The following is a 57,671-nucleotide window of genomic DNA, read 5'->3' on the forward strand; positions in this document are numbered from 1 at the left end:
CACGTACGCATCACGCGGATTTGTCGGGTCCCGACCCGTTACTTCGGTGATTCGCCTCAACCTGTACCGGACGGTATTTGGATGAACAAACAGCTTTCGGGAGCAGGACTCGACAGCACCGCCACTGTCGAGGTATGCGTCCAATGTGTCGGAGAGGGCCGAACCGGCGGCGGCGAGCGGGGCCACGACGTCGTCTTCGAGCGCGGTGATCGCTCCCGGGTCGCCCAGTAGGGCACGTTCGGGTAGCAGCTCGGTCGCGTGCACTGGACGGGGTGCGCCCGGCCAGCCGACGACGGCCTCCATTCCCGCCATCGCCTCGACCGCCGACGCGTGTGCCGACGCGAGCGTCGGCGTGGTCGGGCCGATGACGACGGGATCGTTCGAGAAGCTGTACATGAGCTCCTCCCGGAACGCGACGGCGTCGGGGCCGCCGTGGAGCTCCCCGCTGACCACCATCACGAGATGTTCGCCCTGTACGACCGCCAGTGCCGCGCGACCGTGCGCGCGGGCGATCGTGTGCACTGTCGTCACTGCGGACACGCCCTCCTCGGGCGGGGGAGAGCCGATGAGCACGGTGGCCGGGGCGGTCGCATCCCAGTTGAGGGTCGCGGCACGGGACTGCATGTCGGACCCCGTGTCGCCCCGGACGACGGCGTCGACCACCAGCGCCTCGAGGCGGGTGTCCCAGGCGCCCCGCGACTCCGCAGCGCTCGCGTACACCGACGCGGCCGCGAAACCCAGCTCACGGCCGTACCGGAGGATCGCCTCCGTCAGCGCGATCAGCTGTTCCTCGTTTCGGGCCAAGGCGGGCAGCCACTGTTCGAAGAACTCCATGGCCGCGCGGACCATGTCGACGGTCTGACGGAAGGTGAGCCTGCGCGCCAGATCCTGCGGAATCGCCTGGAAGGCCTCGAGGCTGAAGGTGATGTCGCTGTCGGGATTGCGTACCCATTCGAGGAAATCGACGACCGACGTCTGGATGATCAGCTGAACGTTCGAACGCTGCGACGCATCGAGGTCCGCGAAGAACGGCAACTGTTCCTGCATGACGTGGACGGCTTCGGTGGACATACGCCCCGAGAACTGCTTGACGCGCCGAAGCAGAGCATCGGGCAATGGTGCGCGTTCCGGGCGCTGCGGGGGTATCGGGCGTCCCGCAGGAGCACGCGATGCGCGCATCACCCGGCGCGGTTCCGGCTCGTCGTCCATGCGGTGAACCTACCCGGACGGGTCCGGGTAGGTTCACCGATGCTCGAGATGAGCGCACGCAGTGGAGGTCAGGCGACGCCCGGATCCGAGGTCGGCGCGGCAGCGGCCGCGACATCGTCGATCCGGTACTTCGTCGCTGCTTGGACCGCGCGAGCCGGGTCGATCGCACCCTCACGGCCGAGCGCTGCCAGCACGGCGACGACCGTCGACTCCGCGTCGATGTTGAACACGCGACGCGCTGCAGGACGGGTATCGGAGAACCCGAACCCGTCGGCCCCGAGCACGGTGTAGTCGCCGGGTACCCACTGGCGGATCTGATCGGGCACCGCACGCATCCAGTCGGACACTGCCACGAACGGGCCCGCCGCGTCGTTGAGCACTCGCTGCACGTACGGGACTGCGGGATCCTGGCCGGGGTCGAGCAAGGCCTGACGGTCGCACTCGACACCTTCACGGCGGAGCTCACCCCACGAGGTCACCGACCACACGTCGGCCGAGACACCCCACTCGTCGGCGAGCATCTGCTGGGCGCGCAGCGCCTCGGGCATGATCACGCCTGAGGTGAGGATCTGCGCCTTCGGGCCCGACGCCGCACCTCGCTGGTAGAGGTAGATGCCCTTGAGCAGGCCGTCGACATCGAGGTTCTCGGGTTCTGCCGGCTGTGTGTACGGCTCGTTGTAGATGGTGATGTAGTAGAAGATGTTCTCACCGCCGAAGCCAGGCTCGAGCGTTCCGTCCGCCGCCTTCGTGCCGCCGTACATGCGACGCAGACCGTCGCGCACGATGTGGGCGATCTCGTACGAGAACGCCGGGTCGTAGGTCACGGCCGCAGGGTTGGTGGAGGCGAGAAGCAGCGAGTGCCCGTCGGCGTGCTGCAGGCCTTCACCGGTGAGGGTGGTGCGTCCGGCGGTGGCGCCGAGCACGAAACCGCGCGCCATCTGATCGGCCGCGGCCCACAGGCCGTCTCCGGTGCGCTGGAACCCGAACATCGAGTAGAAGATGTACACCGGGATCATCGGCTCGCCGTGGGTCGCGTACGAAGTACCGACAGCGGTGAACGATGCAGTCGAACCGGCCTCGTTGATTCCCTCGTGCAGGATCTGACCGATCTCGCTCTCCTTGTAGGCGAGCATGAGTTCTGCGTCCACCGAGGTGTACAGCTGGCCGTTGCGGTTGTAGATCTTCAGTGACGGGAACCACGAGTCCATACCGAACGTGCGGGCCTCGTCCGGGATGATCGGCACGATGCGCTTGCCGATCCCCTTGTCACGGAGCAACTCCTTGAGCACGCGCACGACCGCCATCGTGGTGGCGACTTCCTGCTTGCCCGAGCCCTTGCGGACCACGTCGTAGGTCTTCTCCTCGGGCAGCTTCAGCGGCGCCGCGTTCGTACGGCGCTCCGGGAGGAACCCGCCGAGATTCCGGCGACGCTCGAGCATGTACTGGATCTCGGGCGCGTCGAAGCCGGGGTGGTAGTACGGCGGCGCCTTCGGGTCCTTCTCGAGCTCCGCGTCGGAGATCGGAATGCGCTGGACGTCGCGGAAGTACTTGAGGTCTTCGAGGGTGAGCTTCTTCATCTGGTGGGTCGCGTTGCGGCCCTCGAAGTGCTTACCGAGCGTGTAGCCCTTGATGGTGTGGGCGAGGATGACCGTCGGCTGGCCCTTGTGCTCCATCGCGGCCTTGTACGCGGCGTGGATCTTGCGGTAATCGTGCCCGCCGCGCTTGAGATTCCAGATCTGCTGGTCGCTGAGGTGCTTGACCAGTTCCTTGGTGCGCGGGTCGCGCCCGAAGAAGTGCTCGCGGACGAACGCGCCGTCGTTGGCCTTGTAGGTCTGGTAGTCGCCGTCCGGGGTGACGTTCATCAGGTTGACGAGCGCGCCGTCCTTGTCGGCGTGCAGCAGCGAATCCCACTCGCGTCCCCACACGACCTTGATGACGTTCCAGCCCGCGCCGCGGAAGAACGACTCCAGCTCCTGGATGATCTTGCCGTTACCGCGAACCGGGCCGTCGAGACGCTGCAGGTTGCAGTTGACGACGAACGTGAGGTTGTCGAGGCCCTCGGTCGCGGCGACATGTGCGAGGCCGCGCGATTCGGGTTCGTCCATCTCGCCGTCGCCGAGGAAGGCCCACACATGTTGCTGCGAGGTGTCCTTGATGCCGCGATCTTCCAGGTAGTGGTTGAAACGTGCCTGGTATATGGCATTCATCGGGCCGAGGCCCATCGACACCGTCGGGAACTCCCAGAAGTCGGGGAGAAGTCGCGGGTGCGGGTACGAAGGCAGGGCTCCGCCCTTGGCCAGGTGGCTGTGCTCCTGACGGAAACCGTCGAGCTGCTCGGCGGGGATTCGGCCTTCGAGGAAGGCTCGCGCGTAGATGCCGGGCGACGCGTGTCCCTGGATGAAGACCTGGTCGCCGCCACCGGGGTGGTCCTTGCCGCGGAAGAAGTGGTTGAAACCGACTTCGTACAGGGCGGCCGACGAGGCGTAGGTGGAGATGTGGCCACCGACGCCGATGCCGGGGCGCTGTGCACGAGTCACCATGATCGCGGCGTTCCAGCGGATGTAGGCGCGGAAGCGGCGCTCGACCTCTTCGTCACCGGGGAACCACGGTTCGCTCTCGGTGGGAATGGTGTTCACATAGTCGGTCGAGGTCAATGCCGGAATCGAGACGTGGCGCTCGCCGGCGCGCTCGAGCATGCGCAACATCAGGTAGCGAGCTCGGGAAGGTCCGGCAGCGTCGAGCATTCCGTCGAAGGACTCGAGCCATTCGGAGGTTTCCGCCGGATCGATATCCGGCAGGTAGGAAGCCACGCCCTCGCGGATGACCCGAACCCGGTTGCCCGTCGCGGGGGCTGGGGTGTCGGTCGAGGGGCCCGTACCCGAAACGCCGGGTGTGTCGGCGTTCGCTCGGGAGTCGGGTCCGTGGATCAGGTCTGTCAACGTCAGCTCCTCATCGTGGTGGGGCGCGCAGGTGTAGCGCCCACTCCGTAGGCCGGCCCTTGTGGGGGCCAACTCATCGACATCTGAACATGATGCACCCCTCATCTTCCCCCATCGGGCAGGATCGAGCACGACGCGGTCCGGCAGATCGGGCCTGGAACGCGGCCGAGTGGACCCTCTTCGGGGGGTGCGCGTAGCGTCGATCACGAGGATTCTCTGGGAAATCCGGAAGATTCTCCTGGGAATCCCAGCGTTTCGGGTTGCGCTCAGGCGCCCGACCATGTTCGCTTTGATCAATCGCACGTCACACCGGTACGCGGAACATTCCGCGGCCACAAACTTGAGGAGGAACCACCGTGGTCGCCGCGGCGGATGCCAAGAACTACGTTTCGAAGCTCGGTATCAAGCACGACCACGTGGTGCAAGAACTCGGCTGGGACGAGGACACCGACGACGAGTTGCGTGCTGCGATCGAGGAGGTCACCGGCACAGAGTTGCTCGACGAGGACTCCGACGAGGTCGTCGACACCGTGCTGTTGTGGTGGCGGGAGAGCGACGGTGATCTCGTGGACACCTTGATGGATGTCGTGAGCCCCCTTGCCGAGGACGGTGTCGTGTGGGTGCTGACCCCCAAGACCGGTCGCCCCGACCACGTCGAGCCCAGTGAGATCGCCGAATCGGCGACCACCGCCGGCCTGACCCAGACGTCGGCAACCAATCTCGGCGACTGGATCGGCAGCCGGCTGGTGCAGCCGAAGACCGGCCGTCCGCGCCGCTGAACCGCCACTTCCTCCGAATGAAGGACACCAATTACCGATGGCGATCGACGTTGGCGCCGAAGCGCCTGATTTCACCCTGAAGGACCAGAACAACCAGGAAGTCACACTGTCGAGCTTCCGCGGCGCCAAGAACGTCCTGCTGGTGTTCTACCCGCTCGCGTTCACGGGCGTGTGCCAGGGCGAGCTGTGTGCCGTGCGCGACGATCTGCCCACCTTCGAGAACGACGACACCGCGATCCTCGCCGTGTCGGTGGGCGCGTCCCCGACCCACAAGATCTGGTCAGCAGAGCAGGGTTACACCTTCCCGCTGCTGTCGGATTTCTGGCCGCATGGTGAGGTTGCTCAGGCCTACGGCGTGTTCAACGAGAAGCTCGGCTTCGCGAACCGCGGAACGTTCGTGATCGACAAGGCCGGCGTCGTGCAGTTCGCGGAGGAGAACGGGCCCGGAGAGCCCCGTGACCAGCAGGCTTGGGTCCGGGCGCTCGCCGCGCTAAAGTCCTGAGGTGAAATCGGCAGCCTCCGGTTGCCGATTTTTCGGGCGTGTAGCTCAGTGGTAGAGCTCTGGTTTTACACACCAGCGGTCGGGGGTTCGAAACCCTCCGCGCCCACCGATGTCAGTGCAGGGGAAGGGCACCTTCCGGGAAACCGGGAGGTGCCCTTCCTCCATTCGTGGACACACTTCGGACACGCTCCTCGAGTGTGCCCCGCTCGTCGGTGACCTACCGGCTGAGCGCATTGAACTGGCGGACCGCCAACGGTCCGAAGATCAACATGATCACCACAGGCCAGATGATGGCTGCCGGCAGAGCGTGGCCATCGATCCAGTAGGCCGGCTCCAGAAAGTCGATACCCGGGGTCTGGAACAGCTCGCGGATCGCCGTCGCCGTCGACGAGACCGGATTCCACGCCGCGATCGCGCCCAGCCAGCCGGGCATCATTTCCGGAGGTGTGAAGACCGACGAGATGAATCCCAAGGGAAATGCCACTGCGAAGAGCATTCCAGCGGTTTCGGTATTGGTGATGCACAGCCCCAGATAGATGCCCACGAGTATCAACGCCAGTCTCAGCCAGAGCAGCAGCGCGAAGGCCAGCAATGTTGCCCCGAGACTGCCGCCCGATCGCCAGCCGATCAGCAAAGCCACCCCGGCGATGATCACCAGGTCCAGGGCCGCTCGGATGACATCGGACAGTGCACGCCCGGTCACAGGCGCGGAAGGGGACATCGGCATCGACCGGAATCGATCCATGAAGCCCTTCTCCTTGTTGTGGGTCACCGCATAGGCGGTGTCCATGAACCCCAGAGCCATCGTCATGGCAAACATGCCGGGCATGGCGAAATCCACATAGCCTTCGCCGGCGCCCTGGCCGGTGACGTCCATCGCCGACCCGAAAACGTAGACGAACATCAGCACCATCACCACCGGGAAGCCGATTTGCCAGGCAAACGTGCTGGGCTGGCGGATCAGGTGGGTGAATTCTTGGAGCACAATGGTCCAGCAGTCGCGTGCGGCCCAGATCAGACGTGAACCGGTGGTCTCCGGAGCTGCGGTCTCGGCGAGCGCGGGTGTGGTGGTGGTCATCGCGTCTCCTGGAGAGTGCTTTTCGCAGCGGAGGTCAGGTACAGGAATGCCTCGTCGAGAGTCGGACGGCGCAGTCCGATGTCGGCGATGTCGATGTCTTCGGCTCGGATGGCGGCAGCCACCGATGTCAGCGCGGCGACGCCGTCGGGCACCGGGATGCTCAGGCGCCCCTCGGCCTCCTCCACGTCCGCCGCGGCGTCCAGGACCCGGACGATGACCGTGGCGGCCCTGGCCAGTTCGGCCGGGTCGTGGGCAACCAGCTCCAGCCGCTCGTCCCCGATCCGCCGTTTCAGCGCGGCGGGTGTGTCCTCGATGAAGTTCCGGCCCTGGTCGATCACACTGATCCGGTCGCACAGCTTGTCGGCCTCATCCAGATAGTGGGTGGTGAGCAGCACGGTTGTGCCCGCGTCCGCCAGGTTCCGCACTGCCTCCCACACCTCCCGGCGTCCGGCGGGGTCCAGGCCGGTTGTCGGCTCGTCGAGGAACAGGACCTGGGGGGCCAGGATCATCGAGGCTGCGAGGTCGAGCCGGCGGCGCATGCCACCGGAGAATTTCTTGGGTGATCGGCCGGCGGCGTCGGCGAGTCCGAAGATATCCAGCAGCTCGTCGGCGCGGCGCTGAGCGTCCGTCTTGCCGAGCCGGAAGAGTCTGCCGAACATGGTGAGGTTCTGGCGCGCCGTCATCAGGTCGTCCACGGCGGTCTGCTGGCCTGTCAACCCAATTCTGCGGCGGACTTCGCGGGGCTGGTTCGCCACGTCGAATCCCGCCACGCTGGCGGTACCGCCGTCGGCGTCGGTCAGGGTGGCCAGGATTCGTACCGTCGTGGTCTTGCCCGCGCCATTGGGGCCGAGTAGACCGTGGACTGTTCCACGGGGCACGAGGAGGTCGACCCCATCGAGCGCGACCTTGTCTTTGTACCGTTTGATCAGGCCGGTGGCCTGGACGGCCGGTCCTGAGTTCATCTCCGCATCTCCCCTCATTGTTGCGTACGGAGTACGCCATACGATGCACGCAGCACGGTAGCGTACGGTGTGCGCAGTAGGCAAGGCATTAACGCTAGGAGTGCACGTGACCGATCGGAATCCGCTGGCCAGGAGCCTTCAACTGTTGTGGGAAGGCCTTCCTGAGCGGGCGAAGGGTCCGAAGTCCAGGCTCACGCTGGGGCAGATCGTCACCGCCGGCATCGAACTCGCGGATGCCGACGGAATCGAAGCGCTGTCGATGCGAAAACTGGCACAGAAGCTCGACGTGGGCACCATGTCGCTGTATCGCTACGTGCCCTCGAAGGGGGAACTGCTGGACCTGATGCTCGATGCCGTGGTCGGCCCTTCGCAAGCGAGGAGGACCGCCGCTGAGCGGGGATGGCGCGAGTTCTTGGCCACTACCGCTCGTGAGACACGAAAGCTCTACATCACCCACTCGTGGGCCCTGCAGGCGAACTGGAGCCGACCGGTATTGGGGCCCAACAGTGTCGCGGACCTGAATCTGTTCTTCACCGGCGTGAAGAACTTGTCCTCGAGTGACCAGGAGAAGATGAACCTGGCGACGGTGATCGACTCCTACGTCACCGGCACCGTGCGGCAGGAACTCCTGTGGCTCAACGCCTCGTCGGAGTCGGGAATGTCGGACGACGAGTTCTGGACCTACCAGCTGCCCACTTTGAATCGAGTGATGAGCTCGGGACGATTCCCTGCAATGGCAGAGCTGTCCGAGAACACGTTCGATTCCACCTGGGAGGAGAACTTCGAATTCGGGCTCGGGTTGATCCTGGACGGACTCGAGGCGCGGCTGAGGCGACCGTAATTGCGGAGGATGTCGCCCGGCACGCCGGACTTCCGAACTACCCGGCGGTCATCGAGGCGGTGTTGTATGCCTCTGTCAGCAGAGCGCAGAACCCGTCGTCCAGGTCGTCCGCCGACGAGAGACTCAAGCGATGAGTGGTGACCCTGCCCGTCGTGGGATACGCCTCACGCAACGTCGGGTGGTGGACGCGCCGGGAGAGATCCAGGGCCACTTCGAGACGGGTGGCGTACAGGAATGCGGCAGCGAACCCCCTCGGCGTCGATGAGGACGCCCGAGCCCACGAGATCTCCGAAGTGTGCACCGTCTCTTCGACGTCGTCACCCAGCGCGAGGACCAGGGCGCGGAATTTCCGGAACGCGTCGACGGCCGCGGGATCCTTGTCGGCCAGGTAGTCGTCGACGGTCGAGTACATCGGGAACTCCTCGTGTGGTGAAGCACCGGGCAGTGACGTGTGCCAGTACGTGGTCACCGGTGCCCGCCGTATCGGTCGGCCAGCTTGTCGCTGGTGGTACGAGCTGTCGAGGCGGAACGCACCGAACCCGAACGCACGATCGTCGCCTCGTTCGACGGAGGTTCCGGCTTCGCCGGAGCGACTTCATCGGTGTCCCGCGCCTTCGCCTTGCGACGTTCCCGAATCTCCGCCCAGACGAAGTATGCGAGCCCGAGGGGCGCCATGATGCCGAATGCGAGCCACTGCAATCCGTAGGACAGATAGGGGCCGGAATCGAGTTGAGGCAGCGCCTTCGCCTCGAGGACGCCGGGTTGCTCCGGATCGAGCTGAAGGTATCCGTTGACGAGATCGAGCCCCGACGCCTCGGCGATCTGGCCGGAGTCGATGAAGTAGACCTGCAGGTATCCAGCGTCGGTGAAGGGATCCCGATCTTCGACGGTGCCCTCCGACATGCGGATGCGTGCCTCGAGAGCGACCGGTCCGGTCGGTGGATCAGGAATCTCGGGCACCGCCGTGCCCTCGACGGGACGCACGTAGCCGCGGTCGACGAGGATGGTCCTTCCTTCGTCGAGCACGAACGGGGTGAGGACCTCGTAGGCAGGCTTGGACTCGGTGCTCCGCAACCGCACCAGGACATCCGAATCCGGGACGTAACTCCCCTCTGCGATGACCCGCCGCCATTCGGTCTCGACGGTCGCGCCGCCGTCGCCGAACAGTTCGCCCACGGGCACCGGGTCCTGCGACACGGACTCCGCGATGCGCTCGTTGCGCTCACCTGTGCTCGTGTTCTTGCCGAGCTGCCACGGCGCCAGCACCGTGAAGCATGCGTAGGCGAAGCCAACCACTACCAGAGCGAGGACAAGCCAGCTCGGGCGGAGGAGAAATGACAGTCGGCGCACACGTCCACGGTAGACCGTGATGCGTATCTCACTGCTGTCGCACCCAGTCGAGCAGGCCGGGTACGCATGCTTCGATCTGTTCCCGTACCTGCTCGAATGCGGCCAGCCCGCCGTAATACGGGTCAGGAACCGAGTCGTCGTCGGCGTCCGGATCGAAGCTGCGTAGCAACACTCGACGCTCATTCGGGACGCCGAGCACCGCGAGTTCGCGGTCGTGGCCGGTCGCGAGCGCTACCACCAGATCGGCCGACAGATGATCGTCCCCGAGTTTCGCGGCTCGGTGCCCGGTCGGGTATCCGTGCTTCTGCAGGATGGCGTCGGTGCGGGGGTCGGCGTCGGAGCCGATGTGCCAGCCGTGGGTGCCTGCGCTGCTCACTCGGACCCGGCGGTCGAGCCCTTCTCGTCGCAGATGCTCGAGGAAGATCTTCTCGGCCATCGGCGAGCGGCAGATGTTGCCGGTGCAGACGAAAGTCACATGCAGCGGCGCCCCGGTCACGCTTGTTCCAGCCATATCAGTGAGTGCCTGTCAGGAGGAACTGGAGGTCGTCGACGGCGGCGACGGTCGTCGCTGCTGAGGCGCCCTCGCCTTCGGTGCCGTATCCCCACTCGACGAACAGAGTGGGAATGCCGAACCGGCCGGCACCGTGGATGTCGTGTTCGCGGTCGCCGACCATCACGACATCGGAGGTTCCGCCCTGTGCGGCACCGACTGCTTCGACACCGAGTGCGGCGAGGCTGTGCGCGACTACGTCGGCCTTCGCGCGCCGGACACCGTCCTCACTCGCCCCGCCGATGAACTCGAAGTGGTCCGCTATCCCGAAGTGTTCCAGAATCCGCACAGCAGCAGACTCGTTCTTGGAGGTCGCCACCGCAAGGCGGCTGCCGGTGTCGCGGACGGCCACGAGCATCGCGCCGATGCCATCGAACAGGGCGTTCTCGGACCAGCCGGTGGTGGTGTAGTACTCGCGGTAGGCCGCCGACCCCAGTTCGATCTCGGCGTCGCCGAGGCCGAACGAGCGCAATGTGTCGCGCATGGGAGGTCCGAGCAGCCACTCGAGGTTTCCGTCGGGAACGGTGAAACCGACAGTCTCGGCGGCATGGAGGAAACCGTTGATCACGCCCGTCGCAGAATCGGTCAGGGTGCCGTCGAGATCGAACAACACGACCGGGGCGGGCAGCAGCAGCGGGTGCGGAGCGGCGAGGAGGGTCACCCGGCCATTGTCCCTGGTTCCCGAAGAACCGCAGCGTAGGGTCGTCGGCGGGCATCAGGACTGTGCGTGACGCGACCGAACGCAGGAGGATTCGTGACAGCGACGCTTCGTGAGGTGATCGAGGTACTCGACACGGCGTATCCGCCGTCGTTGGCGGAGTCGTGGGATTCGGTGGGGCTGGTCACGGGCGATCCCGATGACCCGGTCCGCAAGGTGCTGCTCGCGGTCGACGCTACCGAGGCAGTCGTCGACCAGGCCCTGGAATGGGGCGGCGACCTTCTCCTCGTGCATCACCCGCTGCTGCTTCGCGGCGTCGACACCGTCGGCGCGCACACACCCAAGGGCGCGCTCATCCACCGCCTGATCCGGGGTGGCTGCGCACTGTTCACCGCGCACACCAACGCCGATCGCGCCGATCCCGGCGTATCCGATGCGTTGGCGCAGGCGCTGGGTCTGACAGGGCTGCGGCCGATCGATCCGAAGCCGGAACCGGCCACCGACAAGTGGGTGGTGATGGTGCCGAGGCAGGCATCCGGCCCCGTACGTGCTGCGTTGTTCGAGGCCGGAGCCGGTGCGCTGGGCAACTACCGAGAATGCTGCTGGACGGCGTCGGGCACCGGACAGTTTCGTCCCGTCGACGGTGCCGACCCGTCGATCGGTGCGGTCGGGGAACTCGAGCGGGTGGCCGAGGACCGCATCGAGGTGATCGCCCCTCGCCGGGCGCGCGCCACGGTGCTCGCGGCGCTGCGCAGCGCTCATCCCTACGAGGTACCGGCGTTCGACGTGTTCGAGCTCGCCGAGCTGCCGAGCAACCGTGGTCTCGGTCGCGTGGGAGAGCTGCCGCACCCACAGACACTGCGCGAATTCACCGAGACGGTCGCGGCGGCGCTGCCGCCCACGGAGTGGGGTGTGCGCGGTGCCGGCGACCCCGAACTCCCGATCCGGACGGTGGCGGTGTGTGGCGGATCAGGTGACTCGTTCCTCGGAAAGGTTTCTGCCCTGGGTGTCGACGCATATGTGACGGCAGACCTGAGGCATCACCCCGCAGACGAACATCTCCGGTCCGGTGGACCTGCGCTCGTCGACGTCGCACACTGGGCCAGCGAACAACCGTGGTGCGCGCAGGCGAGCGCGATCCTCGACGAAGCGTTCGGCGAGCACGACGGATGGCAGTCCCGCGTCACGGACCTGCGCACCGATCCCTGGACGACGGCGGCCCGCGCGGTACGGTAATCAGCTACGAGACCGTCGTCGCGGTCCGGCCGCGGCCAGGGGCGCAGACGTGGTCCGGCCGCGGCCAGGGCCGCAGGCGCAGCCATTCCCGTGTCCAGAACCCGAAAGCAGGAACCACCCGAGTGAACGTCGAACCCGCAGTGCAGGCAAAGCTCCTTTCCATCGCCTCCGTGGACAATGAGCTCAACCGTCTCGCGCACCGTCGCCGCACCCTGCCGGAACAGCAGGAGGTGGACCGGCTCCAGGCCGAGCGGGCGTCCCGGAAGGACGCGGCTGTCGCCGTCGAGATCGTGCTCGACGACCTCGACCGTGACATCCACAAGATCGAGGGCGAGATCGAGGCTGTGCGCCAGCGCGCACAGCGCGACCGCGCCCTGCTCGAAGGCGGCAGCGTCGGCTCGAAGCAGTTGACCGAACTGCAGCACGAGCTCGGCAGCCTCGAGCGCCGGCAGGCCGCGCTCGAGGACGACCAGCTCGAGGTCATGGAGCGGCGCGAGGCATCGAAGGCCGACCATGATCACGCCGGCGCGCAGGTGTCGCAGATCGACGAGCAGCTCGGCGACGCGACCCGCGCCCGAGACGAGGCTCTCGCCGACATCGAGGTTGCCGAAGGTCGCTGTCGTAGCGACCGTGAAACCCTGGTTGCGGCGTTGCCTGCCGAGCTGGTGGACGTCTACGAGAAGCAGCGTGAGCGGTCGGGCATCGGCGCGGCGCTGCTGCAGGCCCGTCGTTGCGGCGCGTGCCGCATCGAATTGGATCGCGGCGAGATCGCCCGCATCACGGCTGCGCCGGCCGACGCGGTCGTCCACTGCCCGGAATGCAACGCGATCATGGTTCGTACCAAGGAATCGGGTCTGTGAGTCGGGTCGTCGTCGAGGCCGACGGCGGTTCTCGCGGAAATCCGGGGCCTGCCGGCTACGGTGCGGTCGTATTCGACTCAGAGCACCGAGCGGTGCTCGCCGAACGTAAGGCGAGTATCGGGCGTGCCACGAACAACGTGGCCGAGTACCGGGGGTTGATCGCAGGGCTCACTGCGGCGGCCGAGCTCGGTGCCGCCGAGGTCGATGTGCGGATGGATTCGAAGCTCGTCGTCGAGCAGATGTCGGGGCGCTGGAAGGTCAAGCACCCCGACATGATTCCGCTCGCCGCGCAGGCGCGGGAGTTGGCGTCGAAGTTCTCGCGCGTGAACTACACGTGGGTGCCGCGCGCAGAGAACGGATACGCCGACCGGCTCGCGAACGAAGCGATGGACGCAGCCGCGAACCCGCTCGGAGCCGCGGAGAACGCCGAGGCACCGACGACGCCGAAGCTCGAGACACCGAAGGCACCCGGATGGACGGGTGCGACCGGCGCTCCGACACGGATGCTGCTCCTTCGTCACGGCCAGACCCCGCTGTCGGTGGAACGCCGCTACTCGGGTCGCGGAAATCCTGAGCTCACCGAGCTGGGCCGCGGCCAGGCGTCTGCGGCCGCGCAGATGCTCGCGGGACGCGGTGGCGTTTCCGCGGTGGTGTCGTCGCCGCTCGGCAGGGCCAGAGAGACTGCCTCCGCTGCCGCCGACGCATTGAACCTTCCGGTGACAGTCCACGAGGGTCTGATCGAGACGGATTTCGGCGAGTGGGAAGGCCTCACTTTCAAGGAAGCTGCGGAGCGCGACGTCGATCTGCACAAGAAGTGGCTCGGCGACACCTCGGTACGGCCGCCCGGGGGAGAGAGCTTCGACGACGTGCGCACCCGCATCGCGGGTGTCCGGGACGACCTGACGACCCAGTACCCGGGCTCGAACGTGCTCGTGGTCTCGCACGTGACGCCGATCAAGACGTTGCTGCAGTTCGCCCTGGATTCCGGTCCGTCGCTGCTGTACCGCCTGCATCTGGATCTGGCGTCGTTGAGCATCGCCGAGTTCTACCCGGACGGCGGATCGTCTGTGCGCCTGGTCAACGACACGTCGTATCTGTAAGAAGTTCGACCGCACACGAAAAGTGGCCGCGCAGACATGTCGGGGGTGTGCCTGCGCGGCCACTCATCAGGTCTATCGGCTGCACGCTCGGCTCGTTACACAGATTCCGAATATCTTTCTCGGGAGTGCCCGGACCTGCATGTGACGACGTCGTTGTGGCAGGGAGCAGGCGTGCTCTGCCAAGATGGATTCATCACTCGAGCAGGAGGAACAGTGATGAGCGGCTATCAGGTTCATGCGTACGCGACCCACCCTGCCCCCGCACCGTTCGCTGCCTCGCCCGCCCCGGAATTCGTGGTGGATCGCCGACCGTGGTGGAGACGCCACCCGATCCTCACCACCTTGGGGGTCCTGTGGCTGGTCGGGTTCGCTCAGGAGGAACCGGCGGTCGCTGCGGTGATGCTCGCCGTCCTACTCGCTGCGGTTGCGGCAGGGAGCCGCCGGCGCTCCCGCGACGAGCGTCGCCGCGAGGAAGCGGCCATCGTCGCTCGCGCCGACGCACAGCATCAGGCGTACCTCGATGGTGATCCTCGGGGAATCTACGGATTCCCGACCGAGCCGGCGACGCTCCCGCAACCGATTCCGTACTACCGCCCCGCCGCGCAGCAGCCTTGGATCGCGCCGAACGCACAACAGCCGCGTGCGCAGCACCACCAGTACGCACAGCACATGCAGCAGTGGCACACCCACACACATCACGGGCACTACCGGCGATACCACTGCTAGCGCGGCAGGGATTCAGCAGCGTGAACTCACAGCAGTTTGCGCACCGTCCGCATATTGCGGTTGGTGGTCACCGGCTTGTACCTGGCCGCGCCGATCTTCTTGCTGAAGTCGCTGCCGATGGTCGCGCCCTTCTCGACCTCCCAGTAGACGACGCCGTCACCGACCGCGATCTGTTCGACCGTCGGATCGAGAGTGTTGCCTAGGCCGGCCAGTTCACCGAGTACCGAATCATCGGCGACGAACACTGCGTACGAGTGCCGGCCGTCGACGTCCTCGTCGAACGGGTACGCCTCGGAAACGGCCGACAGGTACGACTGCGGATGGACGAACACGTACGCGTCGTACCCGAACGTGTCGGACAGGGAGTGTTCGATCCGAGCCTTCAGATCGGTAGCGGTGCCGTCTGCGTCGAACAACACATTTCCCGAGGCCAGGACCGTCCGGACATTGCCGAGGCCGATGCCGGTGAACAGCGCGGCGAGATCGGCCATCTTGATCCTGACGCCGCCGACGTTGATTCCGCGCAGCAGGGCTACGTATCGAGTCATGCTTACAGACCGTAGTTCGCGTCGGTGACAGTCGGGAGGCTAGTCTGTTCGAGCGGATGAGTCGGCCGGGCGACCGCGGGGCGGGGAACCGGCACCGAATGGTGCCAGGCCCTGAATCGAGGAAAGTCCGGACTCCACAGAGCAGGGCGGTTGCTAACGGCAACCCGAGGTGACTCGCGGGACAGTGCCACAGAAAACAGACCGCCTGCCCTCCGGGGCAGGTGAGGGTGAAACGGTGCGGTAAGAGCGCACCAGCATCCCGGGTGACCGGGGTGGCTTGGTAAACCCCGCCCGGAGCAAGGTCGAAGGCCGCACCGATTCCGTTCCGGGAACCGGTGCGGCTGCGCAGGTGTTCGAGGGCTGCTCGCCCGAGCCTGCGGGTGGACCGCTCGAGGCACCCGGCAACGGTGTGTCCAGATGGATGGTCGTCACCCCGTCTCGACGGGGACAGGATCCGGCTTACAGGCCGACTCGTCCGCTCTGCCTCCCGGTACTGCGCTGCCGGGGGTGCTGCTACTTGTCGATCACAGCGGCCCGACGACCAGCAGATGTGCCCAGTGCGAGGCGGCTTCCGGCCCGATGTACGGAAGAAGGGTGTCGAAGAGAATGTACGACATGTGTTCGGCTCCTCATTGATGACGGTCTGTGGTGCCGGGCCGACGGTACCAGCCACGCCGGACCTCGTGTAGCGGCAAAAAGTCGACCTTGTTCGGGCACACTTGAATCATGAGCGATGAGGGCTGGTACTACGACGTGAGCACAGGCAAGGTCAGTCAGGGCAAGGATCCGGGTGCCCTCAACCGCATGGGGCCGTACCCCGACAAGGACACAGCCGAGCGCGCCCTGGAGATTGCTGCCGAGCGAACCAAGGCGGCCGACAAGGCCGACGACGAATGGAACAACTGACACCGCGGCACGCACGAGGATTACAGGGCGCAGGAGAATTACGCCAGTGGTGACAGCACCCTTCGTCGTCGCCCCTGCGATCGACTTCGCAGCCGTACGCTCCGAATTCGGTCTCGACGACGGATATCCGGCGGATGCGCTCGCGGAAGCCCGCGCGTGCACGGACCGGTTCGGCGGCGACCGCGAGGACCGCACCGACCTAGCGCTGGTGACCATCGACCCCCCGGACTCCATGGACTTGGACCAAGCACTCCACCTCGAGCGCACGGCGGGCGGCTTCGTTCTGCACTACGCGATCGCCGACGTGTACGCCGTCGTCGAACCGGGCGGTGCGCTCGAAGCGGAGACGCATCGCAGGGGGCAGACGTTCTACCTTCCCGACGGGTCCGTTCCGCTGCACCCGCGGGAACTGTCGGAGGGTACGGCGAGCCTGCTCCCCGAGGCGATCCGTCCCGTGGTGCTCTGGCGGATCGAGATGGACGAACGTGCCGAACCCGTGGCGGTCACGGTACGTCGTGCGCTGATCCGCTCCGTCGCGCGACTCGACTACGCGGGCGTACAACGCGACACCGAGGCCGGGACACTGCATCCTTCCATCGCAGCGTTACCCGAATTCGGTCGGTTGCGGGCGGTGGCGGCACTCGGACGGGGAGCCATCGAGTTGCGTCTACCCGAGCAGGACGTGACACCCCTCGAGGACGGTTGGACACTGACGGTGCAACCCCGCACGGATGCAGACGACTGGAACTCGCAGGTGTCGCTGCTCACCGGAATGTGTGCGGCGCAGTTGATGCTCGATGCGAAGGTGGGCCTGTTGCGGACACTGCCACCTGCGGATGAGGACGCCGTCGCGGCGCTGCGTCGCACGGCGACCGCCTTGGGTGTGCCGTGGCCCGACGATGTGCAGGTCGGTGCGTTCCTTGCCGGTCTCGACGCGAACACGCCGTCGACGCTCGTGCTCATGAGCGAGGCTCCCACCCTGCTGCGCGGCGCATCGTATGCGACGTTCGACGGTGAACTACCCGGATCGAGCCTGCACGGTGCGATCGGTGCACCCTACGCCCATGTGACCGCTCCGCTGCGCCGCCTGTCGGACAGGTACACGACCGAGGTGTGTCTCGCGGTGTCCGCGGGCGCCGCGATCCCGTCGCACGTCCGCAACACGCTGCCTGTACTGCCGAAGATCATGTCGTCGACGGACTCGTTGTCGGGAAAGGTCGGGCGCGCATGCATCGACCTCACGGAGGCCGTCGTGCTCTCGTCGAGGGTCGGGCAGGAGTTCGACGCGACAGTGATCAAGGAGGCCACCGACCGTCGCGACGCCGAGGTGTTCGTGGCGGCAGAGACCGTCATCGCACCCTGCGCCGGGAAACCGCCGGAAGGCGAGCGCGTCACCGTCCGGCTGACCGGTGCGGATCCTGCCGCCCGGAAGGTGCACTTCACGTACGAGTTCGCACGCGCATGAGTACCGAGACCCGGACTGCGGGTGGCGGCAGGCATGCGGCGACGAGAATTGTCGTGGTGCTCGCCGCGCTCACGCTGATGCTCGTCGCCGCAGTGTGGTGGTGGGCGCCGAGCCGATACCTGCCCTGGGACACCGCGTCGTTCCCTGCGGTCGACTCCGAAGCGTTGTCGGCGGAGCAGGCGACCGTCGTGCAACTCCTCGAGGGCGAGCACCGGACGCAGCGCCCCGGCACCTTCTACTCGGAGGGTGTCGAAGAGCAGTGGTGTGCCGACTTCGTCAGCTGGATCATGCGGGAAGCAGGTATGCCGCTGTCGAATCCGCACTCCGGACACTGGCGGATCCCCGGGGTGTACACGCTGCAGGAATACTACGAGCAGCATGATCGCTTCGAATCGGTGGAGTCCGGCTACCGGCCCGAGGTGGGCGACGTCGTCCTGTACGAGAACACCGCAGGTTTCGGGCAGCACACCAACATCGTCGTCGCGGTCGACGGTGACGAGGCGATTACCGTCGGCGGCAACGAGTTCGGCCGAATTCGTGTCCACACGCTCGACTGGCGGGACGACTCGGCCGTGGTGGGATTCGGTCGGCTCCCGTGACGTCGCGGTGTCATCGGGGCAGCACGGTGTTATCGGAACAGGTCGGTCGCTTCCACCAGATGGTGGGTGATGCCGGGTTCGTGCGCGGAGTGTCCGGCGTCATCGACGATGTGCAACGCCGAGCCGGGCCAGGCGCGGTGAAGATCCCACGCGCTCATGGCGGGGCACACCACGTCGTAGCGGCCCTGCACGATCACGCCTGGGATGCCGTGCAGGAGATGGGCATCCCGCAGCAACTGCCCTTCGTCGAGGAAACCACGATGGTAGAAGTAGTGATTCTCGATTCGTGCGAAGGCGAGCGCGAAGCGGGGTTCCGCAGTGTCGGCGACGTGGTCGGGCTGCGGTAGCAGCGAACTCGTTCCGCCCTCCCACGTCGACCACGCGATCGCTGCGCGCAACGCGACGTCCGGATCGGGGGAGTGCAGCAACCGGTGATAGGTGTCGACCGGGTGCTCCACAGGTCCGGCGCCGGCCAGCGGTGCGAGAAAGCCTTCCCACAGGTCCGGGAACACCGCCCCGGCTCCGCCGTTGTAGTACCAGTCGATCTCGCTGCGGCGCAGCAGGAAGATTCCGCGCAGCACCAGTTCGGTGACGCGCTCGCGGTGACGTTGCGCGTACGCCAGCGCGAGTGTCGACCCCCACGATCCGCCGAACACCATCCAGCGCTCGATATCCAGGTATGCACGTAGCCGCTCGATATCGGTGAGTAGGTGGTCGGTCGTGTTGACCGACAGGTCGGCCCCGTCGGCAACATGTGGCCGCGACCGCCCGCACCCTCGCTGATCGAACATCACGATCCGGTAGGCCTCGGGATCGAAGAACCGGCGTTGTTGCGGCGACGTACCGCCGCCCGGCCCGCCGTGCAGGAACACGACGGGCTTGCCGTCCGGGTTTCCGCTGACCTCCCAGTACACCTGCTGATCGTCGCCGACGGAGAGGAAGCCGTGGTCGTACGGTTCGATCGGGGGATAGGGCTTACGTCGGTCGGCCATCGCCTAGAACCCGACGAGGGACGAGGCGAGATCGGGAATCTGCAGGGCGGTCAAAGTCTCGTCGCGCACTTGGGAGCACTGCTCGGAGGTGATGGTGTCGACGCGCGCACGATCCCCGGCCAGTGCGATCAGGTCGATTCCGTTTGCCGCACCCCATTCGCCGACGAGGATGTTCAGGCCACCCTTCCCGACGGACGGCGTGTAGGTGCGCCAGCTCCGCAGTTGGCCCTCGATGCGGGTGCACAGGTCGGCGGCCTGGGCTTCGGTGACGCCGCCGGGTGCGTGCGCGGGTTCGGACGCTGGTGGTGCCGGGGTGTTCGACGGTGTCGGATCCGAGGTGGTTCCGGGGGCGCACGCGCCGAGCAGGCCGATCATGGCTGCGGCTGCGGCTGCGGCTGCGGCAGCAGCGACAGGGACGCGTCGGAATCGGGTCATGTGGGAGCGCACCTCGCGGTTCGGTGGTCGTGGTCGTCGTCGAGTGTGCCATCGAAACCTGAAACGCCGATGAGCGCCCTTCTAAGCTGGGTTCAGGGTGTCCGACCGTCGAGGAGTCAGGTGACATGGCCGATCTCGCACTGCTTCACAGACTGGACGGAATCGGCTCATGACCGCGTCCGTTCTCGGCAATTCCGCACTCGTCCTCACGTTCATCTTGCTGGGCGGAGTGTTCGCGGCAACCGAGATCGCGTTGGTGTCACTCAACGCCGGCCGGATCCGTGCGCTCGAACGACGAGGTGGTCGGGCGGCCCGGGTCGGCGTGCTTGCGCGGGATCCGAACCGATACATGTCGGCCGTGCAGATCGGTGTCACTGTCGCAGGTTTCTTCTCCGCGGCATACGGTGCTTCGGCGATTGCACCTGGACTGGAGCCGATACTCAACGCGTGGGGGCTGCCGAACGGTGCGGCCTCCGCGATCGCGCTCGTCCTCACCACGCTCGTGATCTCGTACCTGTCGCTGGTACTCGGTGAACTCGTGCCCAAGCGTATCGCCCTCCAGCGCGCCACGAGTGTGGCTCTCCTGGCCGGGCCTGTGCTCGACAAGTTTGCGTTCGTGATGCGCCCGGTGATCCGGTTGTTGTCCGTGTCCACGGATCTGGTGGTGCGGGCCGTCGGCGGAGACCCTGCCGCGCGGGGCGAGGAGGTCACCCATGACGACCTTCGGGACATGGTCCATCAGACGGCGATTCCGGAGCACGAACGGATGCTGTTGTCGGAGGTCTTCGACGCGGTGGAACGTTCGCTGGCCGAGGTGATGTTGCCGCGCACCGAGGTGCACTTTCTCGAGGCGTCGGCTCGGATTGCCGACGCGCGTGACGAGGCACTCCATGGTGGGCACATCAGATATCCGGTGACGGGACGATCACTCGACGACGTCGTCGGGATCGTCCACGTCCGCGATCTGATTCTCGCCGATCCCGACGCGACGGTCCGCGACGTGTGCCACGAAGTATTGCACCTGCCGATGACCATCCCTGCGTTGACGGTGCTGCACGATCTGAGGCTCGGCGACCAGCAGTTTGCGGTCGTCGTCGACGAGTACGGCGGTACGGCCGGGATCGTCACCCTCGAGGACATCGTCGAGGAGATCATCGGTGAGATCGGCGATCGGAATCCGAGGATGGAGTCGAACTCGGATGCGGGGTGCGTCGACGGGTTGATGATCGTCGAGGACTTCTCGGCGGAGACCGGGGTCGTACTGCCGGACGGAGATTACGAGACAGTGGCGGGGTTCGTGCAGGAACGCCTCCAGCATCTCCCGGTCGTGGGGGACAGCGTCGTCGTCGGCCGCCATCGGCTTATCGTTGATGCGCTGGACGGCCGCCGGGTCGCGAGTGTTCGGCTGGTCGCGGTCGACGAAGAGAAGAACAACGACCTATGACGCCGATCATGACAGTGCAGATGCCGATGACCGCTCTCGCATCCGTGAGCGGCGTACGCGGCGAACCACCCATTTCTCCGATTCCGCAACCACGAACACCAGCAGACCTGCGCCGAGTACTTTGCCCCAGTCGGCAAGAGTCAGTGCCGCCGAACCGAAAACCGCCTGCATGAACGGTGCGTATGTGAAGAGCAACTGCAGGAGAGCACACACCGCGACGGCGCCGAGGACGTAGGGGCTTCCGAGCATTCCTTCGCGGTCGAGCACGGAGTTGTAGATGCGGCGGCTGTTGAACAGGTAGAACATCTCGGCAACGACGATCGCGTTGACCGCGACGGTGCGTGCGACCTCGACCGAGGTGCCGGATTCGAGCTCCCACAGGAACAACCCCAGAGAGCCGGTCATCATCAGTACGGACACCATCGCCACCCGCCACACGAAGAACGGGGTCATCAGTGACTGTCCCGGCGGACGAGGCGCACGCTGCATCACTGTCTTCTCGGTGGGTTCGAAAGCCAATGCGAGACCGAGGGTACTCACGGTGGCGAGGTTGATCCACAGCACCTGGGCGGGAGTCATCGGAAGGGTCAGCTGGAACACGATGGCGGCGATGACCACGAGTGCTTCGCCGCCGTTGGTGGGCAGCATGAACAACACGAACTTCTTGATGTTGTCGTAGACTCCACGGCCCTCGCGCACGGCAGCTGCGATGCTGGCGAAGTTGTCGTCCGCGAGCACCATGTCGGCCGATTCCTTGGCTGCCTCGGTGCCGCCCTCACCCATTGCGACGCCGACGTCGGCGCGGGTGAGAGCAGGGGCATCGTTGACCCCGTCGCCGGTCATGGCCACGACCTCGCCGTTGTCCTGCAGGGCACGGACCAGACGCAGCTTGTGTTCGGGGCTCGCGCGTGCGAATACGTCGGTTTCGGTGACGACGTGGCGCAATGCCGTGTCGTCGAGGGCCTCGATCTGCGCACCTGTCACCGGTGCCCTGCCGACGCCCAGGCCCATCTGGGCGCCGATCTCTGCGGCCGTGTCGGCGTGATCGCCGGTGATCATCTTGACCTCGATCCCGGCGCGGTGGCATTCGCGCACTGCGACGACGGCATCCTCGCGGGGCGGGTCGATGATGCCGACGAGCGCAAGAATGGTGAAGCCTTGGTGTGCGTCCTCGAATTCGAGTGTTCCTGTCGCGGGCTCGCGGTCGCGGTACGCCAGCGCCAGCAATCGCAATCCCTGTGCGGCAACCTCCCTGGCGCGACGATCCCAGTATGCGATGTCGACGGGGTGTTGGTCGTTTCTGTCGTCGAGTTGGTGTGTGCATGCCGAGAGCACACTTTCGGGGGCGCCTTTGAGGAGGATCCGTTCGCGTCGTCCGTCGTCGTGGCGGTGGAGGGTTGCCATGAAGCGGTGTTCGGACTCGAACGGGACGACATCGAGACGCGGCCATGCGGCGGTGGCTGCGTCCGCGGACAGGCCTGCTTTCCTGCCGAGGACCAGCAAAGCGGCCTCGGTGGGATCGCCGTCGATCTCCCACGACCCGTCGGCCTCGAACACCTTCGAATCGTTGCACAGCACCCCGGTCCGGATGGCGAGGTCCAGCGCGGCGGACGACTCCCTGGTGACTGTGGTTCCATCCCCGGTGGTCAGGGTGCCGACGGGCGCATAGCCGACTCCTCCCACATCGATCGTGCGGGACGCGCCGACGACCTTCTGGACGGTCATCTCGTTGCGGGTGAGGGTGCCCGTCTTGTCGGAACAGATCACCGTGACGGAACCGAGTGTCTCGACCGCCGGGAGCCTGCGCACGACGGCGTGGCGTTGCGCCATGCGTTGGACGCCGAGAGAGAGCGTCACCGTCATGACCGCGGGTAGACCCTCGGGTATCGCGGAGGCCGCCAGTGCCACGGCCATCGTGAACATCTCGGCCGGGGTCTCGCCACGTACGACTACCCCGAAGGCGTACGTGGCCGCCGCAGCGACCAGGATCACCGCCGCGAGCCAGCGCCCGAAACCTGCGATCTGACGCAGCAGCGGTGTGGTCGTGGTGTCGATGCCCGTCAGCAGCGCGTTGATGCGGCCGAGTTCGGTGTCGGTGCCGGTGGCGACGACGACCCCGTCGCCCTGACCGAACACCGCGACCGTCCCGGCATAGCAGGAGGAGCGGCGGTCACCGAGTTCGCTGTCTTCGTCGACGGGCAAGGTCGACTTCTCCACGGGGAGGGATTCGCCGGTCAGTGCGGCCTCGTCGATGCGGAGATCACGGGCGCGGATCAGACGCAGATCTGCGGGGACCCGGTCGCCGGACACGAGCCGGACCACATCGCCGGGTACGAGATCCACCGCCCCGATGTCGACGATCCTGCCGTCCCGGCGAACCCGTGTGTGTGGTGCGAGCATCGATCGGATCGAGTCGAGCGCCGATTCTGCTCGACCTTCCTGGATGAAGCCGATCAGGGCATTGACGACGACGGCGCCGAGCAGGACGGCGGTGTCGATCCAGTGTTCGAGAAACGACGTGACGATGGCAGCGCCCATCATCACGTACAACAGGACATTGTGGAACTGGCGCAGCAGACGCCACCACCAGCGGTCCGAACGGGGCGTGGGGAGGCTGTTCGGGCCGCGCTCTGCAAGCCGGCGGGCGGCCTCGGCCGAATCGAGACCCGCGGCGGATGCGTCGAGTCGAGTGAGGGTTTCACCCGACTCGAGCGCGTGCCACGGCGTACTCATTACCCGCAATTTACCGTCGCGGGGTCGTCAGCGCTTGGGTCGGACGAGCGGTCTCAGAAGGAATGTTCTGGGCCGGGGAAGCTCCCGCCGACCACTTCCGATGCGTACTGCGCTGCGGCATTACGCAACTCGTCGCCGACAGACCCGAATTTCTTGACGAACTTCGCGGTCTTGCCGTTCGTGTACCCGGCCATGTCCTGCCAGACGAGGACCTGCGCGTCGCATTCGTTGCCGGCGCCGATGCCGACGGTGGGAATGGTCAGCTTGCGGGTGACCTGGCCGGCGAGTTCGGCGGGAACCATCTCCATCACGACGGAGAATGCTCCGGCTTCCTGGACTGCGATGGCGTCGGCAATGAGCTGCTCGGCGCCGTCGCCGCGTCCTTGCACCCGGAATCCGCCGAGGGTGTTGACGGATTGCGGAGTGAAGCCGATATGTGCCTGTACGGGGATACCGGCTGCGGTGAGTGCAGCGATCTGAGGTGCGATGCGCTCGCCGCCTTCGAGTTTGACGGCGTGTGCGCCGCCTTCCTTCATGAACCGGATGGCGGTGGTGAGGGCCTGTTCGGGGGACGCCTCGTAGGTGCCGAAAGGCAGGTCGGCGATCACGAGAGCGTGCGGAGCGCCGCGTACGACGCCGCGGACCAGCGGGAGCAGTTCGTCGACGGTCACCGGCACCGTGGTGTCGTAGCCGTAGACGACGTTGGCGGCCGAGTCGCCGACCAGGAGTACCGGAATCCCGGCCTCTTCGAAGATGCGGGCGGTGGAGTAGTCGTACGCGGTCAGCTCCGCCCAGCGGGTGCCTTCGGCCTTCATTGTCTGCAGATGGTGGACTCGCGTCTTGCGCTTGGGGGTGTTTGCCGGGGCGGAGCCGCCACCGTACACGGACGTCACATTTTCCGACATCATTGTCTCTTTCTTCCTCGAGGCCCTTCTGAGGGTCCCCGGGCGGGTGATGACAGTCTCAGTGTGCCACCGGGCTCGGCTGCCGCTAAGGCCTCGAGGTGGTGGGGTTGGTCACATACGAACGGCGTACGGACACACATCGAGACCGAGTGGTGGACATGGCACGATCCACGGATGCCGGTTTCCGCGCGTGTGCGCCCCAGTCGTCTGTCCGCTGTCCTCGCCGCTGTGGGCGCTCTGGTGCTGGCGGGATGCGCCGGCACCGCGACCGAGGAGCGAGCGCCGTCCACCGTTGCGGTGCCGGAGGAGCTGGCGCAGTTCTATACACAGGGCGTCGAGTGGGGCGACTGCGGCGGCTTCGGCGTCGACGGCCCGATCCTGGCTCGCAGCGGTGCACAGTGCGGCCGGATCTCGGTGCCGCTGGACTACGACGACCCGGACGGGCCGACGGCGACCCTCGCGATGTCGCGGATCGCGGCCGACGACGAGCGGATCGGTTCGGTCCTGGTCAACCCCGGCGGACCCGGCGCATCGGGGTTGTCGACCGTGCTCGCCGCGGCAGGCACCGAGCTGGCCGCACAGTTCGACATCGTGGGATTCGATCCGCGCGGCATCGGTTCCTCCGATCCGCAGGTCCGCTGCCTCACTGCCGCGGAGACCGACGCCGATCGCGCTGTCGACGACGGAGATCGCAGTCCCGAGGGGATCGAGGCGTCCGAGAAACGTAACCGCGAGTACGCGCAGTTGTGCGCCGAACGCACCGGCGAGGATCTGCTCGCGCATGTCGGTACGGCGGACGTGGTGCGGGACATGGATGTGATCCGGGGTGTGCTCGGAGACGACTCCCTGAACTTCCTCGGATACTCGTACGGAACCAGACTCGGCACCGTCTATGCGGAAACCTTCCCGGATCGGGTGCGCGCGATGGTCCTCGACGGCGCTATCGACCCCGAGCAGGACCCGGTCGAGGAGATCGTGCTTCAGGCCGAAGGATTCCAGAAGGCGTTCGACGAGTTCGCTGCCGACTGCGTCGGACGCAGCGACTGCCCACTGGGCAACGACCCTGCGCAGGCGTCGGCCCGGTTCCATCAGATCGTCGATCCGCTGATCGCGGAGCCTGCCGGCACTACCGATCCGCGCGGCCTGAGCTACCGCGACGCGATCACCGGAGTGCAACAGGGCCTGTACTCGTCGGCGCTCTGGGGGTCGCTGCGAGGTGGGCTGAGCTCTCTCGCCGACGGCAACGGCGACACACTGCTCCGGCTCGCCGACCTGTACGAGGGCCGCGAGGACGACGGCACCTACAGCAGCATCAACGACGCGTTCAACGCCGTCCGATGCGTCGACGACCAGCCTGTCATCGACCGCGCCGTCGCCGGTGAACTCGATGTGCGTTTCCGGCAGGCGGCCCCGTTCCTCGACGACGGACGCGGAACCGGGGAGGCTCCCCTGGACGTGTGCGCATTCTGGCCCGTTCCGGCGACCGGAGAACCGCACACCCCCGACGTGCCGGACCTCGCTCCTGTACTCGTGGTCTCGACGACCGGTGATCCCGCCACGCCGTACCAGGCCGGGGCAGATCTGGCGCGCCAGCTCGGGGGTGCGCTGGTGAGCTTCGACGGAAACCAGCACACCGTGGTGCTGGATGGGATCTCCTGCGTGGACGACGTTGTGACCAGGTACTTCATCGATCTCGAGGTGCCCGAGACCGACCCTCACTGCTGACCCGGAGTCGGTGTGACCGACACGCCACGAACGGGAACGGCCGATGTAACACGGAATTAACGGATCATGCCTACGCTCGCCGATATGGATCGCCAGAAGGAGTTCGTGCTCCGCACCCTCGAAGAGCGCGACATTCGGTTCGTGCGCCTGTGGTTCACCGACGTGGTCGGGACCCTCAAATCCGTGGCGATCGCCCCTGCCGAACTCGAGGGTGCCTTCGAAGAGGGCATCGGCTTCGACGGTTCGGCCATCGAGGGTTTCTCCCGCATCTCCGAGGCCGACATGGTCGCGCGTCCCGATGCCACGACCTTCCAGGTCCTGCCCTGGACCGATGACCGCGGACACCAGTATTCGGCGCGGATGTTCTGCGACATCACCATGCCGGGCGGCACCCCGAGTTGGGCCGACCCGCGGCACGTGCTGCGTCGCCAGCTCAACAAGGCGAGCGATCTGGGCTTCAGCTGCTACGTGCACCCCGAGATCGAGTTCTTCCTCGTCGAGAACGGTGAACCCGGTGCACCACCGGTTCCGGCCGACGACGGGGGCTACTTCGACCAGTCGGTCCACCGTTCGGCGCCGCACTTCCGTCGCCACGCCATCGACGCACTCGAATCGATGGGAATCTCCGTCGAGTTCAGCCATCACGAGACCGCGCCCGGACAGCAGGAGATCGACCTGCGGTACGCCGACGCGCTCTCGATGGCCGACAACGTGATGACCTTCCGCTACGTGGTCAAGGAGATCGCGATGGCGGAGGGCGTGCGGGCGACGTTCATGCCCAAGCCCTTCCAGCAGTACGCGGGATCTGCGATGCACACCCACATGTCGCTGTTCGAAGGCGAGACCAACGCCTTCCACGATCCGGACGATCCGTTGCAGCTCTCGGCGACCGGCAAGGCCTTCATTGCCGGCATTCTCGAGCATGCCCCGGAGATCAGCGCGGTGACCAATCAGTGGGTCAATTCCTACAAGCGCATCGTGCACGGCGGTGAGGCTCCCACCGCAGCGTGCTGGGGGCCGTCCAACCGGTCGGCGCTCGTCCGTGTTCCGATGTACACCCCGAACAAGGCGTCGTCGCGCCGAGTCGAGATCCGGACCCCGGACTCTGCCTGCAATCCGTACCTCGCGTTCGCGGTGCTCGTTGCGGCCGGTCTGCGTGGAATCGAGAAGGGTTACACCCTCGCGCCCGAGGCCGAGGACGACGTGTGGTCACTGACGGCCGCCGAACGCCGGGCGATGGGGTACAAGGAACTGCCCACCGACCTCGACATCGCGTTGCGTGAGATGGAGAATTCGGAACTGGTCGCCGAAACTCTCGGCGAGCATGTGTTCGACTACTTCCTGCGCAACAAGTGGCGGGAATGGGAGAACTACCGGAGCCAGGTGACTCCATTCGAGCTCGAGCAGTACCTGGGGCTGTAGACGCCATGGTGAAGCCGCCGTCTGCGCGCTCCGCCGTACCTGGTCCCGGCCGGCTCGGACTCGTCGAGCGCACCGCAGCCGACGAGCTGGCGCAATTGGGGTGGACGGACGTCGAGAGCATCGAACTGATGTGGGCGTTGTCCAGGGCTCCCAACGCCGATCTCGCATTGCGGACCATGAGCCGCCTCGCCGACGTGCTCGGCGAGGACGGGTGGACCGAACTCGACGCGGCGCTGCGCACCGACAAGGGCCTCCGGGGGCGACTGCTCGCCCTGTTCGGCTCGTCAGCGGCGTTCGGCGACCACGTGGTCGCGCACCCCGACCGGTGGCGGATGCTCGCCGGATCTCTCGAACTACCCGACCGACACACGTTCACGGTTCGGATGCTCGACAGCGTCGAGTCGGTTCCGGAGACCGGAGGGCGAACCAATCGGCTGATCCACCGAGCCGGGATCACAGGCCCGGAGGCCGTTGCGGCGTTGCGGACGGCATACCGCGATCAGCTGATGCTCATCGCAGCAGCCGACCTCGCCGCGACCGTCGAGAACGAACCCGTGGTGCCGTACCTCGAGGTCGGGGAGAGGCTGGCCGACCTCGCCGACGCCGCGTTGACCGCGGCGCTCGCGGTAGCGTTCGCCACCGTCGTCCCGGACGGACCCTGTCCCACTGACATCGCGGTCATCGCGATGGGCAAGTGTGGCGCGCGCGAACTCAATTACGTCAGTGATGTCGATGTGATCTTCGTTGCCGAACCGGCCGATGCGAGAGCCAGCCGTATCGCGGGCGAGATGATGCGAATCGGAACCTCGGCGTTCTTCGAAGTCGACGCCGCGCTGCGGCCCGAGGGTAAACGCGGCGAATTGGTGCGTACCCTCGAATCTCATGTGGCCTACTACAACCGGTGGGCCAAGACGTGGGAGTTCCAGGCACTCCTCAAGGCCAGGCCGATGACCGGCGATCTCGACCTGGGTCGCCGCTACATCGAGGCCTTGAGTCCGTTGGTGTGGACGGCCTCGGAGCGCGAAGCATTTGTGCCGGAGGTGCAGGCGATGCGCCGACGGGTGGAAGAACTCGTCCCCGCGGATCTGCGCGAACGGGAACTCAAACTCGGAAAAGGCAGTCTGCGCGACGTCGAATTCGCAGTACAACTGCTGCAGATGGTGCACGGACGTACTGACGAATCGTTGCGCGTGCCCAACACCGTGGAGGCCCTGTCCGCGCTCGCCGACGGTGGCTACGTCGGGCGTGACGATGCTGCGAACCTGCGCGCGTCGTACGAGTTCCTCCGCTTGCTCGAACACCGTCTGCAACTCCAGCGACTCAAGCGCACCCATACCCTCCCGCCTCCGGACGACCGAGAGAACCTGCGTTGGCTCGCACGCGCGGCACACATGCGGCCGGACGGACGGAAGGATTCGCTCGGCGTCCTCCAATCCGAGATCAAACGCAACTCGGCGCGGATCCGTCGGCTTCACGCGCGGTTGTTCTATCGGCCACTGCTCGAATCGGTGACCAGGCTCGACAAGGACGCAGTGCGATTGTCGCCGGACGCCGCTGTTCGGCAGCTCGCGGCCCTCGGCTACACCGCACCCGAGCATGCCCTCGAGCATCTCACCGCGCTGTCCGGGGGCGCGTCGCGCAAGGCGAGAATTCAAGCCCTGCTGCTTCCGCAGTTGCTCGAATCTCTCGGTGAGACAGTCGATCCGGATGGCGGACTGCTCGCCTACCGGCGACTGTCCGACGCGCTGTACGACACGGTGTGGTTTCTGCGGGTACTGCGCGACGAGCCGTCGGTCGCGGAACGCCTGATGAAGGTACTGGGAACGTCCGCGTACGTGCCCGAGTTGCTCATCAAGGCACCCGATGTCATCCGGCTCTACGCCGATGCCTCCACGGGACCGCGCCTCCTCGAACCGAAACCCACCGAGGTGGGGAAGGCGATCGTCACGTCGTCGTCCCGTTACGACGATCCGTCTCGTGCGATCGCTGCGGCCCGTTCACTGCGTCGCGCGGAACTCGCGCGCGTCGCGAGTGCCGACCTTCTCGGGATGCTGTCGGTTCCAGAAGTGTGCGAAGCACTCTCGTCCGTCTGGTCGGCGGTTCTGGAAGCGGCACTGGCCGCGGTGATCCGGGGATCCGAGCGCGAGAAGGGCCTGGCCCCGGCACGAATCGCGGTGATAGGTATGGGCCGGCTCGGTGGCGCCGAGCTCGGCTACGGATCGGATGCCGACGTGTTGTTCGTATGCGAACCGCTTCCCGGCGCCGACGAGACCGTCGCAGTGAAATGGGCGGTGTCCGTTGCCGAGCAGGTCCGTAGACTCCTGGGCGCTCCGAGCACCGACCCACCGCTCGAAGTCGATCTCGACCTACGCCCCGAGGGGCGCAGTGGAGCGCTCGTGCGCACCTTCAAATCCTACGAGGCCTACTACACGCAGTGGGCAGAGACGTGGGAGGTCCAGGCGTTGCTGCGTGCCCATACTGTCGCGGGCGACCCCGACCTCGGGCTCCGGTTCCTCCACATGATCGACCGCGTGCGTTACCCCGAGGGCGGGGTCACTCAGGAGGCGGTGCGAGAAATCCGTCGGATCAAAGCGCGGATGGACTCCGAACGGCTTCCACGCGGTGCCGATCCTGCCACCCACACGAAACTGGGGCGTGGCGGACTGTCCGACGTCGAATGGACAGTGCAATTGCTGCAACTCCAGCACGCGCACGAGATCGAGGCACTGCGCAATACGTCGACCCTGGAGACACTCGATGCGATCGGTGCGGCCGAGCTCATCAGCGCGGCCGACGTCGATTTGCTCCGGGACGCGTGGATCACCGCGACCCGTGCGCGCAACGCCCTCGTCCTGGTGCGGGGAAAGCCGAGTGATCAGCTTCCGGGGCCGGGGCGACAGCTCGCGGCTGTGGCGAGCGCGGCCGGCGAACACAGCGATGACGCGTCCGAGTTCCTCGACAACTACCTGCGCGTCACGCGTCGTGCGCGAGGTGTTGTCGAGCGGGTATTCGGTGGGGAAACGAACGGGCACTGAGGTGTTCGTGCCGACCCTCAACCTCCGGCGAACATCTTGATGCGCTGTTCGCGGCTGCGTTCGAGGTGTATTCGCATGTGCTTGCGGGCGGCCGACTCGTCGCGCGCGCGGAGCGCTTTCAGAATGAGGTCGTGTTCGCCGTTGAGTACGTCGGGTTCGCCATAGGTCGAGGGCGGGCCCGAATCGTAGATCCGTAGCTGTGTGGTCAGCCGGATGAGAAGTGCGGTGATGGTCGCATTGTGCGCGGCCTGCCACAGTGCTTCGTGGAATCGGAAGTTGCCTGCCCGGACCTCGGTGTCGTCGGAGGCCGAGCAGCAGAAGGTATGGAGCTGTTCGAGCCGGGCCAGGTCGAGCTCGGTGTGGCGGATCGCGGCGGCTCCGGCGGCTTCGGATTCGAGGGCCACGCGCGCGGCGTAGATCTCGATGACATCCTCCGGGGTCCCCGACCGGACCCGGAACCCCCGAGTGGCGCGTTCGAGCAGTCCGTCGTGGGCGAGCCAGTTCAGGGCTTCCCGGATGGGGGTGCGCGAAGCTCCGTAGGTGTCGCTGAGCTGAGTCTCGTGCAGTGCAGCGCCGCTCGGGAACTTGCCCGCGAGGATGTCGGCGCGCAGCCGCAGGTACTGCTTCGACGTCTGGTCGTCGCGTCCGGTGGGAAGCTCTCCGAGCAATGAGCCGGTCAGGTCGGCCGTGGTCTCCCGGTCGGTCATCGCGCTCCTGTCCGCTGGTTCGGTGTATGCGGAGATTATGCCATCGTAGACAAACGGATACTTGCGTATACGTTATTCGTCGTTTAGCGTCGCTGACGTGATCGAGGAGAAGCCGAGGACGGCACGGGGCCGCGATTCCCGGGGCTGTGATTTCCGGGGCGACGACGTCGTGGTCGCCGAGGATCTTGCGCGCGACCTCGCAGCTGTCGTGGTGCTCGATGCCACCGTGTTGTTTCCGAAACCGCGGTTCGACGGCGACTATCGCCCCGAATCCGGGCGCTCCATCTGGGGTCGAGCGCACATACCGGGTGCCGTTCACATCGATCTACTCGGCGAGTTCAGTGCGCCGGATGGTCCGCTGCACTTCACGCGACCGGATCCCGAACATCTCTCCGCCGAGCTCGCACGCATCGGTGTCGGACCCGGCACCGACATCGTGGTGTACGACGCGGGCGAGATGACCTGGGCGTCGCGGGTGTGGTGGATGCTGCGCAACATCGGTATTCGCGCGCGGGTCCTCGACGGCGGGCTCGCGCGCTGGACCGAACTCGGTCTTCCACTCTCCTCGGAGGAGTCCGCACCGCCGGCGGCAATCGAGCCGGCGAAGGTCACCGACCACGGCCTGTGGCGCGACCGCGACGACGTCCTCGGGGTCAGCGCGGGTTCGGAATCGGGAACGCTGCTCTGCGCGCTCGATCCCGAGCAGTTCGCGGGCACCGCAACGACGCGGTATGCCAGGCGCGGCCGTATTCCCGGCAGCCTGAACCTGCCGGCAAAGAGGCTCCTCGGCGCCGGAGTTCTGCGTCCCCGCACGGAACTGGCCGCCCTGTCCGAGGCCGTGCTGTCGGGGACGGAGCAACCCCTCATCGTCTACTGCGGTGGCGGGGTGTCCGCGTGCCTGGTCGCGCTCGCTCTGGTGCGGACCGGTCACGACGACGTCGCGGTGTACGACGGATCCCTCGCAGAGTGGACCGCGGACCCGACGCTGCCGATGATCTCGGACGAGGGAGGAAACCGATGACGCCGTACCCCGCTCCGCGATGTCCCCGCTGCCGTGCGTGCCGACTCCGACGTCCAGCCAGACCCGACACCCCCGTGACAGGAACCTTATGACCTCCACGACGAACGTGCCGACAATCGATGACCTCGCAGATGCTCTCGACACGCTGCGTGCACGCACACCGCTCGTGCACTCGTTGACCAACATCGTGTCCGCGAACTTCCTGACCAATGTTCTGCTCGCGGCGGGTGCCAGCAACGCCCATATCGACAATGTCCACGAAGCAGGCGGCTTCGCGCGTATCGCCGGGGGAGTGCTGATCAACCTCGGGACACCCGACGACGGAACCGCTGCTGCCTTCATCGCCGCGGCAGAGGCCGCCCACGATGCGGGGACGCCATGGGTGCTCGACCCGGTCGGTGTCGGTGGGCTGCCGTGGCGCACCGGACTCGCCGCGGACCTGCTCGCCTATCGTCCCACCGCGGTCCGTGGCAATGCCTCGGAGATCATCGCGCTCGCGGGCCGGGGCGGCGACACGCGCGGCGTCGACAGCGCCGACGAAGCGGCGGCGGCGATCCCGGCGGCGCTCGCCCTGCTCGAGTATTCCGATGCGGTGTCCGCGTCGGGACCGGTCGACTACTTGGTGGGCCGTGGTCGCGACGGTGCGGTCACCGGAGTGCGCATCGCGGGCGGCAGCGCCATGCTGCCCCGCGTGACCTCCACCGGGTGCTCGCTCGGCGGCCTCGTCGCGGCCTACCTTGCGGTCGCGCCCACCGCACTGATCGGATTGGCCGCGGCACACACGCACGTTGCCGTCGCAGCCGAGATCGCCGAGCAGAACTCGACCGGTCCTGGGTCGTTCGCGGTGGCCTACCTCGACGCGCTGTACGCGGTCGACGTCGACGCCTTGCGCCACCGCGCCCGTATCGAGGCATTCGAGCTGCCGAAGAAGGACGAGAACTGATGGGAGTCAAGACTTTCTGGTACCTCACTCAGGCCGACGGCGACTATCCGTGGAGCCCCGACGGGCTGTTTCCCGTGGACGGGAACCGGCAGATCGAGCTCGCCAAGACGATCGATGATGGTGGTTTCGACGGCGCGCTCGTCGCGACCTGGCCGAACGATCCATTCATCTCCGCGACCTGGGCTGCCGCGCACACCAGCCGGATGAAGTTCCTCGTCGCGGTGTACGCCAATATGACACCGGCCCGTTTGCTCGCCGAGAAGGCGCTGACCTTCGACGCCTTCAGTGGCGGCCGACTGATGATCAACTCCGTCAACGGACGCGAGAACATCCTCACCAAGTACGACATGAACGTCGAGCACGACCGGCGCTACGAACTCGGCGAGCAGTACTGGGCCGACTTCCATCGCATCTACGCCGAGGGTACGGAATCGAACTTCCCGAACACGCCGCTGCGCATCGACCCGCCCTCCGGTGGTCATACGGTACCCCTGTGGGGTACTGGCGATTCACCGGCCGGGCTGGAGAACGCCGGCAAGGTGCTCGACGCCTACCTGATCATGTTGCGCGAGACGGCCTTCGTCGACGCCAAGTTCACTGCAGCCCGTGAGTCCGCGGCAGCCCAAGGGCGCGAATACACCGACTTCGGTGCGTTGTCGGGCGTCATCGTGCGGCCGACACAGGCCGAGGCGCTCGATCGGTTCCGGTCGTTGTTCGAGGACGCCGGCATCGACCGGATCCGCGAGGTGCTCGACAGTGCGGTCCGTCGTCGCACCCACGGACAACAGGACCTGACCACCTTCGTTGCCCGAGACGCGCAACGTCAATGCTGGGTCGACACGATCAACGCCGGAAAGCTGCCCGAGCCCGAGGATCTGTACCTCGGTGATGGACTCTATGCCGGCATCACGGCATGGTCGCCGCTGGACATTTTCGCGACCGGCTCGTCGGCCGTGTATTACGCGGGCACGCCCGACGAGATCACCGGGCACGTACGGAGATTACGGGACAAGACGGGGCTTACGTCCCTGATTCTGGCCGGCTGGCCGCTCATCGACGAGGCGAAGCACGTTGCCGAGCATTTGATTCCGAGATTCCGTGAGCTGTGAGGTTTCGCCCGTAGCCGAGCAATACGGCCTCGCACATCGTCTTCAGTTGCACAAGATGATCAGCCCGACACCCCGCCACACCTCGGTTTCCACTTTCTTCCATTCCTGTTTGTCGTAGTCCCATTCGTAGTCGGTCTCGGTGACGTAACCGCGGTCGCGTTGCTCGGTCACCGTGCAATCCTGAAGGGTGCTGCCGGCGCGACTGATGATGCGCCAGGGCACATTTGCGTCGGTCAACGTCCTGGTGGCCTGTTCCTGGGACATTCCCACGGTGTTCGGTGCATTCTGTGCTGCTGCGATCCCCGCCGCCAGAGGGCTCAGTAGCAAGGCCCCGGCGGCTGCACACGCCGCGACCGAAAGAGTCGTACGCATGACGGCCTCCTTTCGGAGACAGGTCGGTATTCAGTGCTCTGCCCAGGCGTGCCGGTACCCGGTGTGCCCGGTGTTCGGGGTCGGCAGAGCGACGACGCGTCCATCTGTCGACCGGATGCGCTGATCTCCCGCCCCCGCACGAGCACAGACCCCCTCGGCTGCAAGAACTAGGGGGCCATAACGCACCCTCGACAATTCTGCCGGGGCTTTCGGCAAAATGTGTCGTACATCATTTACTGTACGCGCGTGTGCAAGTGGTTTCCGTGAGTGTGGAACGGCCCGCTATCGGTGAGGGCTGGGCGCTGTAGCTGATCACGGTGTGCATCCAGAGGATGTGCCGTGGGTCACATAATGACATTATGATTCGTTGTTTGGTCGTCTGTTGACTTGTTCTGGTAGTTGAACCCAATATTGCTGCACCAAATGATCTGATCGAAGCGGCGCGATGGGCACGAGCGTCGCACGAAGGAATGGTGGTGCACGATGACGGAGACCGTGATCCGCGGAAGTGAACGACATCCCTACGATCTCGACGACCGGTACCGGGCAGGCTCGGGTACGGTGCTGCTCACCGGAGTGCAGGCGATTGCACGGCAACTCGTGGAACAGCACGTGCGTGACATCCGCGACGGGCGCCGCGTCGCCACATTCGTCTCCGGGTACCAAGGCAGCCCCCTCGGCGGTCTCGACAAGATGCTGCACGGCATGCCGAAGGTGCTCGCTGAGCACGACATCACCTTCACCCCCGGATTGAACGAGGAACTCGCGGCGACCTCGGTATGGGGAAGTCAGGGGCAGCTCGGGGCCGGTACGCGCACCCACGACGGAGTGGTCGGCGTCTGGTACGGCAAGGGGCCCGGACTCGACCGCGCCACCGACGCGTTGCGTCATGCCAACATGTACGGCGTCGACCCGAACGGCGGAATGCTGCTGATGGTCGGAGACGACCCGGCGTCGAAATCTTCCACCGTGCCCGCCGTGAGTGAACGATCCCTCGCTGCACTGGGAATCCCCGTGCTGTTCCCGCGCAACGCCGCCGAGATCGTCACGATGGGACTTCACGGTGTCGCCTTGTCGCGCGCATCGGGGTGCGTGGTCGCACTCAAGATCGTCGCCGATGTCGCCGACGGAGCCTGGTCGATCGAAGGGTCGGTGGCGGATCTGCCCATCACCGTGCCCGACATCGAGTGGGAGGGACGCCCGTTCACGTACCGTCAGCGTCCCATGGCGGCACCCGGCGACAGCGTGATCGCCGAGGCGGACCTGTACGGGCCGCGATGGAAGACCGTCCTGGCCTACGGCAAGGCCAACGCACTCGACGTCATCGAGATCGACCCACCACACGCTCGGATCGGCCTCGCTGCCACCGGAACCACCTTCGACGCGACGCGGCAGGCGTTGCTCGACCTCGGCGTCGCCGATGCGGACCTGCACCGCGCAGGAATTCGGTTGCTGCGTATCGGAATGCCCTACCCCGTCGGTCCGGACCTCGTCCGGGATTTCGCGCGTGGACTCGACGAGCTGATCGTCGTGGAGGACAAGACGGCCTTCGTCGAAACCCAGATCCGAGAGATCCTCTACGGCACGGACTCGGCACCGCGCATCCTCGGGAAGAAGGATGTCGACGGGCGTCCGCTCGTGCCTTTCGACGGTGAACTGACCGCCGGCCGGATCCGCGGACCGCTGCGTCGGGTGTTGCGCAAGTACATCGAACTCGGGCCGGGGCCCCTCCCGCAACTACCACTCGAAGTCCTCTCCACCTCGCGCACCCCGTATTTCTGCAGCGGCTGCCCCCACAACCGCTCCACCGCCCTACCCGAGGGATCGATCGGCGGCGGCGGAATCGGCTGCCACACCCTTGTCACCCTGTCCGGGCGCACCGACAGCGCCGTGACGGGCCTGACCCAGATGGGTGGGGAGGGTGCTCAATGGATCGGGCAGGCGCCGTTCACCGACGTGGGGCACATGTTCCAGAACATCGGCGACGGAACCTTCTTCCATTCCGGTCAGCTTGCCATCCAGGCGTGTGTCGCCGCCGGGGTGAACATCACCTACAAGCTGCTCTACAACGACGTCGTCGCGATGACGGGCGCGCAGGACGCCGAAGGTGCCCTGAAGATCCCCGCCCTGACCCACAAGCTGACCACCGAAGGCGTTCGTAAGATCATCATCTGTTCGGACGACCCCACGCGGCATCGTAAGCGGTCCCTCGCACGCGGCACTGTGGTGTGGCACCGCGACAGGCTCGACGAAGCGCAGAAACTATTGCGTGAGGTTCCGGGCGTCACTGTGCTCATCTACGACCAGCACTGCGCGGCCGATGCACGTCGTCAGCGCAAGCGCGGCACTCTGCCCACCCGCACCACCCGCGTGGTCGTCAACGAGGCGGTCTGTGAGGGATGCGGAGACTGCGGCGTCAAGAGCAACTGCCTGTCGGTCCAGCCGGTCGACACCGAATTCGGATCCAAGACGCGAATCGATCAGACGTCGTGCAATACCGACTATTCGTGCCTCGACGGGGACTGCCCGTCTTTCGTGACGGTCGAGGCAGCGCCGGAAGGCACGCTCGAGCGGCGTACCGCCCCGACACCGCCCGCCGTACCGGACATCGCCGGTGACGTCCCGGCCGGAACCAGCAACGTCTTCCTCGCCGGGATCGGGGGCACCGGCATCGTCACCGTCAACCAGGTACTGGCCACTGCTGCGCTGCGTGCCGGATTCGATGTCGAATCGCTCGACCAGATCGGGATGAGCCAGAAGGCCGGTCCGGTGGTATCCCACCTGCGTTTCGCGGTGGGCGATCTCGAACCGGGCAACCGCGTCGGCACCGGCGGGGCATCCTGCCTGCTTGCGCTGGATCTGCTCACCGCCACCGATCCGAAGAATCTCGCCTACGCCGACAGCGCCGCGACCGTCGCGGTCGCGTCGACGAGCCGCACACCCACCGGAGACATGGTGTACGACCGGTCGATCCGTCATCCCGATGAGGACGGTCTGCTCGCACGGCTCGAGGCGACCACGCGCGAGCTGGCCTCGTTCGACGCGCTCGCCGCATCGCAGGCGCTGTTCGGTGAGACGGCTGCGGCGAACTTCCTGATCGTGGGAGCGGCGCACCAACTCGGCGGACTGCAGATCCCGGCCGCCGCTGTCGAGGAAGCGATCGAGATCAACGGCGTCGCGGCGGCAACCAATATCGCTGCATTCCGGTGGGGGCGCGCCGCGATCGCCGATCCCGATGCATTCCGCGCTGCCACCGAACCGTCACGCCGCGACCGCCCTGTGGCAGTGGCGCCCGACCGGTTGTTCGACGGCACTTCCTTTCACGGGGAAGTGCAGCGACTGGTGAAGATCCGCGCCGCCGCTCTCATCGATTTCCAGGACGAGGCGCTCGCAGCGCGGTACATCGAACGGGTGCACTCCGTGTGGGCGGCCGAACGTCGTCTCACCGACCGCACCGACCTCAGTGAGGCCGTGGCCCGAGGCCTGTTCAAACTCACGGCCTACAAGGACGAGTACGAGGTCGCGCGGATGCTCGTCGACCCTGCCTTCGTCGACGCCGTGCAAGCCCAGGTGCCCGGTGGGTATCAGCTCACCTACCGGCTGCATCCGCCTGTGCTGCGGGCGCTCGGACGCCGCAAGAAGGTCGGATTCGGACCGAAGTCGCATTCGACCCTGCGGATGCTCGCAAAAGCGAAGCGCTTGCGTGGTACCCGGTTCGATCCGTTCGGTTACGCCCACGTCCGGCGGATCGAACGTGCACTGCTCGCGCACTACACCGCCGTGATCGAGCAGATCGTCGCCGATCTGAGTGCCGGCTCGTACGACCGTGCCGTCCTGATCGCAGAACTTCCGGACATGGTGCGTGGCTACGAGGACATCAAACTGCGCTCCGTCGAACAGTATTGCGCCCGGCTCGAAGAACTCGGCGTCGATGCCGATTTCTGAGTTGTCTTCTCCTGCAATCCGATTCACATCCTCTGAAGGGAACCCGAACGTGACCACGTCCACCGCTGCCCGCCCGACCGTCACCGATCCCGCTCTCGGCGTCTTCGGTCGCTCTCGGCGCCTGACCGACCGGCCGCACGAACAGGTCGTGTTCCACGAGGATGCCGCGACCGGCCTCCGCGCGATCATCGCGGTCCACTCGACGGCTCTCGGGCCGGCCCTCGGCGGCACCCGCTTCTATCCCTACCCCGACGAAGCGACGGCGCTCGAGGACGTGCTGCGACTCTCTTGGGGAATGACCTACAAGGCGGCAGCAGCGGGAGTGAACCTCGGTGGCGGAAAGGCCGTCATCCTGGGTGATCCGGCCGTCGACAAGAGCAACGAGTTGCTCGCCGCGTACGGGCGGTTCGTCGAGTCGCTCGGTGGCCGCTATATCACCGCCGCCGATGTAGGCACCCACGCCGGCGACCTCGACGTGATCGGAACGCATACCGCGCATGCGGTCGGCCGGACGACCGCGGCGGGGGGATCCGGCGACAGCTCACCATTGACGGCGCTCGGGGTGTTCCAGGCGATGAGGGCGGGCGCCCGGACTGTCTGGGGGAGAGACACTCTCGCCGGGCACAGAGTGGGCGTCGAAGGATTGGGCAAGGTCGGCTACCGGCTCGTCGAACTACTCGCCCGCGATGGCGCCCACATCGTCGTGTCCGACGTGGACCCTGTCGCACTGGCCCGTGTCGCATCGGACTTCCCGTCGGTGAAGGTGGCGGACGGAGTCCTCACGTCCTCTCTGGATGTCTATGCCCCATGCGCGCTCGGCGGCACACTCACGGCGACGACCGGGGGTGTTCTCGACGCTCAATTGGTATGCGGTGCAGCCAACAATCAGTTGGCCGATCCCGCCGTCGAGGAGATCCTGCGTGGTCGCGGTATTATCTGGGTTCCCGATTACGTGGCGAATGCCGGTGGGCTGATCCAGGTCGCGGGGGAGGTCGACGGCTCGGACGCCGCCACTGTCCGTGCTCGGGTGGACGGAATATTCGATCGAACTGTCGAGATCTTCGATCTGTCGGGGGTACTGGATATCACACCCGGCGCTGCCGCGAACCGGATTGCGGAGCAGCGCATCGATCCTGTGTGACGTAGAAATTCTGTGTGACGTGGAAATCATGGAGGGAGTCGCCCGCGGGTGACTCCCTCCATGTTGTGTATACAGCGCGTCGTATGTAGAGCTGTGTGGTGCCGATGACCGTCAGGGCCGGGTGGACGGAGCCGAGCGTCCGTGTCCTGCATCCCGGGTGAGATGTTCGAGCAGCGGCTGCGTGCGATATGCCACGGGGGTGGTGAGCGCCAGGGTCGTGGTGGTGTGCGCGACCCCTTCGATGCCGTGGATGCGTTCGAGGACCTGCAGCAGGTCTTCCTGTGACTGTGCGGCCATTCTGATCAGGAGATCCTCCCGCCCTGTCGTCGCGTGCACTTCGAGGATCTCGGGGAATCGCTCGAGTTCGGCGATGACGAGGCCCATCCGCGCCTGGACGAGTTCGGCGCCGATGAATGCCTGGAGGGGTAGGCCCAGCTTGGGGAGGTCGACGACCGGCCGGTATCCGGTGACCGCGCCCGATTCTTCGAGTTTCTTGATCCGCGATTGGACGGTGTTGCGCGCGACGCCGAGCTTGGCCGAGAGATCGACGATACCTGCCCTCGGGTTGTGCGTGAGCTCTGCGAGGAGAGCTGTGTCGAGCCGGTCGAGACTGAACACGATGACACCCTTTCTCTTGTGATGCGCATCACTATTTGAACATATCGATCAGCTGAATCGAAAGTCCTTGACACGGATCACTACAGTGCCATGATTGCCGCATTGAAATGCTCATGCAAATGCAGCCGACAGTACTGCGCGCGTATCCCGTGAGCTGTTTCGCCCTGCCGGTCACCCACAGGGTTCGGCGGGCACCACAACCCATCCCGAGGAGCACGCCATGCCCGGAGTAGGCATATGGCGCACCAAATCCGTCGAACAATCGATCGCGGATACCGACGAACCCTGCTCGCGGCTACGAAAAGAGCTGACTGCCAAGGACCTCACGATTTTCGGTGTCGCCGTCGTCGTCGGTGCCGGCATCTTCACCCTCACTGCTCGCACCGCCGGTAACGTTGCCGGGCCGTCCATCTCGCTGGCGTTCGTGCTCGCTGCGATCGCCTGTGGGCTCGCCGCGCTGTGCTACGCGGAGTTCGCGTCTGCCGTTCCTGTCGCAGGGAGCGCATACACGTTCTCCTATGCCACTTTCGGTGAGTTCGTCGCCTGGATCATCGGGTGGGATCTGATCCTCGAATTCGCTCTGGCCTCTGCCGTGGTCGCCAAGGGGTGGTCGCTGTATCTGGGAGGCATGTTCGGTGGAAGTTCCACGGTCGATCTGGGGCCGATTTCCGTCGACTGGGGTGCGCTGCTCATCGTCGGTGCAATCACGATCGTGCTCGCGATCGGCACGAAGGTGTCGTCGCGGGTGTCGGCGGTCGTCACCGCGATCAAGGTCGCTGTGGTGGTACTCGTCATCGTCGTCGGCATTTTCTACATCGACAAGAGCAATTACTCGCCGTACGTTCCGCCGGCCGAAGAATCTCAGGATGTCGCGCACGGTGTGCACCAGTCGCTCTTCTCCGCGCTCACCGGAGCTGACGGCAGCAGCTACGGATGGTACGGACTCCTGGCCGCCGCGAGTCTCGTGTTCTTCGCTTTCATCGGATTCGATGTGGTCGCTACGACTGCCGAAGAGACCAAGCACCCTCAGAAAGCACTCCCGCGCGGAATTCTCGGGTCGCTCGCGATCGTCACCGTGCTCTATGTCGGTGTCACTCTCGTGCTGACCGGCATGGTCAAGTACACCGACCTGAGGACGGGGAGCGCGCTCGTCGGGGACGGAAGTGCCACCCTCGCCACCGCATTCGAGGCTCACGGTATCGGCTGGGCACAGATGGTCATCAATGTAGGCGGTCTCGCCGGACTCACCACGGTCGTCATGGTGATGATGCTCGGTCAGACGCGAGTGTTGTTCGCAATGTCGAGGGACGGGCTGGTGACGCGCAAGCTCGCCAGGACGAACCACAAGGGTGTTCCCGTGCGCATCACATTGATTGTCGGCGGTGTGGTGGCGGCCCTCGCCGCGGTGTTCCCGATGGGCGTGCTCGAAGAGATGGTCAATATCGGCACACTGTTCGCATTCGTCCTCGTGTGTGTCGGCGTCATGGTGCTCCGCCGTACCCGTCCCGACCTACCGCGTGGATTCCGGGTGCCGCTCATGCCGTGGGTTCCGATCCTCGCTGTGATCGCGTGTGGCTGGCTGATGCTGAACCTTTCTGTGGAGACGTGGATCCGGTTCGCGGTGTGGATGGCGCTGGGTGTGGTTGTCTACTTCGCCTACGGTCGTCGCAAATCCGTGCTGGGGCAGCGTCTCGCAGCGGAAGCTGCCGAGCAGGGCGCAACGCAGGGGGAGGTCAGGGAGCCCGAGCATGTCTGACCGGGGGAGAGGAAATACGCATTCGATCAGGATCTTCCGGACTGATTCGAGCTCACACGGGCCCGTGGTTCGGTGGGCTGGAAGAGGCGAGCATCCTCGCGCGGAGGCTGTCATAGATCGGCGCGGCCCCGACAAGATGAGCGACGACCACCGCTCCCGCCGACGCGAGGAGCATGGGCACCGTGACGCTTGTAGTCCCTGTCATCTCCACGACCAGCGCGATTCCGGTGAGCGGAGCCCGCACGGATGCGCTGAAGAGGGCCGCCATGCCCACGATCACCATGGGTACGGCCAGCGAGGAATCGATACCGGGGATGAGAGTCTCTGCGACCCGTGCGTACAGCACGCCCCACAGGGCCCCGAGCGCGAGCAGCGGAGCGAACAAGCCGCCGGGAGTGCCCGCGGCGTAGGACAGCGGACCCGCGACGAACCGCACCACGACCAGCCAGGCCATCATGGGTAGTGCGATGGTCCCGCCACTGACCAGGTGCTGGGACACGGTGTCGCCGCCACCCGCGGCGAGTGGCGCGACCACGGACACGAGGCCGATCATTCCGCCGATCACGGCTGCTTTCGCAATAGGCGACACCGAACGCAGGGCATCGGAGGTGGCCAGCAGCCGCATCACGAGCCGGTTGTACACGGCACCGAACAGTCCCGTCAGCAATCCGAACACCACGAATACCGGGAGGAGGGTGATCGACGGAGGATCGAGGGGGCCGACGTCGAAATCAGGTCGATCACCCAGGATCAGCCGTGAGCAGGCGACTCCGACTGCTACGGACAACAGGACCGGTACCACTGTGCGGAAACGGAATGCGCGGGTTACCTCCTCGAAGACGAACAGTGCGCCCCCGATCGGTGCATTGAACGCCACCGCCAGACCGGCGCCGGACACCGATGTTTGCAGCAACCGCACGTGTCCGTCGCTCGTGCGAGCCCTGCGCGCCGATTCAGCGCCGACCACCGCTCCCATATGGACGATCGGACCTTCCCGGCCGAGGACGAGGCCAGATCCCATTGCGAGGAGGCCACCGAAGAATTTCGCGGGCAGAACGAGAAGACGTGGCGGTTCCGCCTCGCCTCGGGCGACGGCCTCCACGTGTTGTACCCCGCTCCCGGCGGCAAGTGGGATGGGACGCACGATCAACGCAGCCGACGCGGCGCACAGCGCAGTGATCCCTACCGGAATCAGCCAACTCGGACCAGGTAGACCGTGTGCCCAGTGAAGCATGTGGACGCGCCACTCTTCGGCGACTGCCAGACACCAGCGAAATGCGCCTCCGATGAATCCGATGACCGCGCCGGCGATGATCGCCAGCACACAGGTCACGGTGATTTCGCGGGCAGGAACAGGTGAGTCTGCCGGTACGGCTTGCTGTTCCGCCATCAACCTCTCCGGGAGACAGGCGGCGACCACTGCCGCCGAGGGCAGAAGACCCCGATGCCGCCGAAATGTACAAACAAGGGCCACGGGCCGTCGGCCGTAGTCACAGTATGCCCATCACCAGCGAGTCCGGCGCTGGAATCGGCATTGCGGCGACTCGCTCTCGAACCGTGGGTCCGGCGCCGACCACGCTGCCACTGCGATGCGCCAGGCAGTCTTCCACACCAGCGGCCGAATCATGAACGAGCCCGCCTAGCTCTATCAGCTGTTCGCGCGTGCGTTCGGAACGAACAACCTGCCGGACTGCTCGAACATGCGCCATGAGGCCACCGGCGCCGGCATGACACCGGCCATCGGGATCGGCAAGTCGACGATCGGCTACGACGACTTCGGTAAGGCCCATCTGATCCGTAGCGGCGGCGACATGCACCTGATCCAGGCTGTCGCGAAGCGTGTTCTGCTCGCAGAGCAGAGCTCCCCCGGAACCGTACTCGAGAATGAATTCCTCGACACCCACTGCACAGGATTCGAGTCCGATCGCGACCACATTCTCTCGCTCGACGATCAGGAAGCTCTCGATGCCACCGGTTTGACCTCGGATCAGATCTCGTCGTCGGCGAGGCGGTATATCGAGTCGAACGCCACGATCATCACGTTGTGTCTCGGAATCACACAACACAAGAATGGGGTTGCCACGATTGCCGAGATCATGAACCTGCTGTTGTTGCGCGGCAATATCGGCAAACCGGGTGCAGGCGCCTCACCGATCCGCGGCCACAGCAACGTCCAAGGCGACCGCACCATGGGAATCTGGGAGCAGATGCCGGACGAGTTCCGCAATGCACTTGCAGCCGAGTTCCAATTCGATCCGCCACGAGAGCATGGCCTCGATACCGTCAACAGTGTGAACGCGGTCGAACGCGGTGATGTCAAGGTGATGGTGTCGATGGCCGGGAACATCGTCGCCGCCATCTCCGACTCGAAACGCGCTGAATACGGTATTGCCAAGGAGGACTGGACTGTTCAGGTGACTACCAAACTCAATCGCTCACACGTCGTCACCGGGCGTGAATCGCTGATCCTTCTGATGCACCGGGATTCCGTTGCGGATGTGTGCAATACGCCGACGTCCAAGAGGATCATCGTGCGACTCGCACCCGGTGCCGAAGCTGTCCACACCGGACGCCCTGTCGCAACCTGACACGTTGTGGTGGCGGTGGTGCGGCGAATCCGAGAAGAGCGGGGACCTTCACAGACATGAAAATGAGAGTCACCCACGGCATTCCGTGGGTGACTCTCGTTTCAGAGCGCAGATCCATCCGGTCTGCGTTCGAGTATCAACGACTCAGCAGTCGAAGTACAGCTGGAATTCGTAGGGGTGCGGGCGCAGGTTGACCGGAGCGATCTCCTGCTCACGCTTGAGTGAGATCCAGGTCTCGATCAGGTCGGTGGTGAACACGCCACCCTCGGTGAGGTACTCGTGGTCGGCCTCGAGACGGTCGATGACCGCGGGCAGCGACGTAGGAGCCTGCGGGATGTTCTTGGCCTCCTCCGGCGGAAGCTCGTAGAGGTCCTTGTCGACCGGAGCGAGCGGCTCGATCTTGTTCTTGATGCCGTCGAGGCCGGCCATCATCTGAGCTGCGAAGTTCAGGTAAGGGTTGCCCGAGGAGTCCGGCGCGCGGAACTCGAGGCGTTTGGCCTTCGGGTTGTTGCCCGTGATCGGGATACGGACCGCAGCCGAACGGTTGCGCTGGCTGTACACCAGGTTGATCGGAGCCTCGTAGCCCGGAACAAGGCGGTGGTACGAGTTGATCGTCGGGTTGGTGAACGCGAGCAGCGACGGCGCGTGATGCAGGATGCCGCCGATGTACCAGCGGGCGAGATCCGACAGGCCTGCGTAGCCGGCCTCATCGTGGAACAGCGGCTTGCCGTCCTTCCACAGCGACTGGTGGACGTGCATGCCCGAGCCGTTGTCGCCGAAGAGCGGCTTCGGCATGAAGGTTGCAGTCTTGCCGTGCTGCCATGCGGTGTTCTTGACGATGTACTTGAACAGCTGCAGGTCATCGGCGGCCGAGAGCAGCGTGTTGAACTTGTAGTTGATCTCGGCCTGGCCGCCGGTGCCGACCTCGTGGTGGCCGCGTTCGAGCTCGAAGCCCGCATTCGACAGGTTGGTGGAGATCGCGTCGCGGAGGTCGACGTAATGGTCGTACGGCGCGACGGGGAAGTAGCCACCCTTCGGGCGGACCTTGTAGCCGCGGTTGGCGGAGCCGTCGGCGTTGTAGTCGGCACCGGTGTTCCACGAGCCCGAGATGGAGTCGACCTCGTAGAACGCACCGTTGATGGCGGAGTCGTAGCGGACCGAGTCGAAAATGTAGAACTCGGCCTCGGCGCCGAAGAACGCGGTATCGGCGATGCCGGTGCTGGCGAGATATTCCTCCGCCTTGCGAGCGACGTTGCGCGGGTCGCGGCTGTAGGACTCACGAGTGAACGGATCGTGGACGAAGAAGCTGACATTCAGCGTCTTGGCTGCGCGGAAGGGGTCCAGGCGTGCGGTGGTCACGTCGGGAAGGAGCAGCATGTCGGACTCGTGGATCGACTGGAATCCGCGGACGGATGATCCGTCGAATGCCAAACCGTCTTCGAAGACATCCTGGTTGAATGCCTTCGCGGGGATGGAGAAGTGCTGTTCGATGCCGGGCAGGTCCGTGAAGCGGACGTCGACGTATTCGACATTTTCGTCCGCGATGAACTTGATGACCTCTTCGGCCGTGGTGAACGCCACGCTTGTGCTCCTTCAGTCGGTGCGCGCCATTTGGTGCTGGGCGCCTGCGTCGGATCAGACCGTATTGACCCGGTGTTGCCCGGTCGTCAAACCTATGTTTCGCCGGTGTTACACATCAGGTTGCCCTGGTGTGAGGCCCGAAGAACGTGGTAGAGGTCACCGACGGGTGCATGGGTCTGCCCTGGTCCGCACGTACCAGACTATCCTGGACCCATGGCGCGGATGACGGGTAGTTGGCTATCGGGCCCCTCGGCGGCTCTTCCCCAGGGACAGGGCGGGGAGCAGAAGTATCCCGGGGAGTGGCTCGGGCTCCCGGAACACGGCCCGGGTGCGCTCGTCTCGTCGGCGAAGCGGGTCCTCGCGCTGGTCATCGACTGGTTCTCGTCGATGGCGATCGCGATGGCACTGGTGGGCGACAACCCACTCGAGAGCCCGTTGTTGTCTGCATACACGCTTCTCATCTGGTGCGGTGTAGGCATCGTCACAGTGACGTTGTTCTCGTTCACACCGGGGCAGTTCATCGCGGGGATCCAGGTGGTCCGCGTGGATGCACCCGCTCGCGTCGGACTCATCCGTGCCTTTGCGCGGCAGATCCTGCTCGTCTTCATCGCTCCGGCTCTGGTCACCGACATCGACGGCAGGGGCCTGCAAGACCGCGCGACCGGCACCGCACTCGTGCGTTCGCGCTGACTTCCTGCAATGGCCGAGAGCCGTCGTCCCGATCGGGACGACGGCTCTCGGCTGTTCGGCACGGTGGTTCAGCGGCGGCGCATGGTGCGCTGCACGCTCCGCATCTTCGCGCCCGCCGGCAGCGGACCCTTCGGCATCGCAGGGCCGCTCTTCTTGGTGCTCAGCGCCGACAGACGGCCTTCGATCGCATCCATCCGCTTGGTGTCGATGTTGCGAGGAAGCTTGTTCAACTGTTTCTGCAGCTGCGCCAGAGGGATCTGGCCTTCCTCGTTGCCGACGGTGAACTCGTAGATAGGAGTGTCACCGATGAGGCGCGCAACGCGCTTCTTCTCCTGCGCCATCAGCGGCTTGATCCGACCCGGGTTGCCCTCGCCGACGAGGATGACCCCGGGCCGACCGATCACTCGATGCAGTGCGTCGAGTTGGGTGGTGCCGGCGACGGCCTGTGAGACGCGCCAGGCGCCCTGAAGATTGTCGAGCGCCCACGCTGCCGCGCCTGCCTGACCGTCGGCCTTCTTGTAGACGGTCTTCTGAACGCGACGCCCGAAGATGATGAACGCTGCGAGGACACCGACGAGGATGCCGATCGGCAACAGGAACCACTGGATGCTGAAGATCAGCCCGATCACGAAGAACACGACGATCGAAGCGACAAGCACACCGATCATCCACGGCAGAAGCGCCTTGTCTTCCTTGCGCTGAATCTGGAAGGCCTGCCACAGCTGTGTGCGACGCTCCTTCGATGCCTGCTTGCGCGCGGCTTTCGCCGCGGCCTTCGCTTCCTTGTCGGTCTTGCTGCCCTTCGCCATGACTACCAGGATACTTTCTCTGCGATGGACTGCCTGCCACCGCGGTACCGTTCCCGTTGCTAGCTTCCGAAGCGGGCGAGAACCGAGCTGGCTTCCTGGCTCGCGGAGCCCTCCTGTGCGAGATGCGCCTGACCGGCGGGCAGTTCTCGACCGTGGTGAGCCATCGCCTGCGCGTACAGGCGTCCGGCGCGGTACGACGAGCGCACCAGTGGCCCCGCCATCACACCTGCGAAGCCGATCTTCTCGGCCATCTCGGAGTGGGCGACGAACTCCTCGGGCTTGACCCACCGCTCGACGGGATGATGCCGCGGTGACGGGCGCAGGTACTGCGTGATCGTGATGATGTCGCAGCCGGCGTCGTGCAGGTCATGCAGCGCTTCGGTGACCTCGTCGGGAGTCTCGCCCATTCCCAGAATCAGGTTGGATTTGGTGACGAGCCCGAACTCGCGGGCAGCGGTGATCACATCCAGGGACCTTTGGTAGCGGAACGCGGGACGGATCCTCTTGAAGATGCGCGGGACGGTCTCGACGTTGTGCGCGAGAACCTCCGGCCGCGAGTCGAAGACTTCCTGCAGGAGTTCGGGCTTGCCGTTGAAATCCGGAATCAGGTTCTCGACGCCGGTTCCAGGATTGAGCTCGTGGATCTTGCGAACTGTCTCTGCGTACAGCCAGGCGCCGCCATCGGGGAGATCGTCGCGGGCGACACCGGTGATCGTCGAGTAGCGCAGTCCCATCGCCTGCACCGATTCGGCGACGCGACGCGGCTCGTCGCGGTCGAGCGCGGCGGGCTTGCCGGTGTCGATCTGGCAGAAGTCGCAGCGGCGGGTGCACTGCTCACCACCGATCAGGAAGGTGGCCTCGCGGTCTTCCCAGCATTCGTAGATGTTGGGACACCCTGCTTCCTCGCAGACCGTGTGCAGGCCCTCACGCCGCACGAGGCCTTTCAGGTCGGTGTACTCCGGACCCATCTTGGCGCGGGTCTTGATCCAATTGGGCTTACGTTCGATAGGCGTCTGCGCGTTCCGGGTCTCGATCCGCAGCAGCTTGCGTCCTTCTGGGGCGACAGTCACGCCATCGATGGTACGCCCGAGCACCAGGTGAAACTTCTTCCGGGTGTGGACATGTCAGAACCGGTGAGTAGTGAACTCCGGTGTGGTCGGATCAGGTGCAGCAGCTGAGACAGCCTGCTCGAAGGTGACCCGTTCGATGTTGCACTCGGTGACCGGAAGTCGGCCGTCGAGCGCCGCGACGACCGCGTCGGTCACCGCCGGAACGACCTCGTGCACTGTCACGTCGCGACCGAGTTCGCCCGTGAGAGAGGCAACTCCCGCGTCGCGGATACCGCACGGGACGATCGAGTCGAACGCGTCGAGTGCGGAGTCGCAATTGAGGGCGAACCCGTGCATCGCGACACCGCGCTGCACGCGTATACCGATCGCGGCGATCTTTCGTTCGGCGAGCCACCGCCCGTCGCGCAGTTCTGCGGGCAGCCACACACCGGAGCGGCCTTCGACGCGTCCGCACACCAGTCCCATGTCGGTGCACACGGCAATCAGTGCCTGCTCGATCCGCCGGACGTAGTCGACGACGTCGATCGGCTCGGCGAGCCGGACGATCGGATAGCCGACGAGCTGACCGGGACCGTGCCACGTGATCTTCCCGCCCCGATCGACGTCGATGACCGGAGTGCCGTCGGAGGGGCGGTCGGAATCTTCGGTCCGCCTACCTGCGGTGTACACGGGTGGGTGCTCGAGAAGGAGCAGAGTGTCCGCGCCGATGCCGTCGGCACGTTCGGCAGCGAGCTCGCGCTGACGTTCCCAGGCTTCGAGGTAACCGATCAGGCCCAGCTGAGCTACAACGACCGGTGCGGAGTCGAGACGTGCGGAGGACGTGGCATTGCTCATAGGTGTCGACATTACGCCGCAGTGCAGGAGGCGGGGGTGCCGTCGAATCGACGACACCCCCGCCTCGGTCACTCCATTGTGTAGCTACAGCTCTGCTGGGCGCATCACAGACCGAGATCGGCCTCGAACGCGCCCTCCTCGAGACGATGCTTGATCGTCTTGAGGAACCGTCCGGCGTCGGCACCGTCGACGAGTCGGTGATCGTAGGTGAGCGGCAGGTAGCACATCGACCGCACACCGATCGATTCGTTGCCGGTCTCGTCCTGGACGACAACCGGGCGCTTGACGATCGCACCCGTTCCAAGCATGCCGGCCTGCGGCGGAACCAGGATCGGGGTGTCGAACAGGGCGCCCTGGCTCCCGATGTTCGTGATGGTGAAGGTGCCACCGGAGAGCTCGTCGGGCTTGAGGCCACCATTACGCGAGCGCTCGGCGATATCTGCGATCGCACGTGCGAGACCGCCCAGCGACAGGTCGCCGGCGTTGTGGATCACCGGGGAGAGCAGGCCCTGCTCGGTGTCCACGGCGATACCGAGGTGCTCGGCCGCGTGGTAAGTGATCTGCTTGTTGGCCTCGTCGTACGACGCGTTGATGTTCGGGTGCACCTTGAGTGCCTCGACAACGGCCTTCGCGAAGAACGGCAGGTACGTCAGGTTGACGCCCTCACGCTCGGCGAAGGACTTCTTCGCCTGGGCGCGCAACTGTGCGATCTTGGTGACGTCCACCTCGAAGGTCTGTGTGAGCTGCGCGGTGTTCTGCAGCGACTCGCGGGTCTTCGTCGCGGTGATCTGGCGGATGCGGTTGGCCTTCTGCGTGGTTCCACGCAGATTCGCCAGCTCAGGCCGCACACCCGGAGCAACTCCGGACGCGGTCGCTGAGGCAGGTGCTGCTGCGGCGGGTGCTGTGGCAGCAGGAGCCGCCTTCTTCGCCTCCGCGGCTGCGAGTACGTCCTGTTTGCGGATACGCCCGCCGACGCCGGTGCCCTTGACAGTGGACAGGTCGACATTGTGCTGCGAGGCGAGCTTGCGCACGAGCGGCGTGACATACGGCGTCGCATCGCCCGACGGTGCTGCTGCGGCGGGAGCCGGGGCAGCAGATGCGGGCGCTGCCGCGGGTGCAGAAGCAGCCGGAGCGGGAGCCGTCGCTGCCGGCGCGGGTGCTGCAGCAGGTGCGGGTGCGGCCGGTGCGGGTGCGGCGGGGGCCTCGGCAGGAGTCTCGGAGCCGATGACGGCGAGCCGGCCGCCGACCTCGACGGTGTCGTCTTCCTGTGCGGAGATCTCGGTGAGGATCCCGGCGACGGGGGACGGAATCTCGGTGTCGACCTTGTCGGTGGAGACCTCGAGGAGGGGTTCGTCGACGGCGACCTCGTCGCCGATGGCCTTGAGCCAGCGGGTGACGGTGCCTTCGGTGACGGATTCGCCGAGTGCAGGCATGGTGACGAGGGTGCCCGCACCGTTGCCGTTCGACTGCGCGGGTGCGGCGGGAGCCGGTGCGGCCTCGGCGGCGGGCGCAGGTGCCTCGGTTGCAGGAGCAGCTGCTTCGGCTGCAGGGGCGGGTGCGCTACCCGCGGATTCGCCTTCGTCGCCGATCTGTGCGAGCTCGCCGCCGATCTCGACGGTGTCGTCTTCCTGAGCGACGATCTTGATCAGCACGCCGGCAGCGGGAGACGGGATCTCGGTGTCGACCTTGTCCGTGGAGACTTCGAGCAGCGGCTCATCGACTTCGACCGTGTCTCCTTCCTGCTTGAGCCATCGCGTGACAGTTCCCTCGGTGACGCTCTCACCAAGCGCTGGCATCTGGACGGAGAAGGCCATGTCTGTTGACTCCTCGACGGTTGTGTTCGGGTGTGTTGAGTTGTACCGACTCGTGGGTGTCGACCATTGTGTGGTCGCGCTCCCATTGTGCTCGAGGCCGGGGACTCGTGCGGTTGGTTCAGGTGTTCTCGTGGGCCGATACCGGAGGAGGCATGCCCGGAACCATCCTTGCACTCGTCGCCATCGGATGTTCGACGAGGGGCGGATCTGCTCACACCGCTTTCGTGGTGTGTCCGCCCCCACGCGGCCGTCCCACCCGCCTCAGGGGGACGGCCGCGTCGACCTCACGGCAGTAATGGGCGACTGTCGTCATCCGTGATCTGCGATGTCCTCGATGGCCGCGAGCATCGTGCGCACCGGCACGCCGGTGCCGCCCTTACCGACGTACCCGAACGGGCCCCCGGTGTTGAAAGCCGGGCCGGCGACGTCGATGTGGACCCATTGGACGCCATCGGAGACGAACTCCTTCAGGAACAGCCCCGCGGTCAGCATGCCGCCCCAGCGGTTCGGGCCGACGTTCGCGAGGTCGGCGACCCGCGACTCGAGATCCGAGCTCATATACTTCGGCAGCGGCATCGCCCAGCCGTTCTCACCGACCTCCTGCGACAGCGCCGCGACCCGGTCGCGGAACTCCTCGGTACCCATCACGCCGGGCGTGCGAGTGCCGAGCGCCACCATCTGCGCACCGGTCAGCGTCGCGGTGTCGATCAGGTAATCGGGCTCGTCCTCGCACGCGCGCACGATGGCGTCGGCGAGAATCAGCCGGCCCTCGGCGTCGGTGTTGATCACCTCGACGGTGGTGCCGCCGTACTGGGTCAGGACATCGCCGGGACGCTGCGCTGTCGACGACGGCATGTTCTCGGCCATCGGCACCGTGGCGGTGACGTCGACGGCAACCCCCAGCTTCGCGGCGAGCACCACGGTCGCGACGACGGCTGCGGCACCCGCCATGTCGGAGGTCATCGCCTCCATGCCGGCGGCCGGCTTGATCGAGATGCCGCCGGTGTCGAAGGTGACACCCTTGCCGACGAGCGCAACCTTCGGGGCCTTGCGCTTCTTCGAGGCGTACGACAGGCGCACGAGCCGCGGTGGCCGCGACGACCCCTTGCCGACCCCGACGATGCCGCCGAAGCCCTGCTTCTCCAGGGCCTTCTCGTCGAGCACCTCGACCTTCAGTCCTGCCGCCTCACCGAGAGCTTTCGCGCGCTCGGCGAAGGACGCCGGGTACAGGTGGCTGGGCGGGGTGTTGACGAACTCGCGGGCGGTTGCGACAGCTTCCGCAATCGCGTTCGACCGCACGAGTGCGGCCTTGGCGGCGCGATCACGGGTCGAGGCAACCAGCAGTTCGATCCGCGACGGCGGTTTCTTGTCGGCACCGGGCGCCGACTTCTCCGACCGGAACTCGGTGTAGGTGTACGCGCCGAGGGCGAAGCCCTCCGCGGCGGCACCGAGGTCGACGGCGGACAGGGTGGTCGCCACGGTGGCGGCACCGGCCAGTGCGCGGGAGGCGGCCCCCGCTGCGCGACGCACCTGCTCGGCGTCGATCCCGTCGGCGGCGCCGAGACCGACGGCCACGACACTCGCGACGGGGAGTTCGGCGGGTGCGGGCACGCGGGTGATCTCCTCCGCGCGACCGGTGGCTCCGACTGCCTGCACCGCGTCGAGAATGCTCCCGAGCACGTCTTCGTCGATCACGCCGTCGCCGAGCAGGACCTCGGGGTTTCCGTCGGACGACGTCAGGCCGACGACGAGTACGTCGGCTCGCTTCGATACCGAGCCGGCGAGAACGAGTTCGGGCAACTCCGGGGTCGGTGCGCTCACTGGGCAACTCCTAGGCAGACGAGGGTGACGCAAGAAGGTGGTCCCGAACGATGCTAGTGATCGCGCGGACATGTCGTGGGTGTGGCCGGACAGAACCGCGTCGCGCAGCGGGTCGACTAGCCTCATGTCACATGAGCGACCAGGAATTGCAGCGGGGTCCGATCCATGCCGTTCATGTCGAACTCGGCGCGACATTCGCGCCGTTCGGCGGGTGGGAGATGCCCGTGTCCTACGCGGGCACGGTCTCCGAGCACACGGCGGTCCGTGAGAACGTGGGCCTGTTCGACGTCAGTCATCTCGGCAAGGCACTGGTGGCCGGACCGAGCGCCGCAGAGTTCGTGAACTCGGCCCTCACCAACGACCTGGCGAAGATCGGACCCGGCAAGGCGCAGTACACCCTGTGCTGCACGGAATCCGGCGGGGTCATCGACGACCTCATCGTCTACTACGTGTCGGACGAGGAACTCTTCCTCGTGCCGAACGCCGCGAACACCGCAGCGGTCGTCGCGGAACTCGTCGCGAAGGCACCGGACGGCATCACCGTCACCGATCAGCATCGCGACTACGCAGTCCTGGCGGTGCAGGGCCCGAGATCCGCCGACATCCTGACGGAACTGGGATTGCCGACGGACATCTCATACATGGGGTTCGTGGACGCGGAGTGGAACGGCACACCCGTGCGCGTGTGCCGCAGCGGCTACACCGGCGAACGCGGATTCGAGGTTCTGCCGGCCTGGGACGGCGCCGAGGCGTTGTTCCGTGCGCTGGAAATGGCAGTGCGTGCCGCGGGGGGTCAGGTCGCAGGTCTAGGCGCCCGCGACACCCTGCGTACCGAGATGGGGTACCCGCTGCACGGGCACGAGCTGTCGCTCGCGATCTCGCCGCTGCAGGCCCGCACCGGCTGGGCAGTCGGTTGGAAGAAGCCGGAGTTCTGGGGTCGGGAGGCGTTGCTCGAGGAGAAAGAGGCGGGTCCGAAGCGTCGACTGTGGGGTATCAGGGCTCTCGATCGCGGAGTGCTGCGGCAGGGCCAGACGGTCCTGAAGGACGGTGCGGCAGTGGGTGAAACCACCTCGGGTACCTTCTCTCCGACCCTCAAGACCGGAATCGCACTCGCTCTGCTCGACACGGACGCCGGGCTTGCGGTCGGTGACCAGGTGAGCGTCGACGTGCGTGGCCGCTCGCTTCGTGCCGAGGTGGTCGCTCCGCCGTTCGTCGCGGACCACACCAAATAGGCGTCGGAGACGATTGGTTACCATTGTCATTCATGACAGGTGTCCTCGAATTCGCTCGCGTCCCGCATCCCTCACCGACTTCCGCGGAGCGGCGCCAGGAGATCCTGGCCGATCCCGGCTTCGGCCGGTACTTCACCGACCACATGGTGACGATCACCTACACCGAGGGCACCGGTTGGCACGACGCGAAGGTGGAGCCCTATGCGCCCATCTCGCTGGACCCCGCCGCGATGGTGCTGCACTACGGCCAGTCGATCTTCGAAGGGCTCAAGGCATACCGGCAGAGCGACGGCAGTATCGCGTCGTTCCGTGTCGAGGCCAACGCCGCCCGGTTCAACCGGTCGGCCGACCGCATCGCGATGCCGCATCTGCCCGAGGAACTGTTCGCCCGGTCGATCACCGAACTGCTGGACGTCGATCACGAATGGGTCCCCGAGGCCGGCGGTGAATCATCGCTCTACCTTCGCCCTTACATGTTCGCGACCGAGCCGGCGCTCGGGGTTCGCCCCTCGGCCGAGTACAAGTACCTGCTCATCGCCTCTCCCGCCGGTGCGTACTTCCCTCGCGGGGTCAAGCCGGTGAGTGTGTGGCTCTCGCGTGAGTACGTGCGCGCCGCACCGGGAGGTACGGGTGCCGCCAAGTTCGCGGGCAACTACGCGGCTTCGCTGGTCGCGCAGGCGCATGCCTCGGAGCAGGGCTGCGACCAGGTCGTGTGGCTCGACGCCATCGAGCGGAAGTACGTCGAAGAGATGGGCGGCATGAATCTGTACTTCGTGTACGGCTCGGGCCCCGACGCGCGCCTCGTGACCCCCGCGTTGTCGGGTTCGCTGCTGCCGGGCATCACCCGCGATTCGCTGCTCACGCTCGCGATGGATTCGGGCCTGTCGGTCGAGGAGCAGCGCATCAGCACCGAAGAATGGCGCGAGAAGGCGGCCTCCGGCGAGATCACCGAGGTATTCGCGTGCGGCACGGCTGCGGTGATCACGCCGGTCGGGAGCGTCAAGGACCGCGACGGTGAGTTCAGCATCGCCGGGGGGGAGCCCGGACCGATCACGATGGCGTTGCGCGACACGCTGACCGGAATTCAGCGCGGAACGTTCGCCGACACGCACGGTTGGATGACGACCCTGCGCGCGTGAGTCAGGCACAGGAAAGTGGGCGTGTCCGTCGATGACGGGCACGCCCACTTCCCATAGAAGATCAGACAGCGCACGCGGCGACGACGGCGAGCAGGGCCACGCACCCTTCAGTGGTCGCACCGAGAATGTCCCCGCCCACGCCACCGAATCGGGTTGCGCAGTGCCTCACGAACCACCACGACAGAGCCAGCGCCGCGCCCACCGCGACCGGGCCGAGCCACAGTGGCCCCGGCATGCACACGGCCGCGGCGGCCATCGCGATGAGGCTCCACGCTCCGATCGCCACGGGCCCTTGAGAATCGGCGACGAGCGCACCGAATCGGCTGCCCTCGGCGGCGTGGAGCCCTCGCCTGCATGCCGGCACGACTGTCACCCGACCGAACGCGACGGCGAACCCGATCGCCGCCCACGAATCCGCGCCGGCGAGCGCACCGAACGCCGCGGCCTGCAGAGCGAGCACGACAATCAGCGCGGCCACTCCGAACGGGCCCGCGCCCCCGGACTTCATCACCTCACGAGCACGCTCGGGAGGACCGTAGCAACCCAGTCCGTCTGCGGTGTCTGCGAGACCGTCGATGTGCATGCCGCGGGTCGCGAGGGCAAGGAATCCGACACAGGCGAATCCGATGATCCCCGCGTTGCCCCCTGCAGTCGAGACCACCCACGCCACTGCCGTCGCTGCGCCGCCGAGGACCAGCCCGGCGACGGGCGCGGCACGGATCGCACGAGCCGCGACTGCCCGATCCACTTCGTGTGGACCGCGCACGGGCGCGACCGTCAGCCACGACAGTGCCAATGCGACACCGCCGAGCGCATGACGCATCAACTGTCGGCGGGTTCGGTGGGAGAGCCTGCCGCGTCACGGGTCGTCACGCCGGCGTCGGCGAAGGTCGCCATGTTCGTCAGGATCGAGACAGCACCCCTGAGGATGGGTAGCGCGGTGACGGCACCCGATCCTTCACCGAGTCGCATATCGAACTCGACGATCGGTTCGAGCCGGAGGTGACGGAGGGCAATGCTGTGAGAGGGTTCCGACGACCGGTGTCCTGCAACCCACCAGCGGCGCGCACCTGGCGCGAGTTCCTCTGCCAGCATCGCTGCCGCGGTGACGACCACCCCGTCGAGGACCACAGGTGTGCGACGTACTGCGGCCTGCGCGAGATACCCGGCCATCGCGGCGAGGTCGGCACCACCGGCGGTCCGCAGCAGCGCGACCGGATTCTTCACGAACGGGCGTGCCCTCCGCATCGCATCGCGGATGGCGGAAACCTTGCGCATCCATCCGGCATCGTCGATACCGGTGCCACGTCCCACCGCGGCGACCGGTTCGGTCGAGGTCAGGGTCGCGATCAGAACGGTCGCCGGGGTCGTGTTGCCGATCCCCATGTCGCCGGCGATCAGAAGATCGGCGCCCTCGTCCACCTCACGATCGGCGATCGCGCGACCCGCTGCGATCGCGCGCATCGTCTCCTCGTGGGTCAG

The 57,671-nt window shown here is 66.0% G+C and carries 49 protein-coding genes, 1 tRNA gene and 1 other RNA gene (2 of these 51 running past the window's edge); 26 read left to right on the forward strand and 25 right to left on the reverse strand.

The genetic code is table 11. From position 1 onward, the window contains the following. Both Q7514_RS09735 and aceE read right to left on the reverse strand, forming a co-directional pair. Window positions 1-1,179, reverse strand: partial view of a PucR family transcriptional regulator gene (locus Q7514_RS09735; RefSeq protein ID WP_330133105.1) — the 5' portion only. Its footprint begins 105 nt before the window's first position; only the first 1,179 of its 1,284 coding nucleotides appear in the window; the start codon lies at window positions 1,177-1,179; the stop codon falls past the left edge of the window. Between the two features lie 98 nt (window positions 1,180-1,277). Further along, window positions 1,278-4,148 carry a pyruvate dehydrogenase (acetyl-transferring), homodimeric type gene (gene aceE, locus Q7514_RS09740; RefSeq protein ID WP_330133025.1) on the reverse strand — a complete coding sequence of 957 codons (2,871 nt, stop codon included), beginning with the start codon at window positions 4,146-4,148 and terminating at the stop codon, window positions 1,278-1,280. 356 nt (window positions 4,149-4,504) lie between these two features. On the opposite strand from aceE, the gene Q7514_RS09745 reads away from it, so the two are divergent. From Q7514_RS09745 to Q7514_RS09755, 3 genes are all read left to right on the forward strand, one after another. Then, on the forward strand, window positions 4,505-4,927 hold the full coding sequence (locus tag Q7514_RS09745; protein ID WP_330133026.1) for a DUF3052 domain-containing protein: 423 nt from the start codon (window positions 4,505-4,507) through the stop codon (window positions 4,925-4,927). 37 nt (window positions 4,928-4,964) lie between these two features. Next, window positions 4,965-5,429 (forward strand): peroxiredoxin, encoded by a 465-nt coding sequence (locus Q7514_RS09750; protein ID WP_330133027.1) that lies wholly within the window; start codon window positions 4,965-4,967, stop codon window positions 5,427-5,429. A gap of 34 nt (window positions 5,430-5,463) precedes the next feature. After that, window positions 5,464-5,535: transfer RNA gene (locus Q7514_RS09755), tRNA-Val, on the forward strand. A 111-nt stretch (window positions 5,536-5,646) separates the two neighbouring features. Here Q7514_RS09755 and Q7514_RS09760 read toward each other — a convergent pair. Then, window positions 5,647-6,507, reverse strand: coding sequence for an ABC transporter permease (locus Q7514_RS09760; RefSeq protein WP_330133028.1), 861 nt, complete (start codon window positions 6,505-6,507; stop codon window positions 5,647-5,649). Continuing rightward, complete coding sequence (locus Q7514_RS09765; RefSeq protein WP_330133029.1) at window positions 6,504-7,469, reverse strand: ATP-binding cassette domain-containing protein; 966 nt, start codon at window positions 7,467-7,469, stop codon at window positions 6,504-6,506. Before Q7514_RS09765 ends, Q7514_RS09760 begins: the two co-directional genes overlap by 4 nt. Window positions 7,470-7,575: 106 nt before the next feature. Between Q7514_RS09765 and Q7514_RS09770 the strand changes: the two genes are divergently transcribed. Further along, window positions 7,576-8,310, forward strand: a complete 735-nt coding sequence (locus Q7514_RS09770) for a TetR/AcrR family transcriptional regulator (RefSeq protein ID WP_330133030.1) — start codon at window positions 7,576-7,578, stop codon at window positions 8,308-8,310. A gap of 37 nt (window positions 8,311-8,347) precedes the next feature. On the opposite strand, the gene Q7514_RS09775 is transcribed toward Q7514_RS09770, so the two are convergent. Genes Q7514_RS09775 through Q7514_RS09790 form a run of 4 tightly spaced genes read right to left on the reverse strand, consistent with a single transcriptional unit; the run spans window position 8,348 to window position 10,871 of the window. Then, window positions 8,348-8,722, reverse strand: a complete 375-nt coding sequence (locus Q7514_RS09775; RefSeq protein ID WP_330133031.1) for a DUF5655 domain-containing protein — start codon at window positions 8,720-8,722, stop codon at window positions 8,348-8,350. A 53-nt stretch (window positions 8,723-8,775) separates the two neighbouring features. Further along, complete coding sequence (locus Q7514_RS09780) at window positions 8,776-9,660, reverse strand: SURF1 family cytochrome oxidase biogenesis protein (RefSeq protein ID WP_330133032.1); 885 nt, start codon at window positions 9,658-9,660, stop codon at window positions 8,776-8,778. Between the two features lie 28 nt (window positions 9,661-9,688). After that, complete coding sequence (locus Q7514_RS09785; RefSeq protein WP_330133033.1) at window positions 9,689-10,171, reverse strand: low molecular weight protein-tyrosine-phosphatase; 483 nt, start codon at window positions 10,169-10,171, stop codon at window positions 9,689-9,691. Window position 10,172: 1 nt separating this feature from the next. After that, window positions 10,173-10,871 (reverse strand): HAD hydrolase-like protein, encoded by a 699-nt coding sequence (locus tag Q7514_RS09790; RefSeq protein ID WP_330133034.1) that lies wholly within the window; start codon window positions 10,869-10,871, stop codon window positions 10,173-10,175. A gap of 93 nt (window positions 10,872-10,964) precedes the next feature. Here Q7514_RS09790 and Q7514_RS09795 point away from each other — a divergent pair, with 93 nt between their 5' ends. From Q7514_RS09795 to Q7514_RS09810, 4 genes are all read left to right on the forward strand, one after another. Next, window positions 10,965-12,104, forward strand: a complete 1,140-nt coding sequence (locus Q7514_RS09795; RefSeq protein WP_330133035.1) for a Nif3-like dinuclear metal center hexameric protein — start codon at window positions 10,965-10,967, stop codon at window positions 12,102-12,104. A gap of 122 nt (window positions 12,105-12,226) precedes the next feature. Further along, complete coding sequence (locus Q7514_RS09800) at window positions 12,227-12,964, forward strand: zinc ribbon domain-containing protein (protein WP_330133036.1); 738 nt, start codon at window positions 12,227-12,229, stop codon at window positions 12,962-12,964. After that, window positions 12,922-14,064 (forward strand): bifunctional RNase H/acid phosphatase, encoded by a 1,143-nt coding sequence (locus Q7514_RS09805; protein WP_330133037.1) that lies wholly within the window; start codon window positions 12,922-12,924, stop codon window positions 14,062-14,064. Before Q7514_RS09800 ends, Q7514_RS09805 begins: the two co-directional genes overlap by 43 nt. 216 nt (window positions 14,065-14,280) lie before the next feature. Further along, window positions 14,281-14,790, forward strand: coding sequence for a hypothetical protein (locus tag Q7514_RS09810; protein ID WP_330133038.1), 510 nt, complete (start codon window positions 14,281-14,283; stop codon window positions 14,788-14,790). A 26-nt stretch (window positions 14,791-14,816) separates the two neighbouring features. On the opposite strand, the gene Q7514_RS09815 is transcribed toward Q7514_RS09810, so the two are convergent. After that, on the reverse strand, window positions 14,817-15,338 hold the full coding sequence (locus Q7514_RS09815; protein WP_330133039.1) for a DUF1697 domain-containing protein: 522 nt from the start codon (window positions 15,336-15,338) through the stop codon (window positions 14,817-14,819). Between the two features lie 57 nt (window positions 15,339-15,395). On the opposite strand from Q7514_RS09815, the gene rnpB reads away from it, so the two are divergent. From rnpB to Q7514_RS09835, 4 genes are all read left to right on the forward strand, one after another. Beyond that, window positions 15,396-15,816, forward strand: an RNA gene (gene rnpB / locus Q7514_RS09820) — RNase P RNA component class A. A gap of 248 nt (window positions 15,817-16,064) precedes the next feature. Continuing rightward, the gene (locus Q7514_RS09825; RefSeq protein WP_330133040.1) at window positions 16,065-16,244 is read left to right on the forward strand and encodes a hypothetical protein; all 180 of its coding nucleotides are present in this window, start codon (window positions 16,065-16,067) and stop codon (window positions 16,242-16,244) included. 46 nt (window positions 16,245-16,290) lie between these two features. Continuing rightward, window positions 16,291-17,709 (forward strand): RNB domain-containing ribonuclease, encoded by a 1,419-nt coding sequence (locus Q7514_RS09830; protein WP_330133041.1) that lies wholly within the window; start codon window positions 16,291-16,293, stop codon window positions 17,707-17,709. Continuing rightward, window positions 17,706-18,308, forward strand: a complete 603-nt coding sequence (locus Q7514_RS09835) for a CHAP domain-containing protein (protein WP_408016063.1) — start codon at window positions 17,706-17,708, stop codon at window positions 18,306-18,308. The genes Q7514_RS09830 and Q7514_RS09835 overlap by 4 nt, the downstream gene beginning before the upstream one ends. Window positions 18,309-18,337: 29 nt before the next feature. Here Q7514_RS09835 and pip read toward each other — a convergent pair whose 3' ends face one another. After that, entirely contained in the window at window positions 18,338-19,300 is a 963-nt protein-coding gene (gene pip, locus Q7514_RS09840; RefSeq protein ID WP_330133042.1) for a prolyl aminopeptidase, read from the reverse strand. Between the two features lie 3 nt (window positions 19,301-19,303). Further along, a complete protein-coding gene (locus Q7514_RS09845; protein ID WP_330133043.1) occupies window positions 19,304-19,735 on the reverse strand; it encodes a hypothetical protein in 432 nt (143 codons plus the stop codon). A gap of 169 nt (window positions 19,736-19,904) precedes the next feature. On the opposite strand from Q7514_RS09845, the gene Q7514_RS09850 reads away from it, so the two are divergent. Then, the gene (locus tag Q7514_RS09850; RefSeq protein ID WP_330133044.1) at window positions 19,905-21,179 is read left to right on the forward strand and encodes a hemolysin family protein; all 1,275 of its coding nucleotides are present in this window, start codon (window positions 19,905-19,907) and stop codon (window positions 21,177-21,179) included. A 6-nt stretch (window positions 21,180-21,185) separates the two neighbouring features. Here Q7514_RS09850 and Q7514_RS09855 read toward each other — a convergent pair whose 3' ends face one another. Beyond that, window positions 21,186-23,912 (reverse strand): cation-transporting P-type ATPase, encoded by a 2,727-nt coding sequence (locus Q7514_RS09855; RefSeq protein ID WP_330133045.1) that lies wholly within the window; start codon window positions 23,910-23,912, stop codon window positions 21,186-21,188. A gap of 53 nt (window positions 23,913-23,965) precedes the next feature. Then, window positions 23,966-24,817: a 3-methyl-2-oxobutanoate hydroxymethyltransferase gene (gene panB / locus Q7514_RS09860; protein ID WP_330133107.1), complete on the reverse strand. Its 852-nt coding sequence runs from the start codon at window positions 24,815-24,817 to the stop codon at window positions 23,966-23,968. Window positions 24,818-24,991: 174 nt separating this feature from the next. Here panB and Q7514_RS09865 point away from each other — a divergent pair, with 174 nt between their 5' ends. The 3 genes from Q7514_RS09865 to Q7514_RS09875 all read left to right on the forward strand — a co-directional run bounded on the left by Q7514_RS09865 (window position 24,992) and on the right by Q7514_RS09875 (window position 30,999). Further along, window positions 24,992-26,542 carry an alpha/beta hydrolase gene (locus Q7514_RS09865; RefSeq protein WP_330133046.1) on the forward strand — a complete coding sequence of 517 codons (1,551 nt, stop codon included), beginning with the start codon at window positions 24,992-24,994 and terminating at the stop codon, window positions 26,540-26,542. An 84-nt stretch (window positions 26,543-26,626) separates the two neighbouring features. Next, entirely contained in the window at window positions 26,627-27,964 is a 1,338-nt protein-coding gene (locus tag Q7514_RS09870) for a glutamine synthetase family protein (protein WP_054713617.1), read from the forward strand. Between the two features lie 5 nt (window positions 27,965-27,969). Further along, window positions 27,970-30,999: a bifunctional [glutamine synthetase] adenylyltransferase/[glutamine synthetase]-adenylyl-L-tyrosine phosphorylase gene (locus tag Q7514_RS09875; RefSeq protein ID WP_330133047.1), complete on the forward strand. Its 3,030-nt coding sequence runs from the start codon at window positions 27,970-27,972 to the stop codon at window positions 30,997-30,999. A gap of 17 nt (window positions 31,000-31,016) precedes the next feature. Here the strand turns inward: Q7514_RS09875 and Q7514_RS09880 are convergent, their stop codons facing one another. Then, window positions 31,017-31,706, reverse strand: coding sequence for a GntR family transcriptional regulator (locus Q7514_RS09880; RefSeq protein ID WP_330133048.1), 690 nt, complete (start codon window positions 31,704-31,706; stop codon window positions 31,017-31,019). Between the two features lie 97 nt (window positions 31,707-31,803). Between Q7514_RS09880 and Q7514_RS09885 the strand changes: the two genes are divergently transcribed. The 3 genes from Q7514_RS09885 (at window position 31,804) to Q7514_RS09895 (ending at window position 34,779) form a co-directional block, all read left to right on the forward strand. Next, window positions 31,804-32,727, forward strand: a complete 924-nt coding sequence (locus tag Q7514_RS09885; protein WP_330133049.1) for a sulfurtransferase — start codon at window positions 31,804-31,806, stop codon at window positions 32,725-32,727. Window positions 32,728-32,815: 88 nt separating this feature from the next. After that, on the forward strand, window positions 32,816-33,670 hold the full coding sequence (thiM, locus tag Q7514_RS09890; protein ID WP_330133050.1) for a hydroxyethylthiazole kinase: 855 nt from the start codon (window positions 32,816-32,818) through the stop codon (window positions 33,668-33,670). Further along, window positions 33,670-34,779 (forward strand): LLM class flavin-dependent oxidoreductase, encoded by a 1,110-nt coding sequence (locus Q7514_RS09895; protein WP_330133051.1) that lies wholly within the window; start codon window positions 33,670-33,672, stop codon window positions 34,777-34,779. The genes thiM and Q7514_RS09895 overlap by 1 nt, the downstream gene beginning before the upstream one ends. A 42-nt stretch (window positions 34,780-34,821) precedes the next feature. Here Q7514_RS09895 and Q7514_RS09900 read toward each other — a convergent pair whose 3' ends face one another. After that, entirely contained in the window at window positions 34,822-35,151 is a 330-nt protein-coding gene (locus tag Q7514_RS09900; RefSeq protein ID WP_330133052.1) for a hypothetical protein, read from the reverse strand. A 483-nt stretch (window positions 35,152-35,634) separates the two neighbouring features. On the opposite strand from Q7514_RS09900, the gene Q7514_RS09905 reads away from it, so the two are divergent. Then, window positions 35,635-39,096, forward strand: coding sequence for an indolepyruvate ferredoxin oxidoreductase family protein (locus Q7514_RS09905; RefSeq protein ID WP_330133053.1), 3,462 nt, complete (start codon window positions 35,635-35,637; stop codon window positions 39,094-39,096). Between the two features lie 49 nt (window positions 39,097-39,145). Then, window positions 39,146-40,237 (forward strand): Glu/Leu/Phe/Val family dehydrogenase, encoded by a 1,092-nt coding sequence (locus Q7514_RS09910; protein ID WP_330133054.1) that lies wholly within the window; start codon window positions 39,146-39,148, stop codon window positions 40,235-40,237. Between the two features lie 111 nt (window positions 40,238-40,348). On the opposite strand, the gene Q7514_RS09915 is transcribed toward Q7514_RS09910, so the two are convergent. Continuing rightward, window positions 40,349-40,855, reverse strand: a complete 507-nt coding sequence (locus Q7514_RS09915) for an Lrp/AsnC family transcriptional regulator (protein ID WP_330133055.1) — start codon at window positions 40,853-40,855, stop codon at window positions 40,349-40,351. 220 nt (window positions 40,856-41,075) lie between these two features. On the opposite strand from Q7514_RS09915, the gene Q7514_RS09920 reads away from it, so the two are divergent. Next, on the forward strand, window positions 41,076-42,611 hold the full coding sequence (locus tag Q7514_RS09920) for an amino acid permease (RefSeq protein WP_330133056.1): 1,536 nt from the start codon (window positions 41,076-41,078) through the stop codon (window positions 42,609-42,611). Between the two features lie 52 nt (window positions 42,612-42,663). Here the strand turns inward: Q7514_RS09920 and Q7514_RS09925 are convergent, their stop codons facing one another. Then, window positions 42,664-44,001, reverse strand: coding sequence for a ClC family H(+)/Cl(-) exchange transporter (locus tag Q7514_RS09925; RefSeq protein ID WP_330133057.1), 1,338 nt, complete (start codon window positions 43,999-44,001; stop codon window positions 42,664-42,666). 310 nt (window positions 44,002-44,311) lie between these two features. Between Q7514_RS09925 and Q7514_RS09930 the strand changes: the two genes are divergently transcribed. Next, the gene (locus Q7514_RS09930) at window positions 44,312-45,199 is read left to right on the forward strand and encodes a molybdopterin-binding domain-containing protein (RefSeq protein ID WP_330133058.1); all 888 of its coding nucleotides are present in this window, start codon (window positions 44,312-44,314) and stop codon (window positions 45,197-45,199) included. A gap of 144 nt (window positions 45,200-45,343) precedes the next feature. Here the strand turns inward: Q7514_RS09930 and glnA are convergent, their stop codons facing one another. After that, window positions 45,344-46,780 (reverse strand): type I glutamate--ammonia ligase, encoded by a 1,437-nt coding sequence (gene glnA, locus Q7514_RS09935; protein ID WP_330133059.1) that lies wholly within the window; start codon window positions 46,778-46,780, stop codon window positions 45,344-45,346. A 213-nt stretch (window positions 46,781-46,993) separates the two neighbouring features. On the opposite strand from glnA, the gene Q7514_RS09940 reads away from it, so the two are divergent. Further along, window positions 46,994-47,470 carry an RDD family protein gene (locus tag Q7514_RS09940; RefSeq protein ID WP_330133060.1) on the forward strand — a complete coding sequence of 159 codons (477 nt, stop codon included), beginning with the start codon at window positions 46,994-46,996 and terminating at the stop codon, window positions 47,468-47,470. 68 nt (window positions 47,471-47,538) lie between these two features. Here Q7514_RS09940 and Q7514_RS09945 read toward each other — a convergent pair whose 3' ends face one another. From Q7514_RS09945 to Q7514_RS09965, 5 genes are all read right to left on the reverse strand, one after another. Continuing rightward, a complete protein-coding gene (locus Q7514_RS09945; RefSeq protein WP_330133061.1) occupies window positions 47,539-48,279 on the reverse strand; it encodes a DUF4191 domain-containing protein in 741 nt (246 codons plus the stop codon). A 59-nt stretch (window positions 48,280-48,338) separates the two neighbouring features. After that, window positions 48,339-49,349, reverse strand: coding sequence for a lipoyl synthase (lipA, locus tag Q7514_RS09950; RefSeq protein ID WP_330133062.1), 1,011 nt, complete (start codon window positions 49,347-49,349; stop codon window positions 48,339-48,341). A gap of 54 nt (window positions 49,350-49,403) precedes the next feature. Continuing rightward, window positions 49,404-50,183, reverse strand: coding sequence for a lipoyl(octanoyl) transferase LipB (gene lipB, locus Q7514_RS09955; RefSeq protein ID WP_330133063.1), 780 nt, complete (start codon window positions 50,181-50,183; stop codon window positions 49,404-49,406). Window positions 50,184-50,287: 104 nt separating this feature from the next. Further along, the gene (gene sucB, locus Q7514_RS09960) at window positions 50,288-51,997 is read right to left on the reverse strand and encodes a 2-oxoglutarate dehydrogenase, E2 component, dihydrolipoamide succinyltransferase (protein WP_330133064.1); all 1,710 of its coding nucleotides are present in this window, start codon (window positions 51,995-51,997) and stop codon (window positions 50,288-50,290) included. A 309-nt stretch (window positions 51,998-52,306) separates the two neighbouring features. Beyond that, window positions 52,307-53,818, reverse strand: coding sequence for a leucyl aminopeptidase (locus tag Q7514_RS09965; protein ID WP_330133065.1), 1,512 nt, complete (start codon window positions 53,816-53,818; stop codon window positions 52,307-52,309). A 131-nt stretch (window positions 53,819-53,949) separates the two neighbouring features. On the opposite strand from Q7514_RS09965, the gene gcvT reads away from it, so the two are divergent. Both gcvT and Q7514_RS09975 read left to right on the forward strand, forming a co-directional pair. Beyond that, window positions 53,950-55,050, forward strand: coding sequence for a glycine cleavage system aminomethyltransferase GcvT (gene gcvT, locus Q7514_RS09970; RefSeq protein WP_330133066.1), 1,101 nt, complete (start codon window positions 53,950-53,952; stop codon window positions 55,048-55,050). A 32-nt stretch (window positions 55,051-55,082) separates the two neighbouring features. After that, window positions 55,083-56,189 (forward strand): branched-chain amino acid aminotransferase, encoded by a 1,107-nt coding sequence (locus tag Q7514_RS09975; RefSeq protein WP_330133067.1) that lies wholly within the window; start codon window positions 55,083-55,085, stop codon window positions 56,187-56,189. Between the two features lie 61 nt (window positions 56,190-56,250). Here the strand turns inward: Q7514_RS09975 and Q7514_RS09980 are convergent, their stop codons facing one another. Together Q7514_RS09980 and cobT are read right to left on the reverse strand one after the other, a co-directional pair. Continuing rightward, complete coding sequence (locus tag Q7514_RS09980; RefSeq protein ID WP_330133108.1) at window positions 56,251-57,012, reverse strand: adenosylcobinamide-GDP ribazoletransferase; 762 nt, start codon at window positions 57,010-57,012, stop codon at window positions 56,251-56,253. Next, window positions 57,012-57,671 carry the 3' portion of a nicotinate-nucleotide--dimethylbenzimidazole phosphoribosyltransferase gene (gene cobT, locus Q7514_RS09985; RefSeq protein ID WP_330133109.1) on the reverse strand. Its footprint extends 411 nt past the window's final position, so only the last 660 of its 1,071 coding nucleotides appear in the window; its start codon lies beyond the right edge, outside the window — the gene reads right to left on this strand; the stop codon is at window positions 57,012-57,014. The genes Q7514_RS09980 and cobT overlap by 1 nt, the downstream gene beginning before the upstream one ends.

It is taken from the genome of Rhodococcus artemisiae (assembly GCF_036327795.1).
GTDB lineage: Bacteria > Actinomycetota > Actinomycetes > Mycobacteriales > Mycobacteriaceae > Rhodococcus > Rhodococcus artemisiae.

What these genes read in the sequence shown, in the direction of transcription:
- Q7514_RS09750 (WP_330133027.1), top strand. Translation starts at nt 4,965, where the DNA reads ATGGCGATCGACGTTGGCGCCGAAGCGCCTGATTTCACCCTGAAGGAC.
- Q7514_RS09760 (WP_330133028.1), bottom strand. Translation starts at nt 6,507, where the DNA reads ATGACCACCACCACACCCGCGCTCGCCGAGACCGCAGCTCCGGAGACC.
- Q7514_RS09765 (WP_330133029.1), bottom strand. Translation starts at nt 7,469, where the DNA reads ATGAACTCAGGACCGGCCGTCCAGGCCACCGGCCTGATCAAACGGTAC.
- Q7514_RS09775 (WP_330133031.1), bottom strand. Translation starts at nt 8,722, where the DNA reads ATGTACTCGACCGTCGACGACTACCTGGCCGACAAGGATCCCGCGGCC.
- Q7514_RS09785 (WP_330133033.1), bottom strand. Translation starts at nt 10,171, where the DNA reads ATGGCTGGAACAAGCGTGACCGGGGCGCCGCTGCATGTGACTTTCGTC.
- Q7514_RS09805 (WP_330133037.1), top strand. Translation starts at nt 12,922, where the DNA reads ATGCAACGCGATCATGGTTCGTACCAAGGAATCGGGTCTGTGAGTCGG.
- Q7514_RS09810 (WP_330133038.1), top strand. Translation starts at nt 14,281, where the DNA reads ATGAGCGGCTATCAGGTTCATGCGTACGCGACCCACCCTGCCCCCGCA.
- Q7514_RS09815 (WP_330133039.1), bottom strand. Translation starts at nt 15,338, where the DNA reads ATGACTCGATACGTAGCCCTGCTGCGCGGAATCAACGTCGGCGGCGTC.
- Q7514_RS09825 (WP_330133040.1), top strand. Translation starts at nt 16,065, where the DNA reads ATGAGCGATGAGGGCTGGTACTACGACGTGAGCACAGGCAAGGTCAGT.
- Q7514_RS09835 (WP_408016063.1), top strand. Translation starts at nt 17,706, where the DNA reads ATGAGTACCGAGACCCGGACTGCGGGTGGCGGCAGGCATGCGGCGACG.
- pip (WP_330133042.1), bottom strand. Translation starts at nt 19,300, where the DNA reads ATGGCCGACCGACGTAAGCCCTATCCCCCGATCGAACCGTACGACCAC.
- Q7514_RS09845 (WP_330133043.1), bottom strand. Translation starts at nt 19,735, where the DNA reads ATGACCCGATTCCGACGCGTCCCTGTCGCTGCTGCCGCAGCCGCAGCC.
- Q7514_RS09850 (WP_330133044.1), top strand. Translation starts at nt 19,905, where the DNA reads ATGACCGCGTCCGTTCTCGGCAATTCCGCACTCGTCCTCACGTTCATC.
- Q7514_RS09855 (WP_330133045.1), bottom strand. Translation starts at nt 23,912, where the DNA reads ATGAGTACGCCGTGGCACGCGCTCGAGTCGGGTGAAACCCTCACTCGA.
- panB (WP_330133107.1), bottom strand. Translation starts at nt 24,817, where the DNA reads ATGTCGGAAAATGTGACGTCCGTGTACGGTGGCGGCTCCGCCCCGGCA.
- Q7514_RS09865 (WP_330133046.1), top strand. Translation starts at nt 24,992, where the DNA reads ATGCCGGTTTCCGCGCGTGTGCGCCCCAGTCGTCTGTCCGCTGTCCTC.
- Q7514_RS09870 (WP_054713617.1), top strand. Translation starts at nt 26,627, where the DNA reads ATGGATCGCCAGAAGGAGTTCGTGCTCCGCACCCTCGAAGAGCGCGAC.
- Q7514_RS09875 (WP_330133047.1), top strand. Translation starts at nt 27,970, where the DNA reads ATGGTGAAGCCGCCGTCTGCGCGCTCCGCCGTACCTGGTCCCGGCCGG.
- Q7514_RS09880 (WP_330133048.1), bottom strand. Translation starts at nt 31,706, where the DNA reads ATGACCGACCGGGAGACCACGGCCGACCTGACCGGCTCATTGCTCGGA.
- thiM (WP_330133050.1), top strand. Translation starts at nt 32,816, where the DNA reads ATGACCTCCACGACGAACGTGCCGACAATCGATGACCTCGCAGATGCT.
- Q7514_RS09895 (WP_330133051.1), top strand. Translation starts at nt 33,670, where the DNA reads ATGGGAGTCAAGACTTTCTGGTACCTCACTCAGGCCGACGGCGACTAT.
- Q7514_RS09900 (WP_330133052.1), bottom strand. Translation starts at nt 35,151, where the DNA reads ATGCGTACGACTCTTTCGGTCGCGGCGTGTGCAGCCGCCGGGGCCTTG.
- Q7514_RS09905 (WP_330133053.1), top strand. Translation starts at nt 35,635, where the DNA reads ATGACGGAGACCGTGATCCGCGGAAGTGAACGACATCCCTACGATCTC.
- Q7514_RS09920 (WP_330133056.1), top strand. Translation starts at nt 41,076, where the DNA reads ATGCCCGGAGTAGGCATATGGCGCACCAAATCCGTCGAACAATCGATC.
- Q7514_RS09925 (WP_330133057.1), bottom strand. Translation starts at nt 44,001, where the DNA reads ATGGCGGAACAGCAAGCCGTACCGGCAGACTCACCTGTTCCTGCCCGC.
- Q7514_RS09930 (WP_330133058.1), top strand. Translation starts at nt 44,312, where the DNA reads ATGCGCCATGAGGCCACCGGCGCCGGCATGACACCGGCCATCGGGATC.
- Q7514_RS09940 (WP_330133060.1), top strand. Translation starts at nt 46,994, where the DNA reads ATGGCGCGGATGACGGGTAGTTGGCTATCGGGCCCCTCGGCGGCTCTT.
- Q7514_RS09945 (WP_330133061.1), bottom strand. Translation starts at nt 48,279, where the DNA reads ATGGCGAAGGGCAGCAAGACCGACAAGGAAGCGAAGGCCGCGGCGAAA.
- lipB (WP_330133063.1), bottom strand. Translation starts at nt 50,183, where the DNA reads ATGAGCAATGCCACGTCCTCCGCACGTCTCGACTCCGCACCGGTCGTT.
- sucB (WP_330133064.1), bottom strand. Translation starts at nt 51,997, where the DNA reads ATGGCCTTCTCCGTCCAGATGCCAGCGCTTGGTGAGAGCGTCACCGAG.
- gcvT (WP_330133066.1), top strand. Translation starts at nt 53,950, where the DNA reads ATGAGCGACCAGGAATTGCAGCGGGGTCCGATCCATGCCGTTCATGTC.
- Q7514_RS09975 (WP_330133067.1), top strand. Translation starts at nt 55,083, where the DNA reads ATGACAGGTGTCCTCGAATTCGCTCGCGTCCCGCATCCCTCACCGACT.
- Q7514_RS09980 (WP_330133108.1), bottom strand. Translation starts at nt 57,012, where the DNA reads ATGCGTCATGCGCTCGGCGGTGTCGCATTGGCACTGTCGTGGCTGACG.